39 protein-coding genes, 1 tRNA gene and 1 pseudogene (1 of these 41 only partly in view) are annotated in these 57671 nt (G+C 62.1%); 21 read left to right on the top strand and 20 right to left on the bottom strand.

Annotated elements, in window-relative coordinates; translation table 11 throughout:
* Window positions 1–158, top strand: partial view of a Uma2 family endonuclease gene (locus AC3EA7_RS14985; RefSeq protein WP_488614871.1) — the 3' end only. The gene continues 457 nt to the left of window position 1, outside the view; 158 of the gene's 615 nt are visible here — the last part of the coding sequence; its start codon lies beyond the left edge, outside the window; its stop codon occupies window positions 156–158.
* Window positions 159–324: 166 nt separating this feature from the next.
* Here the strand turns inward: AC3EA7_RS14985 and AC3EA7_RS14980 are convergent, their stop codons facing one another.
* The 5 genes from AC3EA7_RS14980 to AC3EA7_RS14960 all read right to left on the bottom strand — a co-directional run bounded on the left by AC3EA7_RS14980 (window position 325) and on the right by AC3EA7_RS14960 (window position 13283).
* Window positions 325–2928, bottom strand: a complete 2604-nt coding sequence (locus tag AC3EA7_RS14980) for a tetratricopeptide repeat protein (RefSeq protein WP_488614870.1) — start codon at window positions 2926–2928, stop codon at window positions 325–327.
* 202 nt (window positions 2929–3130) lie between these two features.
* Window positions 3131–9919, bottom strand: a complete 6789-nt coding sequence (locus tag AC3EA7_RS14975; protein ID WP_488614869.1) for a tetratricopeptide repeat protein — start codon at window positions 9917–9919, stop codon at window positions 3131–3133.
* A gap of 61 nt (window positions 9920–9980) precedes the next feature.
* Entirely contained in the window at window positions 9981–10298 is a 318-nt protein-coding gene (locus AC3EA7_RS14970; protein ID WP_488614868.1) for a cell division protein CdpA domain-containing protein, read from the bottom strand.
* Between the two features lie 151 nt (window positions 10299–10449).
* Window positions 10450–11880 carry a hypothetical protein gene (locus tag AC3EA7_RS14965; RefSeq protein WP_488614867.1) on the bottom strand — a complete coding sequence of 477 codons (1431 nt, stop codon included), beginning with the start codon at window positions 11878–11880 and terminating at the stop codon, window positions 10450–10452.
* A 146-nt stretch (window positions 11881–12026) separates the two neighbouring features.
* Window positions 12027–13283 carry an N-acetylmuramoyl-L-alanine amidase gene (locus AC3EA7_RS14960; protein WP_488614866.1) on the bottom strand — a complete coding sequence of 419 codons (1257 nt, stop codon included), beginning with the start codon at window positions 13281–13283 and terminating at the stop codon, window positions 12027–12029.
* A 278-nt stretch (window positions 13284–13561) separates the two neighbouring features.
* Here AC3EA7_RS14960 and AC3EA7_RS14955 point away from each other — a divergent pair, with 278 nt between their 5' ends.
* A complete protein-coding gene (locus AC3EA7_RS14955; protein WP_488614865.1) occupies window positions 13562–14245 on the top strand; it encodes a LuxR C-terminal-related transcriptional regulator in 684 nt (227 codons plus the stop codon).
* A 2-nt stretch (window positions 14246–14247) separates the two neighbouring features.
* On the opposite strand, the gene AC3EA7_RS14950 is transcribed toward AC3EA7_RS14955, so the two are convergent.
* Together AC3EA7_RS14950 and AC3EA7_RS14945 are read right to left on the bottom strand one after the other, a co-directional pair.
* Window positions 14248–15219, bottom strand: coding sequence for an AAA family ATPase (locus tag AC3EA7_RS14950; protein ID WP_488614864.1), 972 nt, complete (start codon window positions 15217–15219; stop codon window positions 14248–14250).
* A 76-nt stretch (window positions 15220–15295) separates the two neighbouring features.
* A complete protein-coding gene (locus AC3EA7_RS14945) occupies window positions 15296–16228 on the bottom strand; it encodes a 1-phosphofructokinase family hexose kinase (protein WP_488614863.1) in 933 nt (310 codons plus the stop codon).
* A 49-nt stretch (window positions 16229–16277) separates the two neighbouring features.
* Here AC3EA7_RS14945 and AC3EA7_RS14940 point away from each other — a divergent pair.
* The 3 genes from AC3EA7_RS14940 (at window position 16278) to guaB (ending at window position 20069) form a co-directional block, all read left to right on the top strand.
* Window positions 16278–16351 (top strand) — tRNA-Gly (locus AC3EA7_RS14940).
* Between the two features lie 298 nt (window positions 16352–16649).
* A complete protein-coding gene (locus AC3EA7_RS14935) occupies window positions 16650–18314 on the top strand; it encodes a glycosyltransferase family 39 protein (protein ID WP_488614862.1) in 1665 nt (554 codons plus the stop codon).
* Between the two features lie 282 nt (window positions 18315–18596).
* Window positions 18597–20069 carry an IMP dehydrogenase gene (gene guaB, locus AC3EA7_RS14930; protein WP_488614861.1) on the top strand — a complete coding sequence of 491 codons (1473 nt, stop codon included), beginning with the start codon at window positions 18597–18599 and terminating at the stop codon, window positions 20067–20069.
* Between the two features lie 134 nt (window positions 20070–20203).
* Here guaB and AC3EA7_RS14925 read toward each other — a convergent pair whose 3' ends face one another.
* The 5 genes from AC3EA7_RS14925 to AC3EA7_RS14905 all read right to left on the bottom strand — a co-directional run bounded on the left by AC3EA7_RS14925 (window position 20204) and on the right by AC3EA7_RS14905 (window position 26482).
* Window positions 20204–20734, bottom strand: a complete 531-nt coding sequence (locus tag AC3EA7_RS14925; RefSeq protein WP_488614860.1) for an OsmC family protein — start codon at window positions 20732–20734, stop codon at window positions 20204–20206.
* Window positions 20735–20994: 260 nt separating this feature from the next.
* Window positions 20995–23217: a glycosyltransferase family 87 protein gene (locus AC3EA7_RS14920; protein WP_488614859.1), complete on the bottom strand. Its 2223-nt coding sequence runs from the start codon at window positions 23215–23217 to the stop codon at window positions 20995–20997.
* A gap of 274 nt (window positions 23218–23491) precedes the next feature.
* Window positions 23492–24670 (bottom strand): DegT/DnrJ/EryC1/StrS family aminotransferase, encoded by a 1179-nt coding sequence (locus AC3EA7_RS14915; protein ID WP_488614858.1) that lies wholly within the window; start codon window positions 24668–24670, stop codon window positions 23492–23494.
* A gap of 18 nt (window positions 24671–24688) precedes the next feature.
* The gene (locus AC3EA7_RS14910; protein ID WP_488614857.1) at window positions 24689–25690 is read right to left on the bottom strand and encodes an NAD-dependent epimerase/dehydratase family protein; all 1002 of its coding nucleotides are present in this window, start codon (window positions 25688–25690) and stop codon (window positions 24689–24691) included.
* Between the two features lie 9 nt (window positions 25691–25699).
* Window positions 25700–26482, bottom strand: a complete 783-nt coding sequence (locus tag AC3EA7_RS14905) for a glycosyltransferase family 2 protein (RefSeq protein ID WP_488614856.1) — start codon at window positions 26480–26482, stop codon at window positions 25700–25702.
* Between the two features lie 721 nt (window positions 26483–27203).
* Here AC3EA7_RS14905 and AC3EA7_RS14900 point away from each other — a divergent pair.
* The gene (locus AC3EA7_RS14900) at window positions 27204–29462 is read left to right on the top strand and encodes a LamG domain-containing protein (RefSeq protein ID WP_488614855.1); all 2259 of its coding nucleotides are present in this window, start codon (window positions 27204–27206) and stop codon (window positions 29460–29462) included.
* Between the two features lie 10 nt (window positions 29463–29472).
* Here AC3EA7_RS14900 and AC3EA7_RS14895 read toward each other — a convergent pair whose 3' ends face one another.
* A complete protein-coding gene (locus tag AC3EA7_RS14895) occupies window positions 29473–29913 on the bottom strand; it encodes a type II toxin-antitoxin system VapC family toxin (protein ID WP_488614854.1) in 441 nt (146 codons plus the stop codon).
* Complete coding sequence (locus AC3EA7_RS14890) at window positions 29888–30187, bottom strand: type II toxin-antitoxin system Phd/YefM family antitoxin (protein ID WP_488614853.1); 300 nt, start codon at window positions 30185–30187, stop codon at window positions 29888–29890. The genes AC3EA7_RS14895 and AC3EA7_RS14890 overlap by 26 nt, the downstream gene beginning before the upstream one ends.
* A gap of 143 nt (window positions 30188–30330) precedes the next feature.
* Between AC3EA7_RS14890 and hisC the strand changes: the two genes are divergently transcribed.
* Complete coding sequence (gene hisC / locus AC3EA7_RS14885; RefSeq protein ID WP_488614852.1) at window positions 30331–31446, top strand: histidinol-phosphate transaminase; 1116 nt, start codon at window positions 30331–30333, stop codon at window positions 31444–31446.
* Window positions 31447–31450: 4 nt separating this feature from the next.
* Window positions 31451–32590, top strand: a complete 1140-nt coding sequence (locus tag AC3EA7_RS14880) for a thermonuclease family protein (protein WP_488614851.1) — start codon at window positions 31451–31453, stop codon at window positions 32588–32590.
* Window positions 32591–32614: 24 nt separating this feature from the next.
* On the opposite strand, the gene dnaE is transcribed toward AC3EA7_RS14880, so the two are convergent.
* Window positions 32615–36436, bottom strand: a complete 3822-nt coding sequence (gene dnaE, locus AC3EA7_RS14875; protein WP_488614850.1) for a DNA polymerase III subunit alpha — start codon at window positions 36434–36436, stop codon at window positions 32615–32617.
* A gap of 452 nt (window positions 36437–36888) precedes the next feature.
* On the opposite strand from dnaE, the gene AC3EA7_RS14870 reads away from it, so the two are divergent.
* Entirely contained in the window at window positions 36889–37854 is a 966-nt protein-coding gene (locus AC3EA7_RS14870; protein WP_488614849.1) for an STAS domain-containing protein, read from the top strand.
* 69 nt (window positions 37855–37923) lie between these two features.
* Here AC3EA7_RS14870 and AC3EA7_RS14865 read toward each other — a convergent pair whose 3' ends face one another.
* Window positions 37924–39741, bottom strand: a complete 1818-nt coding sequence (locus tag AC3EA7_RS14865) for a peptide ABC transporter substrate-binding protein (RefSeq protein ID WP_488614848.1) — start codon at window positions 39739–39741, stop codon at window positions 37924–37926.
* Between the two features lie 109 nt (window positions 39742–39850).
* On the opposite strand from AC3EA7_RS14865, the gene AC3EA7_RS14860 reads away from it, so the two are divergent.
* The 12 genes and pseudogenes from AC3EA7_RS14860 to AC3EA7_RS14805 all read left to right on the top strand — a co-directional run bounded on the left by AC3EA7_RS14860 (window position 39851) and on the right by AC3EA7_RS14805 (window position 53368).
* The gene (locus tag AC3EA7_RS14860; RefSeq protein ID WP_488614847.1) at window positions 39851–41200 is read left to right on the top strand and encodes a M20/M25/M40 family metallo-hydrolase; all 1350 of its coding nucleotides are present in this window, start codon (window positions 39851–39853) and stop codon (window positions 41198–41200) included.
* Window positions 41197–42732, top strand: coding sequence for a protein O-mannosyl-transferase family (locus AC3EA7_RS14855; RefSeq protein ID WP_488614846.1), 1536 nt, complete (start codon window positions 41197–41199; stop codon window positions 42730–42732). Before AC3EA7_RS14860 ends, AC3EA7_RS14855 begins: the two co-directional genes overlap by 4 nt.
* Window positions 42733–43596: 864 nt before the next feature.
* On the top strand, window positions 43597–44589 hold the full coding sequence (gene cas6 / locus AC3EA7_RS14850) for a CRISPR system precrRNA processing endoribonuclease RAMP protein Cas6 (RefSeq protein ID WP_488614845.1): 993 nt from the start codon (window positions 43597–43599) through the stop codon (window positions 44587–44589).
* 119 nt (window positions 44590–44708) lie between these two features.
* Window positions 44709–46904 carry a type III-B CRISPR-associated protein Cas10/Cmr2 gene (gene cas10 / locus AC3EA7_RS14845; RefSeq protein ID WP_488614844.1) on the top strand — a complete coding sequence of 732 codons (2196 nt, stop codon included), beginning with the start codon at window positions 44709–44711 and terminating at the stop codon, window positions 46902–46904.
* Window positions 46871–47515: an RAMP superfamily CRISPR-associated protein gene (locus AC3EA7_RS14840; protein ID WP_488614843.1), complete on the top strand. Its 645-nt coding sequence runs from the start codon at window positions 46871–46873 to the stop codon at window positions 47513–47515. The genes cas10 and AC3EA7_RS14840 overlap by 34 nt, the downstream gene beginning before the upstream one ends.
* A pseudogene (locus AC3EA7_RS14835) lies at window positions 47515–48689 on the top strand (type III-B CRISPR module-associated Cmr3 family protein). The gene AC3EA7_RS14840 and the pseudogene AC3EA7_RS14835 overlap by 1 nt, the downstream one beginning before the upstream one ends.
* Entirely contained in the window at window positions 48670–49137 is a 468-nt protein-coding gene (locus tag AC3EA7_RS14830) for a hypothetical protein (protein WP_488614842.1), read from the top strand. The pseudogene AC3EA7_RS14835 and the gene AC3EA7_RS14830 overlap by 20 nt, the downstream one beginning before the upstream one ends.
* Window positions 49127–49993 (top strand): type III CRISPR-associated RAMP protein Csx7, encoded by an 867-nt coding sequence (gene csx7 / locus AC3EA7_RS14825; RefSeq protein ID WP_488614841.1) that lies wholly within the window; start codon window positions 49127–49129, stop codon window positions 49991–49993. The genes AC3EA7_RS14830 and csx7 overlap by 11 nt, the downstream gene beginning before the upstream one ends.
* Window positions 49986–51050 carry an RAMP superfamily CRISPR-associated protein gene (locus AC3EA7_RS14820; protein ID WP_488614840.1) on the top strand — a complete coding sequence of 355 codons (1065 nt, stop codon included), beginning with the start codon at window positions 49986–49988 and terminating at the stop codon, window positions 51048–51050. Before csx7 ends, AC3EA7_RS14820 begins: the two co-directional genes overlap by 8 nt.
* On the top strand, window positions 51047–51523 hold the full coding sequence (locus AC3EA7_RS14815) for a hypothetical protein (RefSeq protein WP_488614839.1): 477 nt from the start codon (window positions 51047–51049) through the stop codon (window positions 51521–51523). The genes AC3EA7_RS14820 and AC3EA7_RS14815 overlap by 4 nt, the downstream gene beginning before the upstream one ends.
* Window positions 51520–52479 (top strand): RAMP superfamily CRISPR-associated protein, encoded by a 960-nt coding sequence (locus AC3EA7_RS14810; protein WP_488614838.1) that lies wholly within the window; start codon window positions 51520–51522, stop codon window positions 52477–52479. The genes AC3EA7_RS14815 and AC3EA7_RS14810 overlap by 4 nt, the downstream gene beginning before the upstream one ends.
* A gap of 157 nt (window positions 52480–52636) precedes the next feature.
* Window positions 52637–53368: a hypothetical protein gene (locus AC3EA7_RS14805; RefSeq protein WP_488614837.1), complete on the top strand. Its 732-nt coding sequence runs from the start codon at window positions 52637–52639 to the stop codon at window positions 53366–53368.
* A 133-nt stretch (window positions 53369–53501) separates the two neighbouring features.
* Here the strand turns inward: AC3EA7_RS14805 and AC3EA7_RS14800 are convergent, their stop codons facing one another.
* From AC3EA7_RS14800 to AC3EA7_RS14785, 4 genes are all read right to left on the bottom strand, one after another.
* Window positions 53502–53816 (bottom strand): Uma2 family endonuclease, encoded by a 315-nt coding sequence (locus AC3EA7_RS14800; RefSeq protein WP_488614836.1) that lies wholly within the window; start codon window positions 53814–53816, stop codon window positions 53502–53504.
* 204 nt (window positions 53817–54020) lie between these two features.
* A complete protein-coding gene (locus AC3EA7_RS14795) occupies window positions 54021–54155 on the bottom strand; it encodes a hypothetical protein (protein WP_488614835.1) in 135 nt (44 codons plus the stop codon).
* A 691-nt stretch (window positions 54156–54846) separates the two neighbouring features.
* Window positions 54847–55968 (bottom strand): glycoside hydrolase family 5 protein, encoded by a 1122-nt coding sequence (locus AC3EA7_RS14790; protein WP_488614834.1) that lies wholly within the window; start codon window positions 55966–55968, stop codon window positions 54847–54849.
* 5 nt (window positions 55969–55973) lie between these two features.
* A complete protein-coding gene (locus AC3EA7_RS14785; protein WP_488614833.1) occupies window positions 55974–56951 on the bottom strand; it encodes an NAD-dependent epimerase/dehydratase family protein in 978 nt (325 codons plus the stop codon).
* Window positions 56952–57671 lie beyond the last annotated feature (720 nt).

Genomic DNA, 57671 nt, shown 5'->3' with positions numbered 1-57671 from the left:
AGTACTGGATCGTCAATCCGCTCGATGAAACAATCACAGTGCTGACCCTCGCCGGTGATGCGTATGCGCCGTATGGCGTCTTCCGGCGCGGCGATGCGGCGCGTTCGCGCCTGCTCGACGGCTTTGCCGTGCGGGTGGATGAGGTGTTTGATGCGTGAATAGTACACGTATGTGGATGTAATATCATAGACTCGGGATGTGTCTTTCACCGGCAGGCGGGCGCGCCCTGCCTTGGGTGCAGAGACGCTGCGGGGCTGAAGCCCTGGCTGAGATCGTGAAAGCCCCGCTGGGGCTTCCATGTCCTGAGCGAGGGCTTTAGCCCGCTCACCGCGTCAGCGCCACTTTGACCACCGCCTGCCCGCTGATGGTGACATGCGCAGTGTGCGCCACGGAACGTCCATCGACGGTTGGCACGTGATCGCGGGCGCTGAAGGTCAGGTCGCGTTCGGGATCGCTCTTGCGCTGGCGGCGCGGGTTGAACTGAGCAGTGATGCGCAGCGGCAGCACTGCGCCGCGCGGCAGCACCCGGCGCAACACGGCGCGAGCGCGCTGCAATGCATCGCGCGGCGCTTCCGCCTCGTCGAGCACCACACGGGCGCGCGGCTTTGGCATCCGCTCAAGCGCCACAATCGTGCGATCAAACTGCCAGGGTTTTGGTTCAAGGTCCGCATCGTAGAGCGCGCCCCACGGGTCGCCGAGCAGCACGAATTCGATCAGCGTCTTGATGTCCACATCGTCGAGGAACCCCTGACGGCGGTACATCTCCTGCGCAAAGTCGAGCCGCGCCTGGTGAAGGGCGCGGCCAATCGGCTCACCACGCGCCAGATGCTTCATCATATGGTGAAACAGGAGGTCGGCGCCGATCAGAGGGTCGGTCATTGTCCCATAGGCGTTGACCGTCGCGCCGACGACGGCGAGCGCGCCATGCGCCAGTGCGCGCAGCGGAATGGATGTATCCACCGTGCGCCCGATAAGTTCCGCGCCGTAGCACGCTTCACTCAGGATCAACGCGCCATCGGCTACGTCGGTGTCAATCTGATCGGGACGTAGCGCTACCGGCAATTGTGTCGCCGCGCCGGGCCAGACGGCGTCGGGTTGCCCGTAGAAGTTGGGAAGCCCGGCGGCGCCGTGAAGGTTGAGGTAGAGTAAGCGCCGGTTGCGCAGCGCATGCAGATCGAGCGTTTCGGCAAGGTGCGGCGGGCTTGAGGTGAGCGGCGCGTCTGCCGTTAGTGCGTCGAGCACGGCGCGTGACACCTCTTGCCAGATTTCGGCGCAGTACCCGGCGCTCCAGATGTCCAATTCGGGCGCAGCGGACGCCCGATGCCGACCGAGAAACTGGCGCGATCGGCGCGCCTGAGGGCGACTGCCGTAGTGATATGCCGTCATCCGGTCGAGCTGGGCGAATAGCAGCGACGGATCGCTGGAATTGCCATCGGGAAGGCGCGCAACCATGCGTTGCGGCGCGACATATGCCGGGTCGTCGGTGGCATAGGGGTTGTCGGAGAGAACCACAACATCGTCATCGGGCAGCGGATTGGGCAGGCGATGGAAGGGCACGATCTCATCGCCGCCGACCAGCAACGCTGCTCCCAGCGTTCGTCCGCGCGCGGAGAGCGCACCGGCGAGGGTGCGCAGTATGTCGCGCAGCGTCCCTGCCTCAGCGGGCGCCGGCGCGGCGGCAATCCCCTCATCGAGTCGCAGGGAGGCTTCATCATCACAGTAGCAGATATGCGTCATCACGCCACGCCGTCGCAGCGCCATTGCGTACTGCTGTAACCGCCGATCCAGTGCGGTAAACCCATCCGCGCCGAAACGCCGCTGCAACGCGGTGCGTGATGACAGCACCACCTGGGTGAAGGCGTGACCATCGGCATACGGCAGCAGCGGCTTCGGCGCTGTACCGGCGTCGATCAGGCGTTGGCGCACCCGTTCCGTTGTAGCGATAAAGTTTTTGACCTCTGGATCGGCGGCGCCCTCTGGTTGCACGATGCGGCGATGACCGACTGGCGGGTGTGGTGCAGTGGCCTGTCTGTCGCTCTCTTCTGTTGCAAGAGTCGGCGGGGCGCTCGTTTCCGGGAGACGTTTTGGCGCCGCCATTGGCTGAGTGGCGTGTGTGTGACCGTTGGATGTCGAAGGCGGCACACGCTGCACAGCAGGCGAGTCCAGATACGGCAGCACGGGATCGAACTCTTCACTCCAGCGCACGGCGAGAGGCGGCGGCAGCGTCCAGGGAGGAGACTCGGGAGCAAAGAAGCGGCGTGTCAGGCGCCCGTCGGGGTCATACTCCGCGCAGCGTCGTTGTGCCGCAGCGTCATGCTCGTAAAGCGCAGCGCGCACGAGCAGCGCCGGTAGATGTCCCGTGTCCGATGCTGCGCGTTGCGAAAACGCGTGCCGGGCGCCGGTCAGATCGCCGCTGCGGCGCAGCGCTTCGACGTAGTAGAGGCGCAGGTCGTCGCGGCGCGGGGAGCGAGCGAGCGCTGCTGCCAGTTCCGCAACCGCCACTTCGGCAAGACCGCGTCGCAGGTACTCGATCCCCTTCCCGGCAGAGGATGGTTCGGGAGCGATGCCCGGCGCAAGCGCTGCGTTTCCGAGCGGATCGTGCAGCACAGCGCGACTCAACGCCGCCGCCGCCGCCTTTGTCTGACCGGTGCGCGCCAGCGCGCCCGCCAGCCCTGCCCAGGCAACCGCATCGAGTAGGTTCAGGCGCAGCGCGCGCCGGAAATAATCCACCGCGACAGCGGCGTTTCCGGCGTCGAGCAACGCCTGTCCCAGCCAGACCTGGGGCGTAATCGCTTCGGGAACGACGCGCCGGAGCGCGTGCGCCGCGCGCCAGGCAGCGCCAGGATCGCCCAGGCGCAGCGCCAGTTCAATGGCGCGCACCAGATGCGGCAATTCGATGGTCTCCAACGAAGACGCGGCAGTAGTCATAGCAGAACGTTTCCTTTTCGATGAACGTTTTTCTGGATCTTCATCAGCTCACAGCCTCTTCATCTTCATCAGAGCGCGTCACATAGCCCAGTCCGGCGGCGGATCGGGTTCCGGGTCGGGAGGATGCGGGTTGGGAAAAGGGACCTCGTACATTTTCAGAAGCATGGTGTACCTCCTTGTTGTCGATGACAAAGGAAACCGACTAGGCGGCATCGCTTTCGCCGCGTAAATGTTGCGCGACAAATGCCAGCGGTCCGAGGGTGCTCAGTTCGATCACCGCCTCGCTGTAGCCGGGACGGAGCTTGACTGCGCGGCGGAACCGTTCGATGGCCCGGCTGTACTGTTTCAGCCGACGATGCGCGCGCCCGGCGAAGAAGTGATAGCGCGCTTCGTCGGGGCGCTGCGCGATGGCTCGTTCGAAGGCGTTCAACGCTTCGTGAGGCAAACCGACGGTCAACGCCATTTCACCGTAGCGCGCCAGCACTTCAGGATCGGACGGCGCTTGTTGCAGTGCGCGTTCGAGCGCCTGGCGCGCTTCTTCAAAGCGCCGCAAATGCGCCAGCGCTTCCGCAAGTTGAATCTGGAGCGCCGGATCGTTGGGGCGCAGTTCTGCGGCGCGCTGACTGTGGATCAGTGCGGCGCGGCTATCGTTTTCCGACGCGAAGAGTCGCGCGATGGCCGCATGCGCGTCCGCCGAGCCAGGATCGAGTGCCAGGGCGCGTTCGAGCAACTCGCGAGCGGCATCCGGGTTGCCCAGTTCGAGGTGAGCGCGCCCCAGTTGCCAGCAGTACCTGGCGTTCTGCGGGTCGCGCTCGAGTGCGCGCTCGTAGTGCCATGCGGCGCGCTCGATTTCGCCCTGCGCTTGCTGAAGCGCGCCGGCAGCGGCGTGTAACGCGGGATGGTCGCTAAACCGCAGCAGCGCCCGCTCAACGGTTTCCTGCGCCGCGTCATGCTCGTGACGCTCGAGCAACCCTTCGACCAGCCCCATCCAGTGGCGCGGCTCGTCGGGCGCGAGTTGCACGGCGGCGGCATAATGTTCGATTGCTGCCGGATCACGCTGCTGGCGGAGCAGTTCCGCCAGTTCGTAGTGCCAGGCGCCCTGCTGCGGTTCGTGCTTCAGCGCTTGCTCAAAGACCTGGCGCGCCTCGTCGATGCGTCCCTGCTGCTGCAAGAGACGCGCCTGCGCATAACGATAGTCGGCATGGTCGGGCGCCAGGTGGACGGCACGCGCATAGGCGCTGCGCGCCGCGTCGAGCATTCCCATACGCTGGCAAATATCGCCCATATGCGCATGCCAGGCGGCAACGTCGGGTTTCAGGGTCAATGCGTTGATCAGAGCGGCGCGCGCTTCCTGGAGTCGTCCGCTGGCGGCGTAGAGCGTCGCAAGCAGGTAATGGTGCTCGCCTGCGGAGGAGTCGAGCCGGACAGCGCGTTGTGCAGCGGCAATTGCGCGTTCATGCCGCCCGGCGGCAGCGTATGCCTGGCTGAGCGCAGCCGCCGTTGGCGCGTGATCGGGGCGAAGGGCGGCTGCCTGCTCGATGGCGTCAATCGCCGCCTGGGGATCATTCACCGCCAGGCAGGCGCGTCCAAGGAACAGGCGCGCCTGAGCATGCGACGGGTCGCTCGCCGCAGCGCTCAGTTCGGCGCGCGCAGCCGCAGCATTGCCGGAGTCGAGGAGAATGCGCCCCAACAGGTAACGATCTGATGGCAGTGCTGCATTGTGCGCAATCAGCGCCTCGAGATCGGCGCGCGCTTCGTCGAGGCGACCGACCAGATAGAGCGACAGCGCACGACTGCGCAGGATTGTTGTTCGTTCGATGCCGGCAGGCAGCGGGTAGACTCCCGACGTGACGCTGGCGGTTTGATTGTCAACCAGCGCGATTGCGCGTTCGAATGCTTCGACGGCGGGCGCGTGATCGGCGGATTGTTGCCCGGTCAGTCCGAGTTCGTACCACCAGCGCGCGCAGTGTGGATCGAGTGTGATCGCCTGCTGCAACGACCGCCGCGCAATGGTCAGCGCGGCGCGACGGCTGGACGGCGCCGTGCGCAATTCGTCTGGTTCGACGATGGTTGCGATCATCGAACGATGCGCGATGCCGAGATAGCCGTGATGCGCCGCCCGGTCGGGCGCCGACGCAACCGCAGCCGCAAGCGGAGCGACGGCAGCCGCCGGCTTTCCCTGTTCGAGGAGCGTCAGCCCAAGCAGAAATGCGGCAGGCGCCGACTCGGAGGCGAGTTCGTGGGCGCGGCGCAGCGCCTCAACCGCTTCGTCCATGGCGCCCTGTGCCCGCAATACCGTGCCAAGGACGCGCCAGTGGTCGGCGCAGTGCCCCTCCAGCGCAACGGCGAGTCGCGCGGCTTCGAGCGCGGCGGCGGGATCATCTGCGCTGCCGCTCGCGCCGGCGATCAATGCCTCGGCAAGACGGGCATGGGCGACGGCGTAGTCGGGGCGGCGGGCGATGGCAGTGCGCAACTGCGCGGCAGCAGCGACAGGCTCGCCCATCTGGAGCAGCACATCGCCAAGGCGGAAGCGCACCCCGGCGTGATCGGGCGCAGCGGCGACGGCGTGTTCGAGCGCTTTCCGAGCCGCAGGAAGATCGCCGAGCGCCAGGTGATCATCGGCGAGTTCTTCCCACCACTGCGCCGGGCTGTCATCATTCACCACGCTGCTGAGGTGTTCAATGGCTTCGGCGCGCCGATCACCGGCACGCAGCGTACATGCCAGCACGCGCCGGTACGGTGGACTATCGGGTTGCAGCGCCACTGCGCGTTGGGCGCTGTCGATCGCCTGGGATATGCGTCCGAGTGCAAGCAGCGTTTCAGCGAGCAGGACATAACTTTCAGCATCGCGTGGATCGCGTCGCAGCGCCTCGACGAGATCGGCGCGTGCGTCGTCGATCTGACCGATTGCGATGAGTGCGCGAGCACGAGCGCGACGCACTTCCGGCAGATCGGGGGCAGCGGCAACCGCATGATTGAGTTCTGCTAGGGCTTCGCCATACCAGTTGCGCTCCAGATGCACCAGTGCCAGTTCGACGCGCCAGGCGGCCGAGTCGGGGCGCAGGCGCAACGCTTGTTCGAGCGCTTCGGCTGCCGCCGGAAGATCGTCGAGCGCACGCAGACACATGCCGAGCGCGTAGTAGTCCTCGGCGGCGCCGGAACTGGCAACCGCGCGGCGCAGCGCGTTGAGCGCTCCTGAGTAGTCGCCGATGCGGTAGAGGAAACGCCCCAGACGTTGCTGCCAGTCGACGCGGTCGGGTTCGGCAGCGGCGGCGCTTTCCAGTTCGGCGACTGCCGCTGCAAGGTCGCCGGCGCCCTCCAGTGCATCGGCGAGCAGTGCGCGATACTCGCTGTTGCCCGGAGCGCGATCAACACACGCACGCGCGTATGTCACAGCCTGTCCCCAATCGGATGCGCGGATGCGGGTGCGACTGAGTAGTGCATAGATGTGCGCAATCTTTTGGTTCTGTTCCTCTTTGCCATCAGCGTCGGCGATCAGGTGAAGTGCGTGTTGCAACACCTGTTCCGCATGCGCCGGGTTGTGTGTTTCCAGGAGCAATTCTCCCAACCGTGTGTGGTGGAAGGCATCGTTGGGCGCGAGCGCCACGACGCGCTGTGCCAGGTTCACGGCTGTGGCATAGTCGCCGGCGCGCGCCAGCAGGTCGCGCAGCGCCACACAGGCGGGCAGGAGGTTTGGATCGCGCGCCAGCGCCTGTTCCAGCAATGGACGAGCTTCGTCATCACGTCGAAGCGCGATGAGCGCTTCCGCCGCCAGCGCTGCCGGTTGCGCCTGATCGGACGCGAGGGCGCTTGCCTGTTGAGCGGCTGCCAGCGCCGCCTCCGCCCGTCCGGCGGCGAGGAGCGCCCGGCTCCGCTCGATATGCGCTGCAACCAGGTGCGAGTCAAGCGCCACGGCCCGGTCGAGCAATTCCAGCGCCTCGTTCACGCGCCCCAGGCGAAGCGCCAGACTTCCGGCGCGTTGCTGAATCGCTGCATTCCCCGGCGCGAGACGCGCAACCCGTCGCCCAATGGCATACGCCGCATCGAGACGTCCGCATGTTTCCAGGGCGGACTGATAGGCGTCGAGGGTGTCAGTGTCATCGGGTTGCAGGAGAAGTGCGCGTTCGAAGGCTGCGCAGGCTTCGTTCGCCATGCCGAGGTGCAGATATGCTCTGCCAAGCGCGCTTTCATACCGTGCACTACCGCTCGAACGCGCGGCGCGCCGGAAGGATCGCACTGCCAGATGCCACGCTCCGGCGGCGGTGTGGAGCATTCCCACCTGAAACCACGTTTCGGGGTCGTGGCGGGTGCGGCGGAGCGCAGCCGCCAGCAATGACCGCGCGCGCGCGCGATCGCCGCGTCGCAGGAGGAGCGCACCGGCGGCGCGGGCATAATCGGCGCGTTGCGGGTCGATCCTTGCCGCCTGTTCGTATGCCGTGAGCGCCGTATCCCACTGCTCGAGGGCTTCGGCGGCAACGCCATAGTCGTAGTGGAGATCGGCGCGTTCCGGCGCCAGCGCCAGCGCCTCGCGCAACAGGCGTTCGGCGTCGCGCGCCCGCCCCAGGCGGCTGTATGCCAGACCCAGCGCGCGCGCGTGATCGGGCGAGTCTGGCGCCAGGGCATGGGCGCGCCGGTAAGCGTCGAGCGCCTGTTCGATCTCACCGGTGCGCCACAACAGTTCGGCGATCTCGCCGTAGGTTTCGGCGCTCTCCGGGCGCAATTCGAGCGCGGCGCGCAGTGCTGCCGCAGCGTCGTCGAGATCACCGCAATCGCGCAGAAGCGCACCCAGGCGGCGGTGGTACGCAGCGCACTGCGGGTCGAGCGAGACGGCGGCGCGGTATGCTGCCAGGGCGCTTTCTATCTCGCCGCATGCCGCGAGAACCTGTCCCAATTCGTCCTGGACAGCGGCATCGGAGGAGTGGAGTTCGACCGCGCGTTGCAGTGCAGCGCGCGCACCAGGCAGGTCGCCGATGCTGCGGCGCATCCGCCCCAGACGTGCATAGAGCCATGGGTCATCGGGGCGCAGGGCAACGGCGCGCGCATAACTCTCGACCGCCTCTGCGCCGCGCCCGGCTTCGGCATAGACCTCGCCGAGTTCTGCATATGTTGCGGCATCGTCGCCAGACCCGGCGATCAGGTCGTGCAACTCCGCCTTTGCTTCATCAAGGCGCCCCAGGCGGCGCAGCGCCATCGCCACGCTGCGCCGGTACGCCGGTTCGCCGGGTTGCTGCTGCGCCGCGTGGCGATATGCCTCCAGCGCACGCGCGAAACGCCCCTGTTGCAGGTAGACGTGCCCCAATTCGTGCGCCGCCGCCGCCGACCGCTTCTGTTGTGCGTCGAGAACAGTTTCCAGCGCCGCCGCCGCCTGTTCCAGCTCACCCATCCGGCTGCACACGACGCCAAGTTGCTGCCGGTAGCGCAGGTCGTCGGCTTCGCGCGCCAGCGCCTGCTCATAAGCGACGCGCGCCAGCCGCCACTGACCGGATCGGCTGTAGAGATCGCCCAGGCGACCGAACAGCCCGGCTTCGTCGTACCCTTCGTTGCCGGCGCGCTCCAGTTGCTCCAGCGCTGCGCGATCCAGTCCCTCGGCTGCAAAGGCGTCAGCGATCATGACGCGCAACGGCGGCGTCAGCGATCCGCTGCGTTCGAGCAGTTCGTCGTAATGTGCAGGCGCTTCTGCGTCGATCAGGCAGCGCGCCGTCAGTCCGACGGCGCCGGCCGCCAGCAGACGCCGCACGACGGCCTCACGATCCTCGGAGAGACTGTAGGCAAAGATCACTGCGTCCGTCCAGGTGCGGCTCAGAATGGAAGCGGGCCATTGATCGGGGCGTGTGCGCGCCAGGAGCAACGCCTGCGCAAACGAGCGCAGCACGGGATGACGGAAGCCGATCGTGTGCCGTTCGGCATCGAATGTCAGGATACCGGCGTCGATCAAAGCCAGGAGCGCGGTTTCACCGGTCACGGCGCGCAGTGTTCGCCCGTTCACCGATGTGGATTGGTGCAGCGCGCCCGCCGTAAGCGAGTTGTTGGTTACATAGGCGCTTACTTCGATAGCGGTGATCGTGTTGTCGAACGTGAGTTCGTTCTGACCCTGGTGATCGAGGAGGTGTGCGATGGCAATCAGCGCCTGCACCGCATGTGACGGCGGGATCGAGCGCGGGTGCGCCGTCAGCGCTGCGCTCGCCAGCGCGGGCATCCAGGTTGCCAGGAGTTGTCCGCGGCTCTGAATGGGCGCATTCAGCGCCGCGCGCGCTTCGAGCAGCGCCGAGAGCCAGCGCGGGCGCGTCGCCAGGTGCAGAAAATCTTCGTTACGCTGAATCCAGGCTGCTGCCACATCGCCGACCTGACGCTGCACCTGTGCAATCACATCGCGCGGGCGGAGCGGTTGCAGGGAGCGCACTTCGGCGCCGTTCAACCAGGGACGGAACAGCGCCAGGTACTCGCTGCGACACGTGCTGATCCAGCGTGTCTGAGCGCCGGTTGCTGTCAGGGTGTGGCTCAATGCCGCCAGGCTGGTAAGCTGGGTGGTTGGCGGAAGCTCGTCCAGTCCATCGAGCAGGAAGAGCAGCGGACGCTCACGCGCAAGTTCGTCGAGCGGCGGCGGCGCTCCAATGTCGAACTCGGTCGCCAATGTCGCTTCGATGCTTCCCTGGAAACGCGCCAGTTCGATGTACAGGGGAAGAGGAGCATTTGCGCTACTCCATGCTGTGCGACTATTGCCCGAAAGGAATGCTTCCGCCAGCCCGATCGCCAGCGCACGCAGCGTTGTCGTTTTGCCGGCCCCTGCCGGACCGACCAGCGCCAGACGCGGGAAGATTTCCGCTGCCATTTGAATCGTCAACGGCGCAGAGACCGGCTTCCCCGTTTCGGTCGGATGGCTGGCATCCGATGCCAGCCAGAGCGGTGCGACCGTCCGCGCGGCGCTGAAGCGCTGCTGTGCGCAGAGCGCCTCGAGATACTTATGCGCCCAACCAGCAAGTTGCACTGCCATACGTTCTTTCCTTTGCCGCCGTTCATCTGGCGGCGCGCCTTCCAGCAGGCTGCTGCGCCTGTTATGCGTTGATCATCATCATCATCCAGAACGCCAGTCCACAGAGGATCGTGCCGAGCAGGCAGAGAAATGCGCCGGTGCCGATGGCGGTCTGCACCAGGCGGGTAATGGCTTCGAGCAGGTGCGTCGCCCCATCGAGCGCCGCCTGGACCCCGATGTCCGCCAGCGACTTGCTGCTCAGGCGCGATGATTGCCCCGCCAGTGATCGCATCGCTTCCTGGTATTCGCGCGTCATAATGATCACCAGACCGCAGATCAGCATGCCGATGCCGGTGATGAACAGGGTGATTGCCATACCGATCTGGATGGTTGTCGTCATAGAACACCCCATGGCTCAGTGGATGTCGCTCTCAGTCGTTGAGACATGAATGACTTCACTGCAAAAAGCTAGCCACGAAGGAGATGCTCTTCATTTTTATTCGCCTTCGTGCGCTTCGTGTCCTTTGTGGTTAAGCCTTTTTGCAGTGGACTCATGAATCCGTTGTCACTTGCTCTCGCCTGCGCGGGAGGGCTTCGCTTCCGGTAGCCTGCGGTTGCAGGCGTCGGTCGCCAGGGAATAATCGTTCGCCGATCAGGTCGCCGAGCAACAGGAGGAGCGCTTGCAGGGCGGCATCGTCCACGGCGCCGCGCGCTGCCAGCACGAGCGATGGTTCGCCCGCCACGCGCACCGGCAGGAACGCCAGCGTTCGCTCCTGCTCGGCACGGACCAGCGACCTCCCGCTGCGCAACACTTCAGCAGCCAGACGGAAATGCGCCGGTTGCAGACGCGGCGAGGGACCCTGGTCGCGTCCGCGCGCGATCAGGAATGGCGTGAGCGTCTGGCGTTCATCGAGACCGATCAGCGCCATCCAGTCTAGGTCGAGTGCAGCAGCGATCCGCTGGCAGACGTCCAGCAGGGTGGGATTGAGATGGGGGGCGGCGCGCAGGATGCCTGCCCCTTCCCACAGCGCCATCAATGCCTGGTGATGACGTTCGAGCACGTCGATGGCATGGAGCGCGACTGCGCGCTGCGCTGCAGTGGCAACCAGATGGTCGAGCGCGTCGCGTTGCGAACGATTGAGTTCTGCAGGCGGGCAACGCACGATCAGACGCCCCACGTTGGTGATCTCAAGGGCGTATCGGGCGAACGACGCCGGCGCTTGCGCGTCTTCCAGCGATGTCGGTACGCCGGCTATCGCAATGGCGCGCTCGACAGCACACCGCGCCAGATCATCGAGCGACGCACACGCGCCGAGCGCCGCTAGATTCTGGCGCTGCCACTCCAGCGTTCGTCGCGCTTCGTTGCGATCCTCATCCAGGCGTTTCCGCTGAGCGATGTTGTCGCGGAGACGGGTGAGCGTCAGGCGCGCCTGGCGCGTTCCCCAGACGGCGGCAATACTCACGATCGTGTGCACTGCCGCGATTTCGAGCAGCAGATTGCCTGCCTGCGCCGGATCGAGCGCGGCGACAAGCAATAGCACAATCGCGCCGATACCGGCGGAGGAAAGCGCATCGCGCTCTTCGATCGACAGACTGCCCTGAATAAGCAGCGCCGGCGCAAGGACGAGCATCGGGCTTATGGCGCCGCCTGTCGCCAGAATGAGCGCGCTGACTGCTGCCCCGTCGGCGACCAGAAGCGTCCATGAGGGTATGGCGACAATCATCCCGGCGATCAGTGCGCCCACGGTGATTGCCAGCGCGATGCCGAGCATCGGCGTCGCCGGATGCGATACGCCATGCACGATCAATTCAACGCCGCAGATCAACAGCAGGACCACCCGAAAGAGAATGGCGCCATAGTCGCCGAAGTGGGGTTCTCGTCTGGCTCTGGCGACGTGCCGGACGTGATGCGCTTTCCCCAACAGTCCTGCATCGGTGGAAGGAATGGTTTCTGCGTGATTGTGCTGCAATGGAATGAACATGGTTGAGCCTCATCCTGTTATCCACGAAGGACACGAAGCGCCACGAAGAACTCCGCTTCGATTGAACGTTCAACCTGCAACCTTCCCGCCTCTCACCTCTCGCCTCTCACCTCTCGCCTCTCACCTCTCGCCTCTCACCTCTCACCTCACAGCTCGCTCAGCCGCTGCACATTGTCCCATTCGCCAATGGCGCAATACAGCACGTCGAGTGCAAATGCCTCCGCCACGTAATCACGTCCATCGAATGACACCCGGAAACTGGGACCAAGCGGCGCTCCCAGGCGCTCACGGAGTGCATACTGCTGCGAGGGCCATGTCGGGCGCCACCGGCTGCCTGCCCGCTCGTAGAGTCGTTCCAGCAACGCCTGCGCCAGTGAGACGCGTTCACTGCGCTCTTTCACGAGTTCGCTGAGACGACCAATCTCTTTCCAGCGCCCAACCGGGCTGTACAGGACATCGAGCGCGTAGATCGCCGCCACCCACTCGTCACTGCCGACGCGCACGCGAAAACTTGCGCTCAACGGCGGTCCGATCGACTCATTCAGCGCGTACTGATGAAATGCCCAGTCTGGTCGATAGGTCTCGCCTGCCTGGGCGTAGATTGCCTGCAACAGCGCCTCACGCAGCGATTGCTGTTCAGGCGCGGTCAGCATACTCAGGCGGTCGACGCGCTTCCATTCGGCGATCGGGCTGACCAGCGTCTCGCGCCCAAACGACTGCCCGATGTAGTTGCGTCCTGCCACCGTTACCTCGAACGACGGTGCGACCGGCAACCCAAGATGCGCCATCCGCGCCGTGCGAGTCATTGTCCAGTCGGGCCATTCGACGGCGCCGACCTGACGGTATGCTTCGCTCAGCAGAACCTGACTGAATGCAGCGCGTCTGGTTGGCGGAGTCGGGCGATCCGGCGGAGCAATGGGCGCTTCGGCGAAGACGTGATGGAGAAACTCAGCCCAGGGGAAGCCGGCCGGATCGTTTTTGCGACCTCGCGGAATAGCCACATCCAGGTGGCGCACGACCATATCCGGCGCAATGCCGTACTGCACAACTTTTTCGCGCGTCAACTGAATAAGGGCATGCAGTTGCGCCGTCGGATAGGGGTCGCGACCGGTATTGGCATTTTCGAGTTCGATGCCAAGCGAGATCTCGTTGATTGCCGTTTCGCCGCGCCATGCGGCGCGCCCGGCGTGCCATGCGGCGTATTCATCGGGCACTAAGCGGTAGATCTGCCCTCCTTTGTCGATCAGGTAATGCGCCGATACGCGCGCTGCCGGGTTGGTCAGCCATGCCAGCGCACTGCGCGCCGTGCCCGCCGTGGCATGAAGGACGATCATCGAGATCGATCGTCCGTGGCGTGATCCATAGTTGGGAGAGCGAATAGACGTGTTGATTGCGATTGTCATTTCGTTGAAATCTCGTTAGCATGTGCATATGCACCATAGCATGATGGGGAAATGGTGTGCTATGATGGATTTGTGTATTTTTAATTCCAGAAAGATGGAAGACGGCGATTACTGGGTTCAGGTATCGGGAAACGGATGAGTTGAGGGGTGACAATCGGATGTCTGGTATGCTATTTCTCTCATGGCGTTGAGGAATGGGGAGCAGGCGACAGGGGCGGGCTGGCATGCTGCTGCTCTCGTAGTTTCCATTCTGTTGTTGATAATTTTGAGGACGCACCATGGCTTCGCGGCGCGCGCGTCTTGTGCTTGCCGACCAGCAGCATCTGTTTCGACAGAGCCTGGCGCACCATCTTCGGAGCGCGGGTCATGTCATCGTTGGTGAGGCGGACACCCTCGAAAGTCTTGATCGCTGCATGATCGACGCTGAACCGGAGATCATTCTGCTGGACCGGTATCTACCGGGCGGGGATGTGTTCGAGTATGTGCATATGCTGAACACGCTTCAGCCGCAGACGTCCATTCTGCTGCTGGTCGCCTATGAACACGAAGCGCTGGAGTTGCAGGGACAGGCATTTCTGGCGGGGGCTTCGGGGTGCCTGTCGAAAGAGTTGCAGTCAACCGCGTATGTGCAGGCGGTGCGACGCCTGCAGGATGGGCAGTTACTCTTCCCTGCCGAAGTGCTGCGCCGCGCCGCGCGCCCGCCGGCGATCAGCGGTCCGGTGGCGAGTTTGAGCGAACTGACATCGCGCGAACTGGAGATTCTGCAACTCATCGCCGAAGGGCTGGGAAATCGCGAGATCGCTGCGCGGCTGGACATCACCTACAACACAGCGATGAAGCATGTGAGCAATATTCTGGCGAAACTGAAAGTGAGCAACCGGATGGAAGCCGGGTTGCTCTTCCTGCGCCATACCGCCGATGGCACGTTGTCCGGCGTTGCTCGCCAGCCGCGACTCAGGTAGCGTTACCGCACTACCCGCTCGAACCGGCGTCCGGCGCGAGCGCCCGGCACCGCCACCGCCTTCACCACGTCCGAGACCACATCAGCGGCGCTGACATTGCGAATGCGCGCCGAAGGATTGATAATCAGACGGTGCGCCAGCACCGGTTCAGTCAGCGCCTTGACGTCATCGGGGATGACATAGTCGCGTCCGAGGATTGCTGCGTGCGCCTGTGCTGCGCGGTAGAGCGCCAGTGATCCGCGCGCACTGACGCCGAGGTAGACATCCTCGTGGTTGCGGGTGGCGGTGACGATCGATACGATGTATTCCTCGATCAGTTCATCGACATAGACCGACTTGATGCGTTCCTGCAGGTCGATCAGTTCTTCGGCGGCGGCGACCTGTGCCAGCGTCTCGATCGGGTGCGACTGGCGCTGACGGCGCAGAATGGCGATTTCGTCGTTCCGCTCCGGGTAGCCGAGATGAATGCGCAGAAAGAAACGGTCGAGCTGCGCTTCGGGAAGGGGGAAGGTTCCTTCGTACTCAATCGGGTTTTGGGTTGCCAGCACCAGGAACGGCTGCGGCAGCGAATGGGTGATGCCGTCTACGGTGATCTGTCGTTCTTCCATGGCTTCGAGCAGCGCGCTCTGGGTCTTCGGCGTTGCGCGGTTGATCTCGTCTGCCAGCACAATCTGCGCCACGATTGGACCAGGGCGGAACTCGAATTCGTGGGTGCGCTGGTTGAAGATCGAAATGCCGGTCACGTCGGATGGCAGCAGGTCGGGAGTGAACTGGATGCGCTTGAAATGGCACCCGATCGAGCGCGCGACGGCTTTGGCAAGCATCGTCTTGCCGGTTCCAGGCACGTCTTCCAAAAGAACATGCCCTTTACAGAGCAGCGCGGTCAACACCTGCTCGATGGCGCGGCGCTTGCCGATGATCACCTGCTCGACGTTGGCGGCAATGCGTTCGACGATTGTTTTGACGTCTTCCATTCCAGAGGTTCCGTGTACGGATGTTCCAGGGTACTGGTAGTATACCATTCAATGCCCCGGTTTTCCGGTTCAGGAACTATCGCAGCGCCGTCAGATCCGTCGCAGCGTGCAGTCGCGCCACATCGTCGCGTCGCATCCGTCCGGCGCCGACCATCAGCGTATTGGCGGCGCCGCATGCAACTCCCATGCGGAGCGCCTCGGCGAGTGAGCCGCCGTTGTGCAGCACTGCAATGACTCCCGCCAGGGCTGCGTCGCCGCTGCCCACGGGACTGATCGGATCGAGCGGCGGCGTGCGTGCGTGCCAGGCGCCGTGTGCGTCAACCGCCACTGCTCCCTGCGCGCCAAGCGTGACAATCACTCGCTGCGGACCGCGTTGCATTACCTCAGCCGCCGCAGCGCCCGCCTGATCCGGCGTGGCAATCATCTTCCCAAGCGCAGCGCTCAGTTCGTGCATGTTGATCTTCAGCAGATTGACCGGCAGATCAAGCACGGCTGCCAGGGGCGCCCCGCTGGTGTCGATGCACACAAACGTCGCCGGCGGCAGGCCGCGCACCAGGTCGAGATACTGCGCCGGCGTCACGCCAGGCGGAACGCTGCCGGAGATCGCAATGAACGCAGCGCCGCGCGCCTCGTGCCAGACCAGTCCTGCAAACTGAGACCAGTCGGCGGGGCTGATAGTTGGACCGCTTTCGTTAATCGTCAGATGGTCACGCGCGTCGGGATCGGTAATCAGCAGGCAGATGCGTGACTCGCCGGAACTAAGCCAGCTCCATGCGCCTGTGAGACCTTCCGCTTGAGCCAGGGCTGCAATCTGCCTGCCGTTGTCGCCGCCGAGCAGGGCGCACGTATGCACCGGAATGTCCAGGGTGCGTGCGGCGCGTGTAACATTGAACCCTTTCCCGCCTGCTGAGTCGATTCGCTCGACAACACGGCACACATCGCTGTGGCGAAACCCGGGAACGATCAGAACGCGATCAATGGCTGGATTAGGGGTGACAGTGAGAAGCATCGACACCTCTTGACGATTCTGCCATACCTGATTAGAATCAGAGTGCAACGCGGGAGTGGCGTAGTGGTAACGCGAGAGCCTTCCAAGCTCAAGTCACGGGTTCGATTCCCGTCTCCCGTACCAGATGATACCATCTCTGGCGCGCGGAACCGTCTCCGGAAGGGGACGGTTTTGTGATGTTTGGTGAGAACTGAGAACTGATAGAGTGCACAACTTGCACAAGAATTGCCGGTGTTGACCATCTTGCGGCTGACGTTGGCTGAGCCTGTCGAAGCCAACGTTAGCTGCTCCATGTCCTTGATTTCCGGGTTTAGACTGATCTTCCCATTAGCATGTCCAGAGCCGACTTCTGCACGTTATGGGTAGAACATCTGTGGGACGTTTTTCTCTTGCACGCTACTGGCCAGAGGTGGTCGCATTCGTGATACCTCTACTCGTTGCCAGTGCATTGCTTTTTGGATATGTTGGACCACTCAACGGGTTCTGGTCTACCGATCAGGGGGTGAAGCTGATTCAGGTGCAGAGCCTTCTGTTGAACAAATTCAGCAGTAGTGCGCTGATCTACCCCGGTGCGGCGATCGATCAGGATGACAGGGTCAGTCCGTTACGAGGGCAATATTATCAGCACGGCGGGCAGACCTATGCAATGTTTTCGGACGCCTTCGCTCTGATCAGCAGCGTTCCCTTCTTTTTCTTTGGGTTTGCCGGGTTATACCTGGTTCCGCTGGTTTCTCTCGCTGCGCTGTCTTTGATCTGCACTTGCATCGCTCGTCCGTTGCTTGGTCCGGGAGGGGCGTTGCTCGCGGCTCTGGCGCTGACGTTGACATCGCCTTTGTTGTTTTACAGCGTTATTTTCTGGGAACATCTGCCAGCGACGTTGCTGACAACCCTTGCTCTCTGGCAGTCGTTGGAAGGGTATCATCGCAATGAGCGGCGCCGGTTCTTTGGCGCCGGCATCGCTATTGGCGCGGCAGTGTGGTTGCGCAACGAAGCCGTACTGGCGGCGCCGGCGCTGATGAGTGCGGTTCTGCTTCTCCGGCGCTCACAGGCGCTGCGCGCCGCTGGCTGGATTGGCATTGGCGCAGTGGCAGGAATGCTGCCCTTGCTGACCTACAACCAGATCACATTTGGCGCGGCAGTCGGTCCACATGTGCTGGTTGCAGGTGCAGCACAGTATCGGGGAGTGAGCGATCCGTTGATGATGCGCCTGGCATGGGCTGATCTCCTGCTTGTGCCGCAGGGCGAACCGGTTCTGGTTGGCGTAGTGATGGCAATGGCGATGGTCGCTCTCATCACGTCAATATGGCGCACGCAGCGCGTAGCGAATGTCGGATTCGCGCTCACCGCTGTCCTGGCGATAGTGGTTGCTGCGATTATTCAGGCGACGTCGGGCGGCGGGATGCAAACGACGCTGCTGATGACGTTTCCAGTGGTATTACTGTGTTGTTTTCCGGTTGCCCCGAATGCAGATCGCGCAGAAGCGCCTTTGATTCTGACAGCATTCGGGTTGACTTTTATTACGCTAGCCTGGCTAACGCCACTGCCCGACGGCGGTGCGCAGTGGGGTCCGCGCATGCTGCTGCTGGCGCTTCCGCCGCTGACAATTGCAGGGTTTTGGCGTGCAAGCTCATGGCTGTGCCAGCCGCAGGTTGGCACAGCCGTTGCAGGTGTTGCCGCCATTTTACTCTTCGTCGCCTCGTTGTCGCAATATGCAGGGTTGCGCCAGCTTCGCGCCCTCAATACGGCGAACCATGCCTTGCTCACGACGGTGGCGCAGAGCGGAGCATCAGCGATTATCACCGATACGTGGTACGGTCCGCCGCTGCTGGCGCCGATCTTCTATGACGAACGCATGATTTTTCTGGTTGATGATGGCGCCGATCTTGATTACCTTATCGAGCGGTTGAGCGCCGCAGGGTTCGATACGGTCTACTATTTGAGCGGGCGGCGTGATGAAATTACTCCCAATGCTCGGCGATGGGACGAACTCGTGGCGGTTGGAGAGCCTGCGCGATTGGCGCATCATCTCACTGGACAACTGTACCGAATTCATGTATCAGATCGCTATGGGCTAAGCCCTCGCTGAGGAGGTGAAAGCCTCTGTAAGGCTTGCCGGACCTGAGCAAAGGTTCAGCAGCGCCAGGACGCTGCCTGACCATTCGTGCCCGGACCGGAACCGAATCCGACCATTGACGATCCCGGTTGCAACGAGTATACTACTACGCTATGGTATTGAGGAAAACATCTATTGGAATACGACTGCTGATTCGCTGTCATCTGCCAATCGACGATTGGGCGGATGCCACCTTGCCCTCTGCGTCCCGGTGCGCAGAGGGTCTTTTGTTTCATACCCCGGAAGGAGGACGACGTGACGATCGACTGGGATGATAAGTACGCTCGCGAAGGGTTGACGTTCGACGATGTGCTTCTGATCCCCGCAGAATCACAGGTTCTGCCGAGCGAGGTTGATGTTACTACGCGACTGACTCGATCCATTAGGATCAATATTCCGATTACCAGCGCCGCCATGGATACTGTCACTGAGCATCGCCTGGCGATTGCGCTGGCGCGTGAGGGCGGCGTCGGGTTCATCCATAAGAATATGTCCATCGAGGCGCAGGCGGAAATGGTGCGGAAGGTGAAACGCTCCGAGAGCGGCATGATCATCGATCCGATCACCATGGGACCGGACAAAACCGTTGGCGATGCGCTCGATCTGATGGCGGAGTACCGCATCTCCGGCATTCCGATCACTACACCGGATGGCGATCTGATCGGCATCGTGACCAACCGCGATCTGCGTTTCGAGACTGATCGCAGCCGCCCGATCCGTGAACTGATGACGACGCGCAATCTGATTACCGTGCCCGAAGGCACGACGCTCGAACAGGCGAAACAGATTCTGCACGAGCACCGGATCGAAAAATTGCTGGTGGTCGACCGGCGTGGCAAGTTGTCGGGAATGATCACGGTCAAGGATATTATGAAGCAGATCGAGTACCCGAACGCCTGCAAGGACGCGCACGGGCGGCTGCGAGTCGGCGCGGCGATTGGCGCCTCCGGCGATTATCTGGAGCGCGCCGATGCGCTGGTGCGGGTCGGGGTGGATGTCCTGGCGATTGACACGGCGCATGGACACTCGAAAGGGGTGCTCGATGCGGTGCTGCGCATTCGTGAGCGCTATCCAGAGATGCAACTGGTTGCCGGGAACGTGTCAACCGGCGCAGCGACGGCGGCATTGTGCGAACGCGGCGTTGATGCGGTGAAAGTCGGGCAGGGACCGGGAAGCATCTGCACCACGCGGGTAGTGTCTGGCGCGGGGATGCCGCAGATCACCGCAATCACCGAATGTGCGCGAGTGGCGTCGCGGTTTGGCATTCCGATCATCGCCGATGGCGGCATTCGCTACAGCGGCGACATCGCTAAAGCCATCGCCGCCGGAGCATGCACTGTGATGATCGGCTCACTCCTCGCCGGAACCGAGGAGAGTCCGGGCGAAACGATCCTGTACGAAGGGCGCAGTTACAAGAGTTACCGCGGTATGGGGTCAATCGGCGCGATGCAGCACGGCAGCGGCGACCGCTACTTCCAGGGAGGCGCGGGGCGCAAACTCGTGGCGGAAGGGATCGAAGGGCGCGTGCCCTACAAAGGTCCGCTCAGTGATACGATCTTCCAGCTAGTCGGCGGTCTGCGATCCGGCATGGGATATGTCGGCGCGAAGGATATCGAGTCGATGCGGCGCGATGCGCGCTTCATTCGCATTTCGATGGCCGGATTGATCGAAAGCCATCCCCACGATGTGACCATCACCAAGGAAGCGCCGAACTATGAGCGGCGGTGAGCGATGCGAGGCGCGTTCACCATACGAAGGCGCAACGTCGCGGCTTCCAGCCGGCGCCGCACCGCGCCCGGCAACACGTGACCGGCCAGCATGCACCGTAGGCTGTCAGATAGTGTGGACATCTGCGGGTTACGTCACGGCTGCGTGACTCGCTCAACGCGCCCATTAACCGGCACGGGTTCCACCAGCGCGCGAAAGACCGGGCAGAGCCGCTCCACATCTGCCTGGATCTGTCGCAGTTCGTCGTCGGAAACTCCTCCCGCTACACGGGCAGTGTAGCCAAGACCTGATGGCGGGATCGGAGCGGCAGCATCGACTTCCAGAATGCCGCGGAAGTCGATCTGACCGGTTACCTCGACTTCCAGCGCATCGAAGCGCACGCCGCGATTGACGGCGACGATCAGATAAGTGTGCGCCAGGCAACTCGCCAGCGACGCCAGCAATAGTTCCGGCGACGTGGGTCCCAGATTGTACCCCGCCAGCGCTGGCGCCGAGTCGGTCACAATCGTGAACTCACGAATACTGACCGGGCGCACGCCCGATCCGCCTGCGACCCGCGCTACCACGCGCAACGGCGAAGGAACGGCGTCGGGCGCGGATAGTTTCTCGCGCAGCGCCGCCATACGCTGTGCCTTGAACTCCAGATATTCGGAAAGGGTTGTCATGGCGCTTCCTCTTTCGTGATGCTTCCAGGCGTCGGTTGGTCAGGACACGTCTTTCGCTCGTTGCAATCCCTGGAACGCCGGCACGGGCGCGGCGGCGGCGCGATCCAGCGCCCCCTTCTCCCCTCGTGGGAGAAGGGGGGTGAGGGGATGAGGGGAAACCCGGCATCGGAACGCCGTCAGGGGCGTGGCGGCGGCGTGATCCAACGTTCCGCGTGACTGTCGGAGTCATCGTTCTCATCCTCTGCGCCTTATTGCTGCGCCTACTGCCCCGGGTGCGCGATCAGCCGCGCCAATCGCGGCAAAAAGGCGGGGGCGGGTTCGCGCAACGCCTCGACCGTCAGCACGCCGCCGAGCAGCAGCATACCATAGAACTTGTACGAAACGCCGGCTATCGTCAACACGCCGTGAACGGTTCCGTCGTAAAAACTCCACTGATTGCCATAAGCGATGAGCGCGAAACTAAGCGCCAGCGTTGCGGCATACGGCAGCGACACTGCGCGCTCGCGCAGGTGGAGGATCAACGCGCCGAATGGGACAACCAGCAGCGTTTCGTAGTGCATCCACGCCGCTGGCGACGCCAGCACCATCAGCAGCAGAAACATGCTGTACTGGAGCGCATACCCCGTGCTCTCGCGCGACGCCGGGCGCAGCGCCAGCACACAGACCGCCAGCGACACAGCGCCAGAGAGCAGCGTTCCCAACAAGCGTATCATCTCATTCTGGTAAATCGTGGCGCTGCGCGGCGAATCGGTCAGGCGGGCAAAGAACCCGGAGATCGTCTGGTTCTCGACCCACGAAGTTGTGCCGCCAATGTTCGGCAGCACCTGCGTCAGATAGATCAGGTGTTCATTCCAGCCGACAACTGCGATGGCGATGCCGTTGCACACGACCATTGCCGTGGCAAAACCGATCAGTGCGCGCCAGTGACCTTTCACGACAAAGAACGCCAGCAACAACACCGGATAGATCTTGAACAGCGTTCCCAGCGCCACCAGCGCACCTGCTGTTGCATCGCGCCCGCTGCGCAATGCCCACAGCGCCAGCGTCAGCAGGAACAGCAGCACCAGATCGATCTGCCCATATGCCAGTGTATCCGCCAGAGGGCGAAAGTTGAAGACAATCAACAGGCTGGCGGCGCTCAGGGAAACAAGCGGCAATCGCCACATGCGCAGCCAGATGAGCGCAGTTGCAATGATCAAGAGCGTGTTCATGATGCGGTGCCCCAGCAGCACCGTCAGTCCGTCCATCGTCACGAACGGGACGAACAGCATGCCGTAGAAAGGCGGCACCTTGAACACATGACCGAAGTGATTGGTCAGCACGGCGTCGATGTCGTACATCGAACCGCCGCGCGTCCATTCGCGCGCACCGCGGAAGAGGGTCCAGAAATCGGGCGCCTGGCGGGTGTAGGCGAAGCCAATACTGTACACCAGGTGGATCATGCCGCTGATAGCCAGAATGAGCAACGCGACACGAACAAAACCGCTCCTCCTCTTGCGCTTATATGCGATTATCCCGCCGGTCAGGAGTGCAGCAAAGGTTCCAGCGCCGATCCACACCGCCGGCGCCGGCGGCGCTACCAGCGGTGCGCCATCAATGCTCATGAATGCCTGCATCAACGGCGACATCCACCACGCAACCGCCATCACCAGCGGTACAGAAGCGCCAGAGAGCGTTGGAGCGAACAGATGGCCCGCTGTCTCGAGCGGGACGATAAGGCGCAGTAGAGTTATTCCAATACATCCAATGATGATGATGACGGCGAACCGCTGAAGAAACGGCAGCGTTTCCAGCGGGCGCAGCGCAAGACTCGTCCCTATCAGCAGCGCGAGCGCCAGGCTGGCGATGAAAGCGCTGCGCGGTGCAATGCCCATCGCGCGCGGCAGGGCGAATCCCAGCGCGCCAGCAACCAGGACGCAGATCGCTGTCCACAGCGAAGGCAATGTAACCGGCGCTCTCACGGGCGCCAGGATCGCCGTATCGACCGCGACCCCCAGGGGGCGCGCATCGGTTGGAGGAGTGACTGTATCGCTGACCACGCTAATGCGCAGCGCCCAATCAAGGCGCGCCATCGGGGGAAGAAGCATGCGATAGATGCGCGGTCGGTAATCGGGAAACGCAAATGATGTCAGTTCATCGCCATTAACCGCTAATGTTATGCGGGGCAGTGATGTGTCGGTGGGACGACCATTCGGCAGCCGCAGCGTCACAATCGCGGGCGTCAGCGCTGGCGGTTGTGGCAGTGCAATGGTCGAGTCGCCGTCGCTCCAACGGAATGGCGTCAGGTTGATGATATCCGTTTCCGGGTCGTGGAACCCAATCGCAAACCGCGCATCACGCCCGCCAATATCGATAACCAGGGGCCACACGTGCGTAGAAGCGATGCTGATGATCAAAAATGTGTACAATGCCGCAATCGCCGCATACACGGCATCGCGCATACCGGTGTGCTTGTTATTCATCACATCCCAAATGCCTGTCATGGGAACTCACACAAAGGCGCAAAGGCGCAGAGGTTGAAGGTTATACGAACTTGCGGTCAGTCAGACAAGGTGTTCGCGTGTTCGTTGGGCAAGGCGCAATGGTCGACGCACACCGGCAGGCGTGTCGTGGACGCATGACTGTGCCCTGGCATCAGACCGCCCAGCGGCTGAAGCCGCGGGCTACGGTTGCAAAGCACGCCTGCGTGGGCTTCTCCAGGCGCTACCGGATTGTGTTCTCAAAAACCATTATTCTACAAATGACCGCATATTAGTATCAGTTCTCGGTTCTCGGTTCTCGGTTCTTGGTTCTCGGTTCTTGGTTCTTGGTTCTTGGTTCTTGGTTCTTGGTTCTCACAACCTCTCTCACCGCCATTGCCACAGCACGCACCTCATCATCGGTCAATTCGGGAAACATCGGCAGCGAAAGAATCTCGCGCGCCAGGCGTTCCGTCGTCGGGAGACCGCCGGGCGGTGCGAATGGCGCATACACCGGTTGCAGATGCGTGGGCAGCGGATAGTGAATATCCGTGCCGATGCCCTCTTCGCGCAAGCGCGCCTGTACAGCATCGCGCTCCGCCGTGCGAATCACATACAGGTGAAAGACGGGTTCGCCCTCGGGCGGCGCTTCGGGTAGAACAAGACCAGCGCCTGCCAGGAGGGTGTGGTACATCGCGGCGATAGCGCGGCGACGCTCATTCCACGCAGGCAGATGGCGCAACTTGACCGATAGGATGGCGGCCTGAAGTTCGTCGAGGCGCGAATTAAGCCCGCCAGCGTCGCGGGTGTAGTATTTGCGCTCCCAGCCATACTGCCGAAGACGGCGCAACTTTTCTGCCAGCGCCGCGTCGTTGGTCGTCACTGCCCCGCCATCGCCGATCGCGCCCAGGTTTTTGGTCGGGTAGAAACTGAAGCATCCTAGTGTCCCAATGCTACCGGCAGGTCGCCCGCGCCAGGTTGCCCCATGCGCCTGGGCGCAATCCTCGATCACCGGGATGCCGTGGCGATCGGCGATCGCCATGATTGCGTCCATACTCGCCATGCGACCATAAAGGTGCACCGGCATAATCGCCCGGGTGCGCCGGGTGATTGCCGCTTCGAGCGCCGCCGGATCCATCGTATGACTGCGCTCGTCCACGTCTACAAACACCGGGCGCGCCCCGACCGCCACAATCGTGATTGCCTGATAGACACTGGCGTTGGCGACGGTAATAACCTCATCGCCAGGACCGACGCCGAGCGCGGTGAGCGCCAGTTGCAGCGCCTCGGTGCCATTGGCGACGCCGACGCAAAAACGAGTGTTGCAGAATGCCGCAAACTCTTCCTCAAACGCGCTCACTGACGGACCCAGAATATACCAGCCGCTGTCGAGCACACGGGCGATGGCGAGGTCGAGTTCGGCGCGAATGGCGTCGTGCTGGCGCTTCAGGTCGCCAAAGGGGATGTTCAAGGGCATGATGACGCTTCTTTCTCACTACCAGTAATACTCGCGCTCACGCCGGTAGAACTCGAGCGTGCGACGCAATCCCTCGCGCAACGACGTCTTTGGGCGCCAGCCGAGCCGCCCCTGGATCAGGCGATAATCGGCATAGTAGTCGCCAATGTCGATAGCCTTCCGCTCTGGCGGGAACGGCACGATTTCAAAACCGCCGCCGCCGTTGATCTCCACCAGCAATGCCGCCAGATCGCGCAAATTGATCGTCTCATCGCTGCCCAGATTGAAGATGCCGCCATCCGCCGCTGGCGATGCGCCGGCCATCAGCATCGCTTCGACCACATCATCGACGTAGTTGAAGTCGCGGATCTGCAAGCCGTCGCCAAAGACCTGGATTGGCTCTTCGTCAATCAGGTGCTTGATCCAGATGCCAAGGAAGGTCTGTCGCGCGTCTTTGACGCGCATACGAGGACCATAGGTGTTCGTCAGGCGCAGGGCGCATGCACGAATCCCGTAGACGTTATTGTACAGAATGTGGTACCACTCGCCGGCCATTTTGTTGACGCCGTTGACATCGACCGGATGGAGCAGGTGACGTTCATCGACCGGCAGATAATCCGGTTTGCCGTAGATCTGGCGCGTCGAAGCGTACACCAGTTTCAGGTTGGGGTTGTGTTTGCGGCAGGCTTCGAGGATCGACAATTGGGCGCGGCAGTTGATCTCCAGGTCGGTGTACGGATCGGTCATCGAGTCGATGTGCGATGTCTGACCGGCAAGATTGAAGAGGTAATCCTGCCCCTGCACCAGATAGTTCATCGAATACTCGTCGCGCACATCGGCGATATTGACGCGCACACGGTACTCGATGCCGGCGATATTGCGCTGATTGCCGCCGTAGATCGGGATGAGCGAGTCAACCAGCGTCACCTGCGCCTCAAGTTCGACCAGGCGATGCGCCAGGGTCGAGCCAATGAACCCCATCCCGCCGGTGATGAGCACGCGCGCGCCGCTGTAGGCATGAGCATAATCGCTTCCTAGCATGATCCTTCCTCAGACCAGGCGGTCCTCGACCGGAAGTTCCTGACGCTTCCGGCGAACTTTGATGCGGCGCATATGATCGCGCCGGATGACGAGCTTCCACCAGAGACCGATCAACTGAATGCCGGTGCGCCATAACCGTGGAAAGTTGAAGAACTGACTCCGCCCATAGGTGCGATGGTAATGGTGGACCGGCACCTCGGCGAAGCGGTACCCGGCATCCTGTAACTTTTTCACCAGTTCCAGACAAATGGTGCCGCTGTCGGATTCCAGGTCGATCGTATCGAACACATGCCGCCGGATCAGGCGAAAGTCGCAATCGACATCGCGCAGTTTGAAGCCAAAGAGAAACTTGACCGTATGGTGGTACACGCGCCCGATGATTTTCCGGTGCAGTGGATCGTTTCGGTCGATCTTCCAGCCGTTGACGATATCCACATCATCGCTCAATGCCGGGAGCAGGAGTTTGAGTTCGCGCGGGTCGTACTGCGCATCGCCATCGGTATAGAAGATCAGGTCCTTGGTACACGCGGCGAATCCGGTGCGCAGCGCCCCGCCGTAGCCGAGCGGCTCGCGGTAGGAATAGTAGCGAAAGCGCTCGAAACGGTGCGTCAGTTCTTCCAGCACCTCGACGGTGTAATCGGTGCTGCCATTCTCTACCACAATGACTTCGTAATCGTCGGTCAATTCTTCGAGCGTTCTGATCGTCGTCACCACCAGGCTGCCAATAGTGCCGCCGTCGTTATACGCCGGAAAGAACGCCGAAATGCTTGGTCGTCGTTGCTCCTGGCTCATTGCGTCCCTTGTCATCGCCTTTGTGAATGAAATCCGGAAGATTATAGCATACCGGCGTGTGCGGCGTGTCCAATACGGCTCTGTCGTCTACGCGCACGGATTGACAGGAACCGCAGCGTCTTTCCTGCGACGTTCATCGGGTAGGAAGGCGCTGCTTCGCCCGCCCAATTCAGGCATACTCCTCATGATCAAGGACATGGAGCGGCTGACGTTGGCGGAGCCTGTCGAAGCCAACGTCAGCCGCAAGTCTTTATCTCTGGGATTGTATACGCCTCAAGGACGTTGGCGGAGCCTGTCGAAGCCAACGTCAGCCGCAAGTCTTTATCTCTGGGATTGTATACGCCTCAAGGACGTTGGCGGAGCCTGTCGAAGCCAACGTCAGCCGCAAGACGGTCACCATGGGCAAGTATTGTGCAACATCTGGTTGTTCGCTCTGTCAGACAGCATACCGGCAGGTCTTAAGCCTGCTCTTACGTTCCAGGCGTACAACGATACGATCACCAGTAACACAGATGCGGACTGTTGTGAAAAGTCTGTAATTGTGATCCAATTTCACTAACCGTATACTCTGCATGACGCTCTCTCCCAATGATGTGACAGCGTCGCTATTCCCGGCGGATGTCTCGAAATCCGGTTCATGGTCTGGCATTCCGCGCACTGTTGAAACTGACAGGAGAGAGTTTTGGGATCACCATTGCAAAACTAGCGCTCAGTCGCGGTATTGGCAACGGTCATCGTCATCGTCGTATTGACCGGTTTTGCGGCGCTGCTGCCGCGTCGCGCCGACGCGCAGCAGGGATACTCGCTCCGTTTCTACGGAACCGGCGCCCGCGACGTGGATCGTGTCAAGATACCATTGGATGCGCCCCACCGTCCGGTCGATGTCGGAGCCACCGATATGACCATCGAGTTCTGGATGCGCGCGCTGCCAGGCGCCAATGCCAGTGGTCCCTGCGTCGCCGGGCAGGACGCCTGGATCAATGGCAACATCATGTTCGACCGCGACATCTTCGGTACAGGCGATTACGGCGACTATGGCATTTCGCTCTACGGCGGGCGAGTCGCGTTCGGGGTCGCAACGTCCTCTGCAAGCCGGACGATCTGCGGCGCAACGAATGTCGCCGATGGGCTGTGGCATCACATTGCTGTCACTCGACGGTTCAGCGATGGGCAGTTGACTGTTTTCGTCGATGGCGCGCCCGATGCGCAGGCGACCGGTCCGGTCGGCGATATCAGTTATCGGGATGGACGCGCCGCCCAATGGCCCAATGAGCCATACCTGGTCATCGGCGCCGAAAAACACGACTATGATCGCACTGCCTACCCATCGTTCAATGGCTGGATCGATGAGGTTCGTCTGTCGCAGGCGCTGCGCTACACCGCGCCGTTCTCTCGCCCGACGCAACCATTCGTTCCCGATACGCTGACGGTTGCCCTCTACCATTTTGATGAAGGCGCCGGGGTCATCGTCAAAGATACGTCCGGCGTGGCCAGCGGACCCACAAATGGAACGCTCTTCGTTGATCCGCTGTCGGGCGGTCCGGTCTGGTCTACCGAAACGCCGCCCTGGGCAGGCGTCGATCCGCCAACCGGCACACCCGTTCCGCCGACAGCAACGAACACGCCCGTTCCGCCGACGGCGACGAACACGCCCGTTCCGCCGACGGCGACGAACACGCCCGTTCCGCCGACAGCGACGAACACGCCCGTTCCGCCGACGGCGACGAACACGCCCGTTCCGCCGACAGCGACGCCAACACCAACCGGTGAGGGTCCGGCGGTCAACCTGTTGCAGAACGGCGGCTTCGAACTCGATGCCAACGGCGACACACGCCCAGATAACTGGACGACGAATACACGTGTGACCCGAAGTGCAGCAGTGGTGCGCAGCGGCAGTTACGCTATGCGCCACTATGCAACCGATAATGCCAACTATACGATTTCTCAAACCGTTGCAGGCATCACAGCGGGAACAAACTATGTCCTGCTCGGTTACGTCAACATTCCTCCCACCGGTGATGCGTTCACTTTCAGGATACAGGTACGCTGGCTGCGTTCCGACAATACGATCATCCGCACTGATACGCCGCGCAGTTTCACCAGTAGCACCGGCGGCGTGTGGGAGATGGCGCGCGGCGTTTATGCTGCGCCAACCGGCGCCGTTCGAGCGCGGGTCGAGATGAATGTGTCCAGCCTGAATGCAACGGTGTACGCCGACGATGTTGCCTTTGGTCCCGCGTCAGGCGGCGGGTCGACGCCAACGAACACTCCTGCGCCGCCAACAGCGACGAATCTCCCGGCATCGCCAACTGTTACCCCTACGCCATCGCCTGTTGCCGGCGCCAATGGCGCGCTGGCATTTGACGGCATTGACGACGAGGCAGGCAATGCAGCATTTTCGATGAATGGCAGGTTTACTGCTGAAGCCTGGGTGCGTCCTTCGAGCGCTAATCAGACCTCGATTGTGATCGTCACTGGCGATGGATCGCGCGGCTGGTCGCTCGAACTCAACGATGGTCGGGCGACGTTGTGGGTTGCGAACAGCGCCGGCGTCTGGTCGTTCGCCCGTAACGACAATGTGGTTTTGCAGTCCAATCAGTGGTATCACGTTGCGGCAACGTATGACAGCGGCAATGCGCGCGTGTTTGTCAATGGCATTGCCGGGACATCCAGTTCAGTCGGGATGGTGAGTCACATGCCGGTCTTGCGCCTGGGTGGAGTAACCGGCTACGGCTTCTTTGCCGGGCAGATCGATGACGTTCGCATCTCGCGGATTGTGCGCTATACTGGAAGTTTCACGCCGCCATCGGCGCCGCTGACCGAAGACGCCGATACGATCGCGCTCTATGTGTTCGATGAAGGAAGCGGGCAGACGGTGAGTGATGCGTCGGGGAATGGGTATCACCTGATGCTCGGACGGAACACAGGCGCCGACAGCGCCGACCCGCAGCGCGTCGGATCGACGGCGCCGGGTAGATGACCGCTGCCTGCTACTGCCGCATTTCGTCCAGACTATGCACCCACGGCAGATAGTCCTGGACGGCCCGAATCAGGCGCGTGTCGGCACTCCAGAATTCGGCGCCCAGTCGCTCGGCCAGCGCCAGGTAGTGAGCATCGTATGCTGCTGGCAGAGAGAAGGCGCTGGCCAGTTGAATGGCCCGACGATGGAGTTCGCCATCGCCCACTAGTTCGATGTCCAGGCGCAAAGTCAGGTCCAGCAGCGTCTCCGCCTCGACGGAGGAGAGACGTCCATGCACAGCGTAGCGGTGGAGAGCGCTGGCAACCTCGTAGTACAGCAGAGTTGGAGCTACCAACCGCCGCCCTTCCTGATGCCATCTCTCCCAAAGCGTCTCAGCCAGCGGTCCTGTCGCCTTATCCAGCAGCATCCGCAGGAGGAAACTAGCGTCAGGACAGACCGGTAAGCCGGGCATCTTGCTCCTCCCGTTCTTCCCGGATGACCTCCTCTGGAGAGGGCGATAGCCCGCCAGCCCGTCGGGTTCGGAAACTTCGAATCTGGCTCAAGGTCTCTTGCCATGCGGGACGTGCCTGACCTTCCTGCAAGCGACGGTAGGCCTCCACAGAGAGAACAACGACGTACGGCTCGCCATCCCGCTCCACTGTGACTGGTTGGTGAGTTTCTGCCACCCAGCGTATCAATTCGCCGAAGCGAATACGAGCCTGTGTGGCGCTGACGACTCGGGTCATTTCTCATCTCCTTATTAATCGGTGAGTTACTCGATGAGAGTATACGCAACTCTGGAGGAATGTCAAAGAGTGAACATATGCCAGCGCAATTCGTGGTACGATAGCAGGCGCGACGATCCACGCTCATATCACAGGAAGAGATCATGCCAGCATCGATTACCGGGTTGCTGCGCCCCGACATTGCAGCGCTCGAACCATACACGCCGATTGTTCCGCTCGAAACGCTTGCCGAGCGCCTCGGTCTGCCGGTTGAGCGGATCATCAAACTCGACGCCAACGAGAACCCCTATGGTCCATCACCGCGTGCGCTGGAGGCGCTGGCTGCCGTGGAGCGCGACGCGCCTCACCGCTACGCCATCTACCCCGACCCGGATCACACCCGTCTGCGCGCCGCCCTCAGCCGGTACATCAGCCAGCCGCCGGAACGGATTATTTGCGGCGCAGGCTCGGATGAACTGATCGATCTGCTTATGCGCGTGGTGCTGCGTCCTGGCGATGTCATGGTCGATTGCCCGCCGACCTTTGCCATGTACAGTTTCGACGCGGCGCTCTACGGCGCGCGCGTCGTTCCGATACCGCGCACCGAACAGTTCGATGTCGATGTCGAAGGAGTTGCCGAGGCGGTCGAGCGTGACGGCGCAAAACTGCTGTTTCTGGCAGCGCCGAACAATCCGAGCGGCACGCTGCTGGCGCGCGCCGCCGTCGAGCGTCTGCTCGATCTGCCGATCATCCTGGCAATCGATGAAGCCTATGCTGAGTTCGCCGGAATGAGCGTCGTCGATCTGGTTGGAACGCGCCCCAATCTGGTCGTACTCCGCACCTTCAGCAAATGGGCCGGGCTTGCCGGGCTGCGCATCGGCTATGCGGCAATGCACGAAGATGTCATTGCTTCCCTGTGGAAAATCAAGCAACCGTACAACGTCAATGTCGCCGCCGAAGTGGCTGCAATCGCGTCGCTCGACGATCTGGACGAGCGAATGACGACCGTTGCCCGCATTGTCGCCGAGCGCGAACGCCTGGCAACCGCGCTGGCGGCGCTGCCCGGCGTTCACGTCTACCCCAGCGCGGCGAACTTCCTGCTCTGCCGGATGACCGACGGCGGCGCAGCGCGCGCCCGCGCCATCCGTGACAGCCTGGCGCAACGCGGGATTCTGATCCGCTACTTCAACCGACCGGGACTCGACGATTGCATCCGCATCAGCGTTGGGCGACCGGAACAGAATGATGCGCTGCTGGACGCACTGGAAGGGCTGGTATAGCATCATGAGTCGTTCATCGACAAAACGCCGCCAGCCTGCCGCCAGGCGGCGTCGGGGAGGATGGCCTCAGCGCGCCTGGCGCTTCTGGATGAACGACATTCGTTCGCGTCGTTCCTGTCTGGGGCGAGCACTGTCGATCATAGCCGGGATCATCATCATTGTCGCCGTCGTTCTGCTGATTGTCGGGTTGATCTCTGCCCGCAGCGACCTGTTCTTTCCTCCTGAAACCACATCGTCGCGTCCACCGCACGACGCATCTGCGCCTGCCCCGTTCATCCCTTCGTCCTCGCCAACATCTCTTGTGTTGCCGGAAGGACTTGAACGCGCAACTGTCACAAATGTCGCCGACGGCGACACGATCGAGGTGTCGCTTGGCGGGGAACGAGAACGAGTGCGACTGATCGGCGTCGACACCCCGGAGACATCACACCCATCGCGTCCGGTCGAATGTTTTGGGCGCGAGGCGACGGCATTCACACGCGAATTGTTGCGCGGGCAAACGGTGCTGCTCGAAGCGGATCCCAGCCAGGACAACCGCGACCGGTTCAACCGGCTTCTTCGATTTGTCTGGTTGCCCGACGGGCGATTGGTCAATTACGAAATCATTGCGCAGGGGTACGGCTTCGAGTACACCTTCCGGACGCCTCACCGCTATCAGGCGGAGTTCAGAGCGGCGGAACGCGCGGCACGCGAGGCGCAGGCGGGGCTATGGGCGCCGGAGACGTGCAATGGTGAGCGCGCGCTCACAACCCCTTCGACAGGATCGGGGACTGCCACTCCCCCTCCTGCTGCTCCACCCACTGCCACCGGGAACCAGACGCTGCCGCCATCATTCGACGGATGCCGCACCGAACCGAATGCCGCACGTGCGCCAAACGCTCCGGTTGCGATTGTGAGCATTGACAAACGCGCCGAAGTGGTTACGCTGCGCAACGTAAGCAACGCGACGGTCAACCTGGACGGGTGGACCATGTGCAGCATGCGCGGCGCGCAAATCCATCAGGGTATTGGCGGCGCACTAGCGCCGGGTGAAACGCGCTCGTTCCCACGTGATGGCGGCAGAGACATCTGGACCGACAACGCCTCCGATCCGGGCGCACTGTACGATGCAGAGGGCCGGCTTGTCGCCTATTGGGATGATTGAGGCGCCGATGGTTCCCGGCCACTTCTACTCGACCGAAACACACTCGGCGCCAAGCGCCCCGCGCAATGCATCGATCAGTCCGTCGTCGCAGGTGACCGTCTGGCGCATGCGCAGCAACACCCGGCGATCGGCGGCGTCGAGCTGGATCACCACCTGATCGGCGCCATCGCGCCCGCGCAGCAGATCGTAGACGTGCTGCATCAACTGAATATCTGCCTCCTGATCGGCGGAGCGCTGGAAGCGCAGGCGCATGGTGCGCCCCTGCGCAGCGCCGCCGTTCGTGGGAGGCGCGTGATGATCGTGCCCATTGCCGTTCGGCGCTGGCGCCGGGCGGGAACGTGATGGGGTATGCGGTTTGATGATCGAGATGGGTGTGGTAATCGGCGGCGGCGCGCTTGCGGCTGGCGCAGATGGCGCGTGCGACTCTGACGATGCCGCAGTTGCTGGCGTCGCACTGGCGGATGCCGCTGGCGCGGTTGGTTCTTCCGGCGCCGCTGGATGGATGGCGGTCGTTGCCATGCTTTGCTCTCCCTCTTCCGACAGCCCTTCGAGATCCATTTCGGGCGTTGCCGGCGGCGGTTCAGCCTCCGACAGATCGAGGAGCGTTGCGCTTTCGAGTACCAACTGCACGGCGCCATTGCGCTCATCGACCTTTGCTTGCACGCTCAGCAAAGCGTCCTGGCGCAGCAGATCGCGGTATTTCTCGCAGGCTTTGGGAAAGGCGACGAGTTCGACCGAATCCTCGTTCTCGTCTTCGAGCGCCGCAACCAGCATCGTATCGCCCTTCTTCGTCGTGATCGCGCGAACGCGCGTCAGCATGCCAGCAAAGGTATGCACTTTGCCCAGGTATTCCTGCACCCCTTCGGCATCGCGGATTGCGGCAAGCGGCACGCGATGATCGACGTTGGCGCGTTCCAGCGCCATTTTGCGCGGGTCATTCGAAAAGACCACGCCGAGCAACTCTTTTTCCCATGCCAGTTTTTCCTTGCGGCGTTCCGCTGTTTCCTCGATGACGGGCAACGGAATAGCAGCGATTGAATCGGCGGACTGCGACACAAGACCGCCGAACATATCGATCTGCCCGGTTTCACGATTCTTCTGCGCCTGCGCACCCGCGTCCATGGCGGTATCGAGGATCTCCAGTTTTTGCCAGCGATTGCCGGGAAGCGAATCGAGCGCGCCGCACTTGATCAGGCTCTCGAGCACGCGTTTGTTCAAGGCGTGGCGATCCACCCGTTCGCACAGGTCTTCGAGCGAGCGGAACGGACCATTGGCATCGCGTTCGCGCAGGAGTGCTTCGATCGGTCCGGCGCCAACATTCTTGATTGCCGCAAGACCGAACAGGATGCCACGTTTGAGCTGCCCGTCCGAAGGATCGTGGAACTCGCGGATGGCAAAATCGAATGCACTGTCGTTGATGTTGGGTCCGAGCACCGGAACGCCGCGCTGGCGGCATTCGTTGACCGCTTTGGCGATGTCGTCGGTCACACCATTGGCGCCCTTCAGCACGGCCGCCATGTACTCGACCGGATAGTTCACCTTGAGCCAGGCGGTCTGGTAACTCAGCAAACCATAGAGCGTCGAGTGCGGACGGTTGAAGGAATAGCCGGCAAACGGCAAGATCAGATTCCACAACTGATCCGCCTGCTCCTGGGTCAATCCTTTTCTGAGGCATCCCTGTTTGAACTTGACTTCGTTCTCCGCCATCAGCTTCTTGTCCTTTTTGCTGATGGCTTTGATAACGATATACGCCTGACCGAGGGTATAATCGGCGACTTCCTGGAGCAGGCGCATGATCTGTTCCTGGTAGACGATCACCCCGTAGGTGTCTTCGAGGATGGGCTTCAGGATCGGGTGGAGATAGGTAATGTCCTGCGGGTTGTTCTTATTGTGAATATAGACCGGGATCTGTTCGAGCGGACCGGGGCGGTAGAGCGCAACCATCGCATACAGGTCCTCGACGCGGGTTGGCTTGAGCTGCATCAGGTAGCGCGTCATGCCCGGACTTTCGAGCTGGAACACGTTCGTCGTCTCGCCGCGACCGAGCGCCTCGAACACCTTCGGATCATCGAGCGGGATGTCGGAGAGTTCCATCTTTCGGCCGGTGGTCTGTGCGATATAGTCCAACGCCTCGGCCACGACTGAGAGGTTGGTCAACCCCAGCACATCCATCTTCAGCAGCCCCATCTTTTGCAGGGTGGGACCCTCGAACGCCGCCATCAGGGCGTTTTCGTCCTTCGTGGTGCGCTGAAGCGGGACAATCTCCTCAAGCGGCGTGCGACTGACGACAACGCCGCACGCATGCGTGCCGACGCTCTTCATGCGTCCTTCGACCTTCTGCGCCCAATGGATCAGGTTGGCCAGGTTGGGGTTGGTCTCGTAGATCTGTTTCAACTCCGGCGACCGTTCGAGCGCCTGAGCAATCGTGGTTCCCACCGGCAACGCCGGAATGAGTTTGGCGACGCGGTCGACGTCGTTCAGCGGTATTTCCAGCACGCGCCCGATGTCACGAATCGCCGCTTTTGCGCCCAATGTGCCGTAGGTGATGATCTGCGCGGTGTTATCGCGCCCATACCGTTCGGCGATGTACTCGAGCACCTCATGGCGGCGGCTATCGGCGAAATCGATGTCGATATCCGGCATCTCCAGGCGTTCCGGGCTGAGGAAGCGCTCGAAGAGCAGTTTGTTCTTGACCGGATCGACATCGGTGATGCCGAGGCAGTAGAGGATGAGCGACGCGCCCGCCGACCCGCGCGGCAGGCAGGGAATGCCGCGCGCCCGCGCGAATTTGACGTAATCCCAGACGATCAGCATGTAATCGGGGAACCCGGTCTGGTTGATTACGTCGAGTTCGTAGTCGAGGCGCTTCACGTACTCTTCGGGCGGATGACCGTTGAAGCGCCGCATCAACCCTTCTTCGCACACGAATCGCAGGTAGGATGAAGCGTCATATCCTTCGGGAATATCGATCGTCGGCAACTGCACGCGGCCGAACTCCAGGGTCAGGTTGCAGCGCTCGGCGATCCGGCGGGTATTTTCGAGCGGCGCCGTCCCGTATTTCTTGAACCGGTTCCACATCTCTTCGCCGGTCATGATGTGGTACGTGGGGTCCATCTCATACCCCTTCGCGCACAGTTCCTTGAGGGTCATGTTGTAGCCGAGCGCCAGGATCATCTTATGCGCCTCGACATCCTCCGGGCGCACGAAGTGGGCGTCGTTCGTCACCACCAGCGGAATGCCCAGTTCCTTCCCGATGCGCACCAGTTCGTCGTTAATCGCTTCGAGTTCAGGGGTGTTGTCGTGGAGTTGCAATTCGAGGAAATAGTTGTCGGGTCCCAGCAGATCACGGTAGTAGGCGGCGATCTCACGCGCCTGCTCTTTCTGCTGTTCCGTCAGGCGCTGAATGACTTCGCCGGCAATGCACGCGGAGGTGACGATCAATCCTTCGTGGTGCCGTTCGAGCAGGGCGCGATCAATGCGCGGGCGGGCGAAGACCCCCTTCCCCATGCCATCGAGGTGGGCGCGGGTCGTCAGACGCACCAGGTTGCGGTAGCCCGTCTCGTCTTTCGCCAGCAGCAGCAGGTGATAGTAATTTTTCGCGCCGCGGCTCGTCGCATCCCGGCGCGATCCGGGCGCCATGTAGGCTTCCAGCCCGATGATTGGCTTGATGCCAGCCTTCTTTGCGTTCGTGTAGAACTCCACTGCGCCGTACATCACGCCATGGTCGGTCAGCGCGATGCTGTCCATCCCCAGTTCGACGGCGCACGCGGCAATGGCGCTCGTGGCAGCATAGCCATCGAGCAGACTGTATTCGGAGTGAACGTGCAGGTGAACGAAGTCGTTCATGGAAGGTCTCCCCAGCGCCACAGGAACGATGCACATGACGCGATGAAAGGAAAACGTTTTACACTCAACGGTGATGGCTTAAGCAATCAAGACTCTCCAAAGCATCAGGCGCCGATTGTGCGCCAGGCAGGTGTCAGGCAAAACGCATTCTAATGCGGCTGATCTACATAACGACTGAGACGCAGCGCGCACACGCTCCTCCAACGGTGCAAGTATAGCACACTCATGCGACATTCGTGAAGTGGATAACCTGTGGATGTGTAAGGGATTTTGATGGCAATTAACGTGGAAAAGATGTGAATAGAGCGGGAATGTTAATTGCAAAAAGTGTTCGTTTCGCTGCCATTTCGGTTGATCCATGCGTACAGATGCGGTGTATAATCCAGAATAATATGCACGGCGATGCTTCGCGTACATACGACAATCGTCAAGAAAGGGGCAGAACGATGAGTATGACGCAGAGACAAAGCTTCATCATCATCTGTGCGCTGATTATTGCGGGTGCAATCTTGTACGTAGTTCTATCGGCGGTCGCAGGCGCATGGGATCGTGTGGGAACGGGTGTTCTGAGCATCCTGGTGATCGGGTTGGCGCTGGCGGCGTATCTGCGCGGCTGGGCGTATGCGCCTCACGCTCTGGTCGTGGTTTTTGTTCCGGTCACTGTCTTTGGTACGTTCGATGTTGAGACAGTCTATCGTTCCTCTCTTTTTGTCCCGCCGGCACTGGCGCTGGTCTTACTCTCTCCTCCCTGGGTCATTGGAACCGCGCTTGCGAGCGTCCTCTTGATGGGTACACGGGTGGGATGGAGCGGTCCATATATGGATGGTATCAATCTGGTTGTGTATGGAGTCATTATTGGCGCCATGCTACTGGCGCGCGCCATTCTGAGCACAACCGCGCAGCAGGCGGAAGCGGCGCGGCAGCAGGCGGAAGCGGCGCGGCAGCGGGCGGAGGGGCTGGTCGAGTCGCTGGCGGAAGCCAATGCCGCTCAACAGGCGCAGATCGAAGAACAACGTCGGCTGCTCGATCTCGTGACGACGCTCGAAACGCCTGCTATACCGCTTGCCGATAGCGTTCTGTTTGCTCCCATCGTCGGGCATCTCGACAGTCGTCGCTCATTGACGCTGAGAGAGCGTCTGCTCGAAGCAGCGTACAACGGGCGCGCTCGCCACGTCATTGTCGATATTTCCGGTGTGGCAACCATAGACTCGACCGTGGCAAAGTCGCTCATCGACATGACGCAGGCGCTCAAACTGCTCGGATGCCACGTCACGCTGAGCGGCATTTCGTCGAACGTGGCGCTGACTCTGACGCATCAGGGCATTACGCTCGGCGGCATTGCCACCGTCCGCAGCGCGCAGGAGGCGTTGATGTTAGGGGTTAGGGGCGCCACCGGCAACCTTCAAGTCTTTGTGTGATCACCATATGGAACATTGCCGCCTTCCCGCCTTCAACCTGCAATGTGCAGCCTGCAACACTCTTCGCGCCTATCGTTGCCGTTTCCATGCCGACACATTCCACGTCACCGGCGCCATCGCATCGGGGGCAAGTCCACGCACATCAGGCGCCGCCACAACCACGCTGAGGCGCTGAAACAGGGGGATCGCCGGCAGTTCCTGGGTCCAGAGTTGCTGTTGACGCAGGTACGCCTCAGCGCGTTCCGCCGGATCGAGGGTCGTATCGGCGGTTCGCACCGCGCGATCGGCGTCGCGGAAGCACCAGCCGGCAAAGTTTTCTCCGCGATAGTCGTTGCTCTCAGTGGGAACGGCGGCGCAACTCCAGAGTTGCAGACCGGCCGGCTCCGGTCCGGCGATCCATCCAAAGAGCGCCAGATCGAACTGTCGGAGATAGAGGGGTCCGTCCGTATCGAACATCTCATCAGGCGGCGCTTCGTTAATATCGATCACAACGCCGATCACCTGCATATCTTCTTGAAACCGGCGCGCGATCGCACGCCGAACTTCGCTGCCACTGGTTGTCAGGAGTTGCAGCGTCAGCGTGACGCCATCAGGCGACGCTCGAATGCCATCGCCGTCGGGATCGGCATATCCGGCTTCTTCGAGCAACCGGCGCGCCTCGTCGGGGTCATATGGGTAGCGGGTCACCTGATCGGGCGGCGCGGCAAGCGGGTGCGCCGGCAACATCCAGCTATCCAGCACCGGCGTTCGCCCGCCGAAGAGCGCATCGGCGATTGCCTGCCGGTTCGTGCCATACGCCAGTGCGCGTCGCACTCGAATATCCTGCAACACCGGGACGTCCAGATTGAACAAAATATGTTCCCAGACGGGACTGGGGGTGGTTATGACCTGCAACGTTCCTTCAGCCGCATCGGTGTCGAAGCGGGTCAGCATAGCTGGCGGGATGCGCTCGGCGATTCCCAGATCGAGATTGCCATTGAGCAAATTGGCGCGCAGCAGTTCAAGATCGGGAAACACCCGAACGATCAGGCGCGATGCCGCCGGCGCCGGACCGAAGTAATGCGGGTTGCGTTCGAAGCGCAATTCGGTGGCGGTGCGTTCGACGAGCATATACGGACCATACCCGACCGGCCGGCGGGCAAATTCGCTTTCACGCACCCGCGTCGGATCGACATCCTTGAGCAGATGGCGCGGCAGGGGCGTCCAGTAACTCATAAAGTATGCCGCTCCGACGTAATCGGGCTGAAGCACGGCGCGCGTCGTATGATCGTCGATCTTCTCATACGCGGCGGTCTTCGCCAGCAATTCGGCTGCCGCATCGCCAGGCGGCGCGGCTTTCGCAAGTTCATACGCAAATGCCGAGTCATCCGCCGTGACTGGCGTTCCATCCGACCAGCGCAACTGCGGGTTCCAGCGGAAGGTGATGACCAGTTGATCGACCTGTGTGACGACATCGGTCACCGAGGTCGTAATTGCGCCGGTTGCATCGAGGTAGACATCGACCTTGCGCAGTTCCGCGTCGCCGTTTTCAAGCGAGGGGGTGCGTTCGAGCACGCCCGTCACGGTATAGCCGTAGTCGTAGGTCAGAATTGGCGATGGGAAGAGCAACTCGGTGATCAACGCCGTTGTCCGGCGGGTGGCGGCGGATTGCGGATAGGGGTACAGGTCGGATGGAAGGTCGAGCGCCCCGATCATCCAGGTATCGCTGCGCTCTGCGATGCGTGCAGCGATCACCGCACTGGTGGGAATAGGAGCGATTGCCGATGTGGTCGGAGCAGGCGTCGGCGTTGGTACGCCGCCTTCGACCGTGCACCCGGCCAGCGCCATGCACGCCATTGCCAGGGTTAGAACCAGTTGTCGCCAACGTTCAGGTTGTCGTCGGATCATACGTGTGAGGAGTGTAGCAGGGTTGCGCCGATTTGTCCAATAACCGTTTATCAACGGTTGTATGACGTGCTATAATCGGTTACATTCTCGTCAGCGGCGGAGCGCTTCTGTGACTGAGCCGGCCGTTATCTCAACCGATCAACTCATCTCCGATCTCGATCACCTCATCAGCCTGGCAGGCAGCCCCGGTCAGGCGGATGATCTGCGCATCGTTGCCACGCGAATCGCAACCATGATGCGCCGTCGCGGTTTGACCGTCGAGGTGCGCCCGACGTCAGGCGCCCCGATCGTCGTTGGCTGGCGTGGCGGGCGTCAACCATACACCGTGCTGCTCTATCATCACTACGATACGCCCTCTCCCGGTCCCTGGCGCGCCTGGCGCCACGATCCCTTTCAGTTGGCGGAACGCGATGGCATCGTGTATGGGCGCGGCGTGGCGGACGGGAAGGGACCGCTGGCGGCTCACCTGAATGCAATCGCTGCGCTGATCGAATCAGAAGGCGAATTGCCGTGCGGCGTCGTGGTGGTTGCCGAGGGCGACTCTTTGATCGGCAGCCCTTCGCTTGGTTCGCTCATCGCCGATCGACGAGCGCTCTTCAAAGCCGACGCCTGCCTGGCCAGCGGGGGCGACCGCGATGCCAGCGGGCAACCATTCTGCTACAGCGGCGCAAAAGGATTGGTGCAGGTGACGTTGCGGTTGCAGCAGTCGCAGGAAGCCTTGCCCGCAGGCATGGCAGCCAGCGTGCCCAATCCGCTCTGGCGCATGATCTGGGCGCTCAACCAGATTAAGACCGACCAGGAAGAAGTGTTGATCGGCGGGTTTTACGATGCCATCGATGGTCCCACAACCACAGAGAACCGTATCCTGCGCACGGTATTCGCTGATGAGGCAGAGCGGCGCAGCGCCTGGAACATCGATCAGTTCCTTTTAGGATTGACCGGTGCGCCGCTGGTGCGTTCGGAAGTGACTCTGCCGACGTGCAATATCAATCTGCTGCAGATCGAGCCGGTCAGCGATCTGCCGACGATCCCGCGGAGCGTCGTCGCGCGATTGGACTTTCAACTTGTGCCCCGGCAGCGCCCTCAGATGGTCATTGAGGCGCTACAGGCGCACCTGGCGTCGAAGGGATTGACCGACATCCTGGTTGAACGCCTGCCCGGCGGGTACCCTCCCGCTCAATCCCCCATCGATGACCCCTTCGTGCGACTGGTCAGCGATGTTGGCAGGTATATCCACGGAGCGCCGCTGACTGTTCTGCCGCGTGGCCCGTTCAGTATGCCGTTGTTCTATTTCAGCGAAGCGTTTGGTATTCCGGTTGCCTCCATTGGCGTCGCACGTCCATCCAGTGCAATCTTTGGCGCCAACGAGTGCATCCCGCTTCCCGATCTGGTGCGTCACGGGCAACATCTGATCGAGATACTCTACGCCTGCGCCAGCGCAAACGCCAGTACCCAATGACGTCGCCTCGCTCGAACCGTCGGACAATCACGGCACGTGTCGTCCTGTCGCCTCTCCTGCTGTTCCTCGCATTTCTGCTCCTGTACGTCTGGACGGCTGCGCCCGACGTGCTCTCTGGCGACTCGGCGGAGTTTCAACTGGCATCGGTCATCCTCGGCGTACCGCATCCGACAACCTATCCGCTGGCGACAATCCTTGGCCATCTGGCAACCGTTGCGTTGCCATTTGGCACGCTGGCGTGGCGTGTGACGGCGGTTTCGTCGGTGTGCGCGGCGCTGGCGGTCGCACTGTTTGCGTTGCTGGCGCGGCGCGTGGTTGAATGTCCGTGGGCGGCGCTTATTGGCGCCCTGGCGCTCGGTCTTGCGCCGGGGTTGTGGCATGCTGCCACGATTGCGGAAATTTATGCGTTGCTGGCGCTGCTGATCGTTGCGCTGGCGCTGCTGCTGCAGCAGGCATGGGACGGCGCGCCGCCGCCGGGTCTGAAGCGGCTGGCGCCTGCGGCGCTGATCGCCGGTCTTGGTCTGACCCATCACGGGTTGTTTGCCATCACGACGCTGCCGCCCTTTGCCGCTGGACTTGTTGCTACGGTATGGCGTGAGAGAAAACGGACGCCGTTACGCCCGCTGGCCGCATCCGCCGGTTGGGTCAGCCTCGCCTTTCTTGCCGGTATGACGCCATGGCTCTATCCGCTGGCGCAGTTTGCCCGTTTTGGTCCGTTCAACGGCATGGATTATGGGCTACCACACCACTATTTCTGGGGAGCGCCGCAATCGTGGCAAGAGGTGATCGACCTGTTGACCGGCGGCGAGGTGCGGCGGGGCATTTTTCGAGCGCCGGACGCCGGTTCGCTCGTCGCTACCTTGCAGATGGTCGGCAGGCGACTGTGGTTCGAGTTCGGACCGGTCGGCGTGCTCCTGGGATTGGCGGGAAGCGTTGCGTTCCGCCGACAGTCGGTGTGGGTCTGGCGGACGGCGGCCTGGGTGTTCTTTGCAACGCTGGCATATCTTCTGCTGTTGGGTCCGGCGGTTGGCGACGCCCCGGTGTTTACCCTGCCGATGCTGTTGCCGTGGGCGCTTTGGATCGCGGTCGGCGCCGATATGGTCGTTCATTGGCGGCAGTCATTGCGCGCGCGCTGGCGCTATCCTGTGATATTCGCGCTCCTGCTCGCGCTAACGCTAGGGTGGGGCGCGACGCGCTATCGGGTGTCGGCAAAACAGCATCTCTGGCTCTACCGCGAGTTCGGGACCGCAACATTGTCCGCCCTTCCGCCCAACGCCGTCGTGATCACCCACTGGGAACAGGGAACCACCCTCCTCTACCTGCGCGTCGTGGAAGGCGTGCGCCCGGATGTCTGGGTGGACGTCGTCGAGCCAGGCGACGACCCGTGGCTCGAACGGGCGTACCGTCGCTACCCCGGTCGCCCGGTCTACTTCGTCGGCCAGCCGGAAAGCGTCGCTGGCATACCCGTCGACCTGCTGATCGATGAACCATACGCCAATGTCTATCGGTTGCGAGCGCCGCCGGAATGCTGAGAGCGTGTCTGAAAAAGTCGATTGGGCAGGCGAAGGCAGCGCCTTCGTTTGCCCAAAAGCGCATCGATCAGCGCACTGCTTGTGGGAGAAGGGAATGGAGGGGTGAGGGAAAAACGGTCACAGCAACGCGCGTCGTATCTCATACCGATGCGCGCTCATTCGTGCAAAACCGCCGGGTGCGCAGCGGACACCGGTGCGCTGCGGGTGAACGCCCTCGCTGAGGACGCAGTTCGACCATGCTCACCGCACGCGGTTCGACGGCGCTCACCGCAAGTGCAAGCCCCGCCGGGGCTGCTGATGCCGATGCGCAGCCGGTGCGCTGCGGGCTAAAGCCTTCGCTGAGGCAAGTGCAAGCCCCTTTGGGGCTGCTGATGCCGATGCGCAGTCATGCGTCCACAACCGCCAAAGCATGTTGTGGATCGTTACGCTTTGCGAACCGGGCGCTCGAACATCTGGTCTGACTGACCGCAAGTTAGTATCAGTTCTCGGTTCATTCCGCTCCACGCGCGCGGGGTTCGCGCCGCTCGCCGCTCGCCTCTTGCCCCTTGCCGCTCACCCCCCTGCCGCCGGACGGGCGCGGGGGGCGCGCCGCTCGCCTCTTGCCCCTTGCCGCTCACCCCCCTGCCGCCGGACGGGCGCGGGGGGCGCGCCGCTCGCCCCTTGCCCCTTGCCGCTCACCCCCCTGCCGCCGGACGGGCGCGGGGGGCGCACCGGTGTTCCTCTGGCGGGTGTTGGTATTGACAAACTGTCGCTTTGTCCTCCATCATGCAATTGAAGACATTGTTCCATCCTTCTCAGCCATCTTGCAAGTTGCAAGTCTCTCCCTGAGGGTCCTGGTGTGCCTGGTTCAGATGGGTCATTGTTATGTCTACAGATAGCGCTGGCCTTGCTCTTCCTGATCTCCCGATCCTGGGTCTTCGTCTGACGATTCGCCTGCTTATCGACGCCTTTCTGCCCGCGTATAAGGGCGCTATGCTGCGCGGCGGCTTCGGCTATGCATTTCAGCGCGCCTCCTGCCTCCAGGCATGTTGGGGACGGTCGCATGAATGCACCATTACCCCATTCTGCCCATATCGCTGGGTTTTCGAGACGCCACACCCGCCCGATGTCGCGCACCTGCACGACCTGCGCGATGTGCCGCGCCCATTCGTCATCGCAGCGCCCGATGACACGCGCACCCGCTATGCGGCGGGTGATGCGCTGGAGTTTGGATTGACCCTGATCGGACGGGGGGTGGAGTATCTGCCCTACTTCCTGTTCAGTTTCGAGCGCCTCGGCGTGATGGGGTTAGGGCGTGATCATGCTCCCTTCCGGCTGGAACGAGTCGAAGCCTTGCGCCCCTGGCAACCGACCGGCACGGTCATCTACCAGGATGGTCAGGTGCTGCAGGGCGCGGGGCATCTGCCGTTCATCGATGCCACGGCGCTCTCCGCGTATGCGCAGTCGCTTCCCGCCGATCTGCGCCTGATCCTGCACACGCCACTCCGCATTCGTGAGCGAGGAGAAGTGCTGCATACCTTCGACTTGCCGGCGCTGGTTCGCGCGGCCTGCTGGCGTATTGACGCACTGACGACCTTCCACGGCAATGGACGGTGGCAGGTCGATTATCAGCGCCTGATTGATGCTGCGCGCGTCGTCACTATTGAAAATGCGCAAACGCGCCGGGTCGATCTCCAGCGCACCTCGACGCGCCAGCAACGGACGATGCCGCAGGGCGGGATCGTCGGCACGGTGATGCTGCGAGGCGTCGGCATCGATCTGCGCCGGCTGCTGGCGCTTGGCAGTGTGGTGCATATCGGGAAGTCCTGCACCTTTGGGCATGGCAGTGTGCGCATCGTCGGCATTGATCGTCGGTGATTGTTGCATTTGTGACGGGTCTACGGAGTATACTGGGATCAATGTAGTTGAAATGTTGTCCTGGCCATCGTCTTTTCCTTATCTGAGACATCTATCTGAGGAGGAAACACAAGGACGCTATGACCAACGCAGATCGTTTCACCCACGCAGTGGCGGCGTGCCTGGCGTATGGAACGGGGATAGATGCACATTCACTGGCAGACGTTGTGCATCAGGTGTTGAGCGATGCGCCACACGCGCCGTCCCGCACTGTACTTGAAAAACTGCACCGAACCGTGACGGAGCGCCTGCGCGACGCAGGCTTGCCGGAGGAGGCGCACAGAGTGGCGCTGGTCTACGGCGGCGCGACGAAGATTAAGGGATACGTCTTCGAGGCGCCGGCGTTGCCCGAAATTCGCGGCGCCAGTGGGCTGCTCGAGTGGGTGAACGATCGTCATCTTCCTGCGATCTGGCGCGAGACGCTCGGTGAGAGTCTTGGAGAATCGTGCATTATCTATGCCGGCGGCGGCAGTTTCCTCGCGTTTGCGCCGGCCGCCGGAGGCGCAGAACTCGCCGGTCGCATTGAACAGGAGTTTACCTGCCAGACCCTCACTGCCAATAGCGTCGCCGTCGCCGCAACCTTTTCGCTGCTTGAACTGCGCTACGGACGCCGACCGCTCGACTTCTGGGCAGAGGAGTTTCTGGAACGCTGGCGCGCCCCGCAGTTGCGCGCCGAACTTGAGACGTACTACTACGAGCCGCTGCCGGGAAGCGCTGCGGCGACGCTGACCGATCATGACATCTGTGCTACGGTTCCCGGCCAGGCGCTCAATCATGATGAACGCGCCGCTGTGCGACGCTTCCTGAACCGCAAGCAGTTCGGCGAACTGGTGACGATTCTGGCGACTATGTTCAACCGGCGCCGTGATGAGCGCGCCTATGCCGGCGCGCCGCGATACTTGTCGCTCTACCCCATGCTGCCATGGGCGGAGCGGTGTGGCAGTAGCGATGTGCGTCCTGCCGAATGGCGCGGCGCTGTTGCCGATGAGACGCGCGCCTACAGCGAACCCTCGGCGCGCAAACGGTATGTCGGGCAACTGATCAAGCGCGACGACGACGCTCAGACGCGCTGGTATACGTCAACGTTCGCCTGGCGTGCGCCCGACGCCCTGCGCGATCGCTCATGGGAGACACGGTGGGAGGAGTTTCTTGAACAGAAAGGCGCTGATACGCCCTACCGCCGCGCCATGGATCAGCAGCCGAATGTCACACCGCCGCGCGACTTGAACGAGATCGGCGCCGCTTCCCGACCAGATCGCTACATCGGCGTCATCTACGCTGATGGGAACAATGTTGGACGGTTGATTGCCACCCTTTCGACTCCCGACGATCTGCGTCGGACTTCTGAGCATCTCAGCACAGCCGCGGCCGATGCGGTCTTCACGGCGCTGGCGCACTGCCTCCAACCGGTCGAGGTGCGACGTAAACGGCAGCGTGCGGTTGTGCATCCCTTCGAGATTCTGACTATCGGCGGCGATGACCTGCTCCTCATCGTTCCCGGCAGTCGCGCCTTCGACGTGGCGCTGATGATTGCCTCTGCATTTGAACGCTTGCTGGCGCAACGCCTTCCTGCGCCAGTGAGCGTTCATGCGTCGAATGCTGTGCACACCCGTTACACCCGCGCAACGCCGGTCACGCAGGAACCGTACACGCCGTCGGTCGGGCTATCGGCTGGCGTGGTGATTGCCCATGAATCGGCGCCAATCTTCTTCCTTCGTGATCTGGTGGAAGAGTTGCTCAAGCGCGCTAAGAAACTGGCGCGCCGCTACGCCGCACAAGGCTACTACGGCGGCGCCATTGATTTTATGGTGCTGAAGTCGGTCACGATGGTCGCCGACTCGGTCGAAGCGTTCCGCAAAGCGGCGCTGCACGATGAGAGTGATCGGCGCCTCACTGCGCGCCCGTACACCTGGCACGAGTTTACCGGTTTGCTGGAAACGGTGCGGGCGCTCAAACGCACCAATTTCCCGCGCTCGCAACTCTACCGCCTGCGGCGCGTGATGGAAACAACGCCTGGAGTGATCGCCAGCGCCATGGAATACCTGTACACCCGTGCCCGTCAAACATCGCTGAGCGACACACTGATCGACCATATCGAACAGGCCTGGCAACCGTCGGACGCAACGCTGCGTCGTCCTGTAACGCCTCCCTGGCTGCCGCTGGCGCATCGGGCATACGAGACAATCTGGCCCGATCTCGCCGAAATGTACGACATGGTCTCCGTTGTTGTCGAGGAGCAAGAATGGTCAATATCATCATTGATCTCGAAGTGCTGAGCGATACGCCCGTGAGTGTCGGTGCAGGCGGCAGCGCCGGAACGCTTGCCGACAAAGTGATCGCGCGCGATAGCCGGGGGCGTCCGCTTATTCCTGGCTCGCAGGTCAAAGGGCGCGCGCGCCACGCCGCCGAAGCGATTGCAGCCACGCTTGGACTCGGCGTGCCGCAGAATTTCGGCGACGAGACCGATACCATCATCCGGCGCATGTTCGGTTCGCCGCAGCAACGAGCGCCGCTTCACTTCGCCAGTCTGATCGCTGATGTCGGAGAGGCGCAGGCTGTGCCGCAATGGTTGAGTCAGATCCGCCCTAGCGTGGCGCTCAACCGGCGACGCGGCACGGCGGAGGATGAGCGCCTGTTGTTTCAGGAAACGGCGCTGCGCGGGATGCGTTTCACCGCTCGACCGGCGATTGTCGGCACGCTCCCTGACCTCGGTCATGTCGCGCTGCTGTGGGCTGCATTGCGCGTCGTTGATCGCTGGGGCAGCGCGAAGTCGCGCGGACTCGGATGGGCGACAACAAGAGTGCAGGTAACAGTGGCCGGTCAGGTACAGGACGATGACGTTCTCGCGGAGGCGTTGCGCGGTCTGGTGCGCGGGGGAGGAGCGTAATGCACGAGACGTTGCTGATAGTCGAGGCGCGTGAGCCGATCGCCTTCCCGGAGAGCAAGCCCGGCGCGCAGTTCCGCCGCAGCCTGCCGTTCGTGCCGGGAGCGGCGCTGTTTGGCGCGCTGGGCGGCGCGCTGGATCGGAGTGGGCGCTTCGATCCGGCGCTCCTGGGGCGGCTGCGCTGCCGCAATGCCTACCCGACGCACAAAGGTGACGCATGGGTGCGCCCGTTGCCCGCAACCGCCATCACGCCAAAGGGCGAGAGTCGCCTCCGCGACTCGCTGGTGCAGCGGGTGTGCTGGGAACAACAGACCCCGCCCGCGCTGGTGTACGCGCCAACTGATGCCGAGGGGCGTCCCTGGGAAGCGGCTGGTCAGAAGTTCTACACCATCACGGATGGGAAACCGGAGTTCCGCGATGTCACACAGCGCATCCACACGCGCGTGGCCATCAACCGGCGGCGCGGCACGGCAGAGGATAGCCTGCTCTATTCCTTTTTCGCCATCAACGAGACAACGCTGGAAACAGACACGCCAACGCGTTTCATCGGCAGCCTGGCGATGATCGATCTCGATGACGCCGCTGTCTGGCGTCAGATAACGGACCTTGTCACACAGCAGATTGATCGCCTTGGCGCGCGCCAGACAACCGGCATCGGCGGGGTGCGGATCACACTGCGCGATCTTCCGGCTGAGCGCAGCATCCGCGAGCGGGTGGAAGCGCTGACCAGACGGTTCACCCGGCAGATTGAGCGCTACCAGGCGCTCGGCGGCGCAGCGTGGCGTCTTTCCGGTGAGGCGTTCACCGTCAACCTGGTTTCCGATGCCATTCTGTTGCGCGATGGCTGGCTGCCAACCCAGGAACTGAGCGCTGATATGCTGCGCGACGCCACCGGCATCGAGGCGCGGCTCGTGCGCTCATTTACCACAACGCGGATCGTAGCAGGATGGCACGCCCTCTGGCAGCGCCCCAAAACGTCACACATCGCCGTGCGCTTCGGCAGCTTGTACGTGTTCGAGGCGCAGCGCCCGCTGACCGATGACGATTACGCCGCCCTGGAACGCCTCGAACGCGACGGCATCGGCGAGCGTCGCCAGGAGGGGTTCGGGCAGGTGCGCATCTGCGATGACTTTCATTTGATCGATTAGGAGAAGAGCATGGATCCGCAGAGCAGTGACGAACTGCGCCGCGAACTGGCGCTCGACCAGGCGATTGGCGCCCAACTCGACGCGCTGGTGCGCCGCGCCAACCAGGCAGTGCTTCAGTTGCGCGGCAAAGAGAAGATGGAAGAGAGTCAGTTGCGCAACCTGCTGGATGCCGCGATGGAGTCTGGCTCGGTTGAGGTGACTGCCGGGTTTATCCGCTATCAGATCGGGCGTGACAATGCCAACTGGAAAGACTTCGGGCATCACGTCATCAGCGATCTTGGCGAACTGGGACGCGATGAGACCGAAAAAGTCGTTGATTCTTTGAAACACATGGGCATCGCCGACGCCGATGCGCTCAAGCCGCGCATCCAGGTGCGCCTGATGCAACTCTATCTTGGGTACATCAATCGCGCCTTTGTGTACGCCAAAAAGGCGAACGGTTTTGATCATCTAGAGGAGGTCGTCAGTGTCGCGTGAACCGATCTATTCCTTCGCCGCGCTGCACAATCGCCTGACGGTGCGCGGCGATCTGCTGGCGCTGACGGCGCTGCGCATCGGCGCGGGGCGGACAACCGAGATCATTGCCAACGACCTGCCGGTGCTACGCGATGCCTTCGACCGTCCCTTCATCCCCGGCGCGTCGCTCAAAGGCGCTCTGCGCGCGCAGGTTGAGTCCCTGGTGCGCGCCGTCCAGCCCGATCAGGCGTTCGACCTCGAACAAATCGAAGCCCATATGCGCCGAGAGATCAGCCAGTTGAAAGAGCAGCACGATGATGACATGGAACTGAGCAAAGCCATCTGGCGCGCCTCAACCCTGATCGACCTGACCTTCGGCGCGCCGTGGGTTGCGGGGCGGGTGTTCTTCAAAGATGCGCATGTTGATCACCGACTCTGGTTTGGTCAGTTCGAGACGCGCAACGGCGTCGGCATCAACCGCGATACCGAAACGGCTGAACCTGGGCTGCTCTACGATTACGAGGTCGTTCCTGCCGGCGCGCGCTTCCATTTTGATCTGGTCGTCGAAAATGCTGCGCCATGGCAACTGGGCATGCTGCTGGCGGCGCTCAAGCCATGGCAGCGCGGCGAGGTGCAGATCGGCGGGTTCCGCTCGCGCGGTTTGGGGTATGTGCAACTGGTTGGGCGCGAGGGACGCGAAGCGCCGGAGATTCGTTACATCGCTGTGCGCGAAGGCGTGGCCGGCGTTAATGATGTCATTGCCTGGCTCAACGGCGGCGGCGAGGCGGTCGGCGCCGATCAAGAGCGGGAATGGGTTGCCGCGTTCCGCGCAGTGCTTGAGCAACCTGAGCAGGCGAAGGAGATGATCAATGCATAAAGCGACCTTTCTGAACGGGACGCTGCGCCTGACCATCCGCCCCGACGGTCCGATCCTCATCAAGGCGGGTGAGACCGGCGGCGGCGACCCGACCTTGCCCGAAATGCAGTTTGTGCGCACGAAGTACGCCGTCTCCGACGGCAGCGGTTCGCAGTATGCAGCAGGCGCGATCTACCTGCCGGGTCCCTCGCTCAAGGGAGTAATCCGCGCCCATTGCGAACGCATCTGTCGCACCCTCGACGGCGACGCGCTGCAAAAGGAACGAAAAGAGCGACGCCGGCAGTTCGATGAGGCAGAGAAGATACCGGAAGATGCCCGACCCATCCCGCTTGCCGACAATCCGCTTGGCGACGGCGCGCGGTACAAAGGTCTCGAGGATATGCGCTACAACTCGGGTCGGGCAATTGAGGCGATGCGTGAAAAGATTGGTACCGCTGCTGTCTACCGCCTCTCTTCATTTGTGGCGCAACTCTTCGGCAGCACGGCGCTGGCGGGGCGCGTGCGCTTCGCCGATGCTTACGGCAAACACGTGGTCACCGAAGAGCGCAACGGCGTCGCCATTGACCGCGTATACGGCTCGGTTGCCGACGGTCCGTTCAACTACGAAACTGTCGTGAGCGGTGAGTTTCCGACGCGGATCGACTTCAAGAACGTGACACTGGCGCAATTGGGGTTGCTGGGGCTGGCGCTGCGCGACCTGGCGGAAGGGCGTGTTGCGCTGGGGTTCGGGAAATCGCGTGGACTGGGGCGTATCACGGCATCGTTCGATAGCCTCGACATCCTGTACCCGACCTGTGTGCTGGAAGGGAATGCGCTGCGGCTGGTCGGCAGAGACATCCGCCTGCCCGCCGGTCATTTCGGCGGCGTGGGCGCCTTCGGCGGCGACGCCTATCGCGCCTATGATTTCCCCGCCGATGACACCGCACCGCTGCCGGAGGGTCTGCGCTTCCAGGAGGAAGAAACGATGGGGGTGCGGCTGCACGCCGAAGGCGCCGATCAGGTCAAGGCGATCTGGAAGGCATGCATGCCTGCGTGGAGACGGGAGATCGGATTATGAACAACGTTGGCTATATGTACCGCCTACGCGAAGCGACCGGCGCCGAAGTGCGCCGTGTGGTCCGTGAATACGTGGGAATCCCGTGCTGGACCTTCGGCGGCGCATCGTTGTGGGATGTTGCGCCGGCAGATGGGAGCGCCAACCTGCGTCCGATAACGCAACTGAGCGACATCGAACGTCTCAACATCCGCGGCGATTTCGGGCATGCCTTTTCGGAGCGCGCCGAAGCGCGCTGGAAGCGATTGGACGACGACGCCTATGATCTGCTCGTCTTGAGCGAAGCGGAACTTTTTATCGAGGGCGCCTGCCCGCTGACGTGCGAAGGCGAGCCGTGGGAAATCGAGCGACCGGCGAAGGCGATGATCCTGCAAACCGATAAGCGACCGGCGATCAAGTACGTGCTGTACCGCGCGCCGCTCGGTGCGCTGCAACTCGTGCGGTTGGCAGGGCTGACAGAGGAGGAACGACGATGAGCAACGACCGGCGCAACCGTGGCGGCGCACAACCGCTGCCCAAGCCGTATGATTTTGTGCCGTTTGCGTCGCGGGTCGAACGCCGCGCGCCCGAAGGACATCATCGCTATACGCACCTGAACGGTGTGCTGCACGCACGCATCATCGCACGATCACCGGTGCACGTCGCCTCTGGTTTGCTCGAACAAACGTGCAATCAACGTTATCCGATGGTCAAGGCGCATTTCCGCGTCAATGGGACGCCGGTCATTCCAGGTACTTCGATCAAAGGGTGCATTCGCAGCATTGTTGAAGCGATTTCGTCTTCTTCGGTGAGTGTGACGCGAGCCCGTCAACTGCCGCGCGAACTCAAAGCATCGGAGAAACCAGAGAGCGTAGATGTATCACAGCGGATCTTTGGCGCGCTGGGTTACCAGGGACAGGTGCGCTTCAGTGATGCCGTCCTTACCAGCGAGCAAACGGAAATAATGGGTACGCCACAATTGTTCCGTCCGCGCCCCGAAGCGCCGGTCTATCTGGACGCGAGGAATCGTCTGAAAGGGCGCAAATTCTACATGCACGGCAAACCGGCATCTGGCGACCTTCCACTCGAAGTGTGTCCAGTCGGTAGCGCGTTTACGTTTCGGATGGATTTCGAGAACCTGACGCCGGGTGAACTTGGCCTGCTCCTGATTGCCCTGGGGCTTGGCGAGCCGCGATGGTATCCCAAGCTAGGAGGCGGAAAACCGGCGTGTCTGGGGACCATTGAGGTAGTCGAGCCAAAGGTTGAGATCACGGAACCGATGCAGCAGTGTTACAACGATTTCGACATGCCTGCACCGCAGACGAGAGACATTCCGGATTTGCTTCAGGCAGCGCGTCATGAACGCCTGGTATTGGAAAATCAAGCGCGTCGTTTGGCAGACATCCTGCGCTGGCCCCGCGACGACCGCCGGTGTCCAGATCGGAGTTATTAGAGCAGTCCCTTTTGACCTGTCATGCGTTTGACGCGCTGGCTAAGCCGGTCGAAGCCAGCGCCTGCCGGACGTTCGACGCGCTGGCTAAGCCGGTCGAAGCCAGCGCCTGCTGGGTGTCCAATAATGCCTGGGAGTGGGCACTATGCGAAATACCGGAATGACAAACGACTTGATGGAACGCGCATCAGCCATGGCGCTCAAGCTGCGCGATACTCGCGTTGACCCAAACGAAGCGCGGAAGGCGCTGGCATATCTGCGCACCCGCAAGGATGGGAAAGCCTTCTTCGCCTATCTACAGGCGATTGTCAACAATGGTCGCGTCGTTATCCGTTCGAACCAGACGATTGAGTACTACCGCAATCTGCTGGCAGCAAGCCAGCAACATTTGCGCAATCTTTCGCCGCAGGACATGGCGCTCACGCTTGGATGGGCGATCCGTTTGCTCAAGTACTATGATGCTGTGCCAGAAACGGAGCGTCAACACCTTGACATTGTGGAGGCTTCTCCTTCGCAGCCCGCCTCGCGCGCATCGTCTGAGACGCCACCCCTCCCCAAACCACCCCCTGCCACGCGCCCGCCTTCTGCATCGCCCGCGCCGTCCGCAGTGCAAACCGCACCACCCGCGCCGCCTGCGAGTATTCCCCTGCCAGGAGAGGTCTTTTCCGGCGAGGTGCTGGAGGTTGATGAAGACGCTGTCGAGGTGAAGGTGAAAAATTTTAACCCGAAGCACGTGATTGGCGTCATACGCGCCGAGATGATTCCGGATCGCAATACCGCACGGTATTCGGCAGGCAACACCGCCCGCGTCGAAGTGGTTGCCGCGCAACAAAAGGGCGACAGGACCATCCTGGAGTTGAAACCGGCGCCGAGAAGGAAGGCGCGCTCCTAGATGCAATACGTTTCCAATAAGGACGACAAGCCGTCACTGACAGGTCCTGAGCGCGGCGCCTCTGCGCCTTTGTGTGCGTTTATTTGCAGGGTATTGGTCTCAGGCGCAATCATCCGGCACAGACGCTCCCAAATCACACCGTCTCATCCGGCGAACCGGCAAAAAAACCGGTGACAGGCGCACTGAAGGGAAGCGACGGCGAGGTAAGCGTGCCATCCACAGCGATCAGCTCGGTGTGCAGGAAGGCGCTGGTGATCGGGTCGGGGGATGTGCAGAGGATGACGTCACGCGACGCAGGGCGCACAATCCAGTATTCCGGCACGCCTGCACGTGCATATGAGAAACGTTTGATGGTTTCATCAGTCTCAGGGTTCGATGGCGACAACACTTCGACAATCAGCGCCGATACGCCGTTAATACGGCGGTCGTGGATGATGTGACGGTCCACGGCGCCCAACGACAATATCCGGCTGGACCGGATCACAGCCAGGCATCCGCATGCCGACCGGCGCCCACGCCGTCCATACTTTCCTGTGTCGGTCAATCTGCGCAATTAACTGAAGCGCAATCTGACGCACAATCCATTGATGACTTCACTGCAAAGAGCACCCACGAAGGTCACAAAGTGATACAAAGGAAATGCTCTTCATGTTTATTCACCTTCGTGCGCTTCGGGTCCTTGGAGGTGAAGCCTTTGTGCAGCGGACAACATCATCATAACTGCGACTATCGGCGCCAGGCGCTGCCCGAATGCCAGCCAGCGCCGTATGCGAATAGGGATCGTCATATCTTTGACTTCACTGCAACAAGCAACCACGAAGGTCACAAAGGGACACAAAGGAAATGCTCGTCAATTCACCTTCGTGTCCTTGGTGGTTACGCCTTTTTGCAGCGGACTCATCGAAAAAAACTGGGCGCTGTCGTCACGAATAACACTCCATCAATCACTTCGTAGCGATTCCCGTCGTCCGGCAATGTCGTCCAGCGCTCGTGGTTCCAATCGGCGTCAACCGAGCGTAGCGCAACGACGAGACAGCCGGGAAAGGAGTGGTTGCTGTCATACGCCCTCCTGAACAGGTGAGATTAGGAATATGGTACCCCACGACGCTGCCATGACGCACCATTCGGTAGCAGTGCAGGGCTGCCGTCGTGATTTGTCAGGGAACTGCCGCATTGCTGCGGGCTGAAGCCCTTGCTGAGGGCGCAGTTCGACCACGCTCACTGCAGGCGGTTCGACTGCGCTCACCGCAAGTGAAAGCCCCTCCGGGGCTGATCTCGCAGGGGTAGAATTTTCCGGATGTGCTGCGCGTTTTTCGCACCCCGACGTCTTTGCTCCTCATTCCCCCTGCCCCCTTTTCCCACGCTGTGCGGAAGGGAGGAGCGTCACTCTTCGTATTCCTTCGCGTCCTTCGTGGAAGGTACGCGTGCCTCCAGCGTTCGAGAGGCGCGCAGGCATATGAACGAATCCGTGTTCTCTCTCAAGGCGCCTGCAACCCCAGCGCCTGCAAGGTTGCCTCATCGAGCGACCGGTCGTTTGTGCCGTCGCGGGTCAGGCTAAAGCCGCCGGCATAATCCCACATCGCCCAACCGATCCGGCGCGCTTCGAGCGCGGTGCGCACATCGGTCAGCCAGGCAAGGCGATCCGCTGGCGTTGTGATCAATCGGTAGACCCCAAACTCGTTGCAGTTCAGCGGCACGTTGTGCTGTGCGCCCCATGCCGCCGCCTGGTCGAGACGCTGCCCGATACGTGTGGCGCCCCAGCCGCTCTGACCATAGAAACGGATTTCTTCCTGCGCGCGCGGATTGTCGATCATCGCCAGCGCAGCCGCGATCCGTTCCGCATCGACGGGGTAGGGAACGCCGCAGTAGTGCCGCCACATCTCGTACCCCCACGTCGCGCCCTGATGGGTGAACTCAAACGGTTCGTAGAAGTGGAAGTTGTAGACCACGTTGCGATCCGCCACCGGCGTGAGTTGCACTAACCCGTCGATGCTGGCCCATCCGTCGCCGCTGGCGATCAGCGTATGGCGTGGCGCGCCCTCGCGCATTGCCGCCAGAAAACGACGCAGCACCGCCTCCCAGCGCAGCGGGTTGTCGAAATGCGCTTCGTTCAACGCCTCCAGGAACAGCATCCCCGGATCGCGCGCGCTGAGATGCGTCGCCAATGCCCGCCAGAACCGCACGACCGCATCCACAAACTCGTCATCCGTCGCCAGCCGGTTCACAAAGCGATCCTCCGGGTGCAACTCAACGATCACCGCCAGGTCCGCCTCGAGGATCATATCGAGCGCGGCATCGAACAGCGGCAACCGGTCAGAATCGAGGCGCGCCGGCTCGCGTTCACTGAAGAGCACATACGGGTCGAGCGGGAAGCGCACGTGGGTCAGACCAACCCGGCGCAGCGCGCGGAACTCATCGGCAGTATGGCGCGATTGGAGCGTGGCGCGGGAGAACGGCGCCTGAGCGAACCAGTGGCTCATATTGACGCCACGCGCCAGGCGCGCCAGGCGATCCGCAGGGATGCCGGCGGGCGTCGTACATCCGGCGACGCTCAGTGACGCAGCGGCGGTTGCGATCTGGAGAAACGTGCGACGATTCATCGGCGCTACACTTTATCCGGCATGACACCTTCGGCGATCCGCCTGCGGAACAGCGCGACCGTCTCAGCGACCGCCTGTTCCAGCGGCGTAAACGGCAATTCGCCGATCACCCGCTCGAGCGGCGCGGCATCGAACGCTTCCGGGAAAGGAAGCGGCTTTTCATCGAAGGTGATCAACCCGCGCACCTGCGGCGCCACCGCCTCAATCGCTGCCACAATTTCGCCCATTGTCGCCACACTGCCGTTCAGGTTGAAGATCTCTGCGCCCTGGAATGGCGCGCGCGCGCAGGCGATGAAGGTGCGCGCCACATCATCGGCGTACTGGTAGGCGGCGCGCCCGCCATACGGAATGTGGTGCGGTTTGCCGAGCGCCGCCGCAACCATCGCCTTCGTCGGACTCGACGTCAACCCCTGGTCGCGCCCCGGTCCATAGACGATGTACGGGCGCAGACCAATGCTCGCCACCTGTGCATCCTGCCAGTAGACGCGCGCCGTGCCCTCATTGGCTTGCTTGAACACGCCGTAGAGCGTCGTCGGATGCCCGATGGCGCCGTGCGCCACCACGCCGGAGACATCGGCATCGACCGCGTCGTACACCGCCGCCGACGAGGCGTAGACCACGCTGCCGATCCGGTCGCGGCGCCGCGCGACCGCCTCGAAGACATTGACCGTACCGACGACATTGACGCGCGCGCCGAGCGGCGGGTTGGCGCGCACAAACGGAATCTGGAGCGCCGCCAGATGGATGACGCGCGTGATGGCATGCTCGTCGAGCGCGCGCTCGAGCGCCTCCAGATCGGTGATGTCGCCGTTCACAAACGTCACCTGTTCCAGTTCCTCATCGGACATGATCAACTTCAGGCGGCGCGGGTCGCTCGCCAGGTCGAAGACGACGACCGGCGTCCCTTCACGCGCCAGGTTGCGGACCGTCCACGCGCCGATACATCCGAGCGCGCCGGTGATCAGGAAACGTTCGTCGTGCATGGCGGTTGTAGAACTCGCATTCAGTACAATGAAGAGCGCAGGCTTCTGTCAGCGGAGAAAGAACTATGCCCTGCAACGCAGGCGCCGACTAGTGATCATCTGATACCAGGTCGCGTTCAGTCAGACAAACCGTTCATGCGTTCGTTGTGCAAGGCGCAACGGTCAACGCGCACCGGCGGGCATGTCGTGGATGCAGAGTGCGCATTGGCATTAGCAGCCCTGGCGGGGCTTCCACTTGCGGTGAGCGCAGTCGAACCGCTTGCAATGAGCATGGTCGAACTGCGTCCTCAGCGAGGGCTTTCGCCCACAGCGGCCCGGTGTCCTGCTCCACGCACCGGCAGTATGGTCCAAATGACTGCGCATTGGTTATGAGCGTTGTCCATCGTGCAGAGCGATTGTTGCGGCTATTATAGCACGGGATAGAAAGATGAAGATCGCTGCTGAATGCGGGGAATATCGGCGATTCGGCAGCGGGCGGGCGCTATGGTTTGCTCGGCAGCGCCCCGGGCGCGTTTTTGTAAAGTCGGCCACCGTCGTAGTCCAGTACGGCGCATATGACGCCGCCTATCCGACCCTGGCGCTACAGATGGACAAACCGCCGCCCCTTTTCCTGCTTCGGCAATCTCATACTAACTTGCGTTCAGTCAGACAAGATGTTCGAGCGTTCGTCGTGCAAGAAGCAATGGTCAACGCACTCCGGCAGTCGTAGACGCAGACTGC

Source organism: Roseiflexus sp., from assembly GCF_057785375.1.
The sequence above is the reverse complement of the archived record's forward strand: the minus strand, read 5'-3'. Positions and strand labels throughout refer to the sequence as shown.

Coding starts and splice junctions, on each gene's coding strand:
- AC3EA7_RS14925 (WP_488614860.1), bottom strand. CDS start 20,734: ATGACAACCCTTTCCGAATATCTGGAGTTCAAGGCACAGCGTATGGCG.
- cas10 (WP_488614844.1), top strand. CDS start 44,709: ATGACCAACGCAGATCGTTTCACCCACGCAGTGGCGGCGTGCCTGGCG.
- AC3EA7_RS14945 (WP_488614863.1), bottom strand. CDS start 16,228: ATGCTTCTCACTGTCACCCCTAATCCAGCCATTGATCGCGTTCTGATC.
- AC3EA7_RS14840 (WP_488614843.1), top strand. CDS start 46,871: ATGGTCAATATCATCATTGATCTCGAAGTGCTGAGCGATACGCCCGTG.
- AC3EA7_RS14960 (WP_488614866.1), bottom strand. CDS start 13,283: ATGACAATCGCAATCAACACGTCTATTCGCTCTCCCAACTATGGATCA.
- AC3EA7_RS14905 (WP_488614856.1), bottom strand. CDS start 26,482: ATGAGCCAGGAGCAACGACGACCAAGCATTTCGGCGTTCTTTCCGGCG.
- AC3EA7_RS14830 (WP_488614842.1), top strand. CDS start 48,670: ATGGATCCGCAGAGCAGTGACGAACTGCGCCGCGAACTGGCGCTCGAC.
- AC3EA7_RS14795 (WP_488614835.1), bottom strand. CDS start 54,155: ATGACGATCCCTATTCGCATACGGCGCTGGCTGGCATTCGGGCAGCGC.
- AC3EA7_RS14920 (WP_488614859.1), bottom strand. CDS start 23,217: ATGACAGGCATTTGGGATGTGATGAATAACAAGCACACCGGTATGCGC.
- AC3EA7_RS14785 (WP_488614833.1), bottom strand. CDS start 56,951: ATGCACGACGAACGTTTCCTGATCACCGGCGCGCTCGGATGTATCGGC.
- AC3EA7_RS14975 (WP_488614869.1), bottom strand. CDS start 9,919: ATGGCAGTGCAACTTGCTGGTTGGGCGCATAAGTATCTCGAGGCGCTC.
- cas6 (WP_488614845.1), top strand. CDS start 43,597: ATGTCTACAGATAGCGCTGGCCTTGCTCTTCCTGATCTCCCGATCCTG.
- AC3EA7_RS14810 (WP_488614838.1), top strand. CDS start 51,520: ATGAGCAACGACCGGCGCAACCGTGGCGGCGCACAACCGCTGCCCAAG.
- AC3EA7_RS14950 (WP_488614864.1), bottom strand. CDS start 15,219: ATGGAAGACGTCAAAACAATCGTCGAACGCATTGCCGCCAACGTCGAG.
- AC3EA7_RS14820 (WP_488614840.1), top strand. CDS start 49,986: ATGCATAAAGCGACCTTTCTGAACGGGACGCTGCGCCTGACCATCCGC.
- AC3EA7_RS14865 (WP_488614848.1), bottom strand. CDS start 39,741: ATGATCCGACGACAACCTGAACGTTGGCGACAACTGGTTCTAACCCTG.
- dnaE (WP_488614850.1), bottom strand. CDS start 36,436: ATGAACGACTTCGTTCACCTGCACGTTCACTCCGAATACAGTCTGCTC.
- AC3EA7_RS14980 (WP_488614870.1), bottom strand. CDS start 2,928: ATGACTACTGCCGCGTCTTCGTTGGAGACCATCGAATTGCCGCATCTG.
- AC3EA7_RS14970 (WP_488614868.1), bottom strand. CDS start 10,298: ATGACGACAACCATCCAGATCGGTATGGCAATCACCCTGTTCATCACC.
- AC3EA7_RS14880 (WP_488614851.1), top strand. CDS start 31,451: ATGAGTCGTTCATCGACAAAACGCCGCCAGCCTGCCGCCAGGCGGCGT.
- AC3EA7_RS14870 (WP_488614849.1), top strand. CDS start 36,889: ATGACGCAGAGACAAAGCTTCATCATCATCTGTGCGCTGATTATTGCG.
- AC3EA7_RS14890 (WP_488614853.1), bottom strand. CDS start 30,187: ATGACCCGAGTCGTCAGCGCCACACAGGCTCGTATTCGCTTCGGCGAA.
- AC3EA7_RS14855 (WP_488614846.1), top strand. CDS start 41,197: ATGACGTCGCCTCGCTCGAACCGTCGGACAATCACGGCACGTGTCGTC.
- AC3EA7_RS14955 (WP_488614865.1), top strand. CDS start 13,562: ATGGCTTCGCGGCGCGCGCGTCTTGTGCTTGCCGACCAGCAGCATCTG.
- AC3EA7_RS14910 (WP_488614857.1), bottom strand. CDS start 25,690: ATGCTAGGAAGCGATTATGCTCATGCCTACAGCGGCGCGCGCGTGCTC.
- hisC (WP_488614852.1), top strand. CDS start 30,331: ATGCCAGCATCGATTACCGGGTTGCTGCGCCCCGACATTGCAGCGCTC.
- AC3EA7_RS14805 (WP_488614837.1), top strand. CDS start 52,637: ATGACAAACGACTTGATGGAACGCGCATCAGCCATGGCGCTCAAGCTG.
- AC3EA7_RS14895 (WP_488614854.1), bottom strand. CDS start 29,913: ATGCCCGGCTTACCGGTCTGTCCTGACGCTAGTTTCCTCCTGCGGATG.
- AC3EA7_RS14965 (WP_488614867.1), bottom strand. CDS start 11,880: ATGTTCATTCCATTGCAGCACAATCACGCAGAAACCATTCCTTCCACC.
- AC3EA7_RS14790 (WP_488614834.1), bottom strand. CDS start 55,968: ATGAATCGTCGCACGTTTCTCCAGATCGCAACCGCCGCTGCGTCACTG.
- AC3EA7_RS14915 (WP_488614858.1), bottom strand. CDS start 24,670: ATGCCCTTGAACATCCCCTTTGGCGACCTGAAGCGCCAGCACGACGCC.
- AC3EA7_RS14815 (WP_488614839.1), top strand. CDS start 51,047: ATGAACAACGTTGGCTATATGTACCGCCTACGCGAAGCGACCGGCGCC.